The sequence below is a fragment of the Bacillus sp. B25(2016b) genome, from assembly GCF_001679765.1.
GTDB lineage: Bacteria > Bacillota > Bacilli > Bacillales > Bacillaceae_G > Bacillus_A > Bacillus_A thuringiensis_K.
Map to the genome: position 1 here is coordinate 3,709,944 of NZ_CP016285.1, position 57,671 is coordinate 3,767,614.

Below are 57,671 nucleotides of genomic sequence, written 5' to 3' on the forward strand. Positions count from 1 at the left end.
ATTTCACTTTCAATATTTTTCATTAATCGTTTTGTTATTGTTGATGTTTCATGACCATTATCAATTGCTACAATAACATACTTATTTTCATCCCACTTTGTAACAACATCGCCCTTCCGAATTGTCTTTACAATGGTATTCTCTAATTTTTGTACTAACACTCCCAATTTTTTTTCTTGCAACGTGTCTTTTAATCCTTCCCATTCTTTTACAGAAAGAATGTACACTGTAATATTACGAGAATCTCTTTCAGATAAAGCAGCTACTTTCCCAAAAAAATCAACAACAAAATCGTTGCTTGCCATTCCTCCTACTTCCACATCCATACGCTCGCTCGCTCTTTTATCGTACCAATGTCCAAAATAATAACTTAGTATCATTTGCAATATATAAATAATAAAGACGGTATAAAATGATCGTGAATCTAGTTTTGCAATTACATCCTGAAGTGCAATCCATTCTGTAACTGCCACAGTATTACCAAGCAATAATCCACTAATTTTCCCTTTATGTTTCATACTTTTCCCCCTTTTATACCAATATATGTTTCTATATCAATAATGTTTTTCTACAAAATAAAAAATGTACATATCCAATGTACATTTCCGCTTAAGCTTGTATACCTTTTCTACTCTATTTCATATATATAATATATAACTTTTATAGAAAGGAGTAATCTATATGCTACAAAAAGAGAATCTATCAGATGCTATGCGTTTACTAGCTGGTTTTCTATTATCATTAAAATTATTATTTACCTCTTTCGGCATACACTTTATTACAAACGATCAAATCGACGCTATTGTTAATGTTGTTTCATTTTTATTTATTCTATACTTTGGCTACAAAAATAACTATGTAGGAAAAAAAGGAGTGGAGCAAAAGAAAATACTCAAAAAACACAACCTTCACTAAAAAAGGAACCTTTTGTACAGGTTCCTTTTTATCATTGACGCACAACAACTTCATTTGTTTGCAATGGACCATATGATACCTCTTTGTCTTGAAATGTATATGTAGCCTGAAAGAATACTTGTTTAAGAGCTTTATCTTTATTAGCTTTTATTTTACAACGTAGTTCCACCTTCTCATTTGGTAACAAATCATCAATTCGCCATCTTACAAGCTGGAATAAAAACTCACTTATCCCCTTATCAACTTTTAAAGAATTAGGAATATAAGCAAAGTAATCTCGAATCATATGACTTACAACAACTCTCGAAATCATTTCTAACCCTTTATTTTCCACTTCAATTCGCATAATAAGTATGTCGTTTACATCATAGGTCAATTCATACGAAAATTGTTCTGTATACATACTACCAATTTGTAATGTAACGGCTATTTGAGGAGGTTCGTTTTCCTTTTTCGATCCGTCAATCCACAATACTGGTTGTAGCGGTATTGAATACTTTCCTGTATCCGAAATTCTTCCCCATATTTTCATAATATATATTCACCTCATTTCAGATGTACCATACACACAATGAATTCCCCAGATTACTAAAGTTTGCTACAAGCAATGTTTAATATTTCTCTTCCTTTTATCCTATTCGACAATATGAAGAAAAAACCATTTTTCATCTATTAACAGAAGGTGTTCTTAATGAAAATTTTTTACAATTTACTTTATGGCAATATTCAGTATGGCTCACTTGCTCTCCACTCATATGAAAGAATATTTTGGCGGAAGAAAAAGTTTGCCTTATAGTCAAATTTGACTATAATATTCTTTATGGCATATTAGTGCACTTATGGAAAAGAAATTAAAATCAACTATACATTTAAATTTTTATCCACTGCACTCAAAACTTAATATAGTTTACTTATTTCTAAAGGAGGGTTATATTTGGAAACTCAACCATTAAAAAAAGACACCAACAAGACAAAATTTGTTGTTGCTGGTTTACTGCTTGGTATATTAATGGCCGCAATGGATAATACAATCGTTGCAACCGCAATGGCAACAATTGTTGGAGACCTAGGAGGATTTGATAAGTTCGTTTGGGTCACATCAGCTTATATGGTAGCAACAATGGCAGGGATGCCTATCTTCGGGAAACTTTCTGATATGTACGGACGGAAACGTTTTTATATTGGGGGCCTCATTCTTTTCTTATTCGGTTCTGCGCTTTGCGGAACAGCTTCAAGTATTGAGCAATTAAGTATTTATAGAGCTATTCAAGGTATCGGTGGTGGTGCCCTTATGCCTATCGCCTTCACAATTATGTATGATATCTTCCCACCAGAAAAACGCGGGAAGATGACAGGACTATTCGGTGCTGTTTTCGGGACATCTAGTGTATTCGGTCCTTTATTAGGTGCTTATATTACAGACTATATAAGTTGGCATTGGGTCTTCTATATCAATATTCCATTAGGACTTATCTCCTTTTTCTTCATTACTAAATACTACAGTGAGTCTCTAGAATTTAGAAAACAAAAAATTGATTGGGCTGGTGCTATTACACTTGTCATAAGTATTGTTTGCTTAATGTTTGCATTAGAACTTGGTGGTAAGGAATATGCCTGGAATTCCACTGTAATTATTGGCTTATTTACAACAGTAGTTATTACGCTTATTATTTTCTTCTTTGTAGAACGAAAAGCAACCGAGCCTATTATTTCGTTCCATCTATTTAAAAAACCTTTATTCGCAGCTAGTCAAGGAGTTGCCTTTTTCTATGGTGCCGCTTTTATTATCTGTACAGTTTATATTCCAATCTTCATTCAAGGCGTTCTTGGAGGTTCCGCCTCTAATGCTGGATTAATTTTAACACCAATGATGGTCGGTTCTGTAATTGGAAGTCAAACAGGAGGACAATTAGCTTCTCGAACAAGCTATCGTAACATTATGATGGTATCTGGTGTCTTCTTCGTTCTTGGTATTTATTTATTAAGTACTTTAACAATGGAGACACCTCGTTTACTCGTAACACTATTTATGATTCTCGCTGGGCTTGGTGTTGGCTTCTCATTCTCAGTATTAAGTATGTCCTCTATTCACAAGTTGGAAATGCGGGACCGTGGTTCGGCGACATCAACAAACTCATTCTTCCGATCACTCGGTATGACTCTTGGTGTAACGATTTTCGGTACAATTCAAAATCATATTTTTACAGATAAACTAAACTCTGTATTCCCCCCTGAACTAGCAAAATTAGCTCCAAAAGGCGGAGACACAAGTTTCTTATTATCACCAGGCGCTACCGCCAAAATTCCTGCTGAAATATTAGCGGGTATTAAAGAAGCTCTCGCTACATCTATTGCGAACACATTCTTCTGGGCACTCATCCCGGCTGTACTAAGTATTATTTGTATTTTACTTATGGGAAATGAACGCCTCTTTACAGGTCCTAAAAAGAAAGAAAAACAAAAGCAAGTTAGTTAATATAAAAAAGAAGCGGCATATCCCTTTATGAAAAAGGATATGCCGTTTATAATATGTATAAAGTGAAACTTTAATCAGTGGGGGCATCCCCCCACTGATTATTAGCCCTCACCAATCGGGCTTTTACGGGCAGTTAATGCGGGATAAAGTTTTTATATACAGGAGTTGAGACAGCATGAGCATGAAATTAGTCATTCTCGGCTTGCTACTCGAAGGAGATAAACATCCATATGAAGTGCAGCATATTATGAAAGAACGACAAATGGATTGTTACATTAAATATGCTAAAGGATCACTTTATTACGCCTTCGAGCAATTAGAAAAGCAAGGCGCAATTCATATTACAAATGTAATTAAAGACACAAATCGACCTGACAAAACGATTTTTCATATAACAGAAGAAGGTAAAAAACTATTTCACACTTTACTATTAAAACAATTCGAAGCCAAAAACCAAATATATAAACCTATTTATTCAGCCTTATCTTTCGCTCACTTTAGCAATGATCACGAATTAGTTCCTATTTTAGAAAAAAAGAAAAACGATACTCTTCAATATTTACATACTATGCAAACGATATATGATTGTAATAAAGGAAAGGTTTCACGTGCACAACTATATATTCTGCAAAGTGTAATTGAGCATATTACAGTTGAATTACAATGGCTAAACACCCTCCTTAAAGATGCTATAGCAGGCCGACTTTCAGAAGTTGCTATAGATGAAAATTGAGCTATGAAAGAAGACATCCTACTTCTTTCATAGCTCAATTTCTCTTTTTATACTGTAATATTATTAGTTAATCCAGAATAAAAAGTCATAATAATAAGAAATAAAAACTTTTGAATTTTCTTATTTTAAAACAGTAGACAAAATTCCAAAAATTGTGTTAGAATTTGTTTCAATATCATATCGCTTGTTAAATTCCTTTCAAAAGGAAAATAGGTACACGAAAGTTTCGTTTCGTGTTTAAAAGGGAAGCTTGGTGAAACTCCAACACGGTCCCGCCACTGTAAATGCTGAGATTTCTTTTTAGTGCCACTGTGAAAACGGGAAGGTGAAAGAAATTATATGAAGCATAAGTCAGGAGACCTGCCTGTTTTAACAACACTGATAGATTCACGGATGATGATGAGGTGTTAAAACAAAAAGGAAGGCTTATTTTCTATGCCTTTATACTTTTTGTTATAGGTATTTCCTAGTAAACGGAAGTGCTTACTTTTAATTAGGGAGGAATTTGAAATGGCAATTCAAACAAGTAACTTAGGTTATCCACGTATCGGATTACAACGAGAGTGGAAAAAAACATTAGAAGCTTTTTGGTCCAATAAAATCAATGAAGAACAATTTTTAACAACAATGAAAGAAATCCGCCTTCAACACGTAAAAGTACAGCAAGAAAAAGGGATTGAACTCATTCCAATTGGCGACTTTACATATTACGATCACGTTTTGGATACCGCTTATATGCTAGGATTTATCCCATCACGTTTTTCTGAGTTTACATCTTACCTTGATGTATATTTCGCAATGGCGCGTGGCTCTAAAGATCACGTAGCTTCCGAAATGACAAAATGGTTTAACACAAACTATCATTATATCGTTCCTGAATATGAAGAGGGATTACAAATCTCTTTAAAAGATAATCGTCCACTTCGCTTATACGAAGAGGCAAAACAAGAATTAGGCGTAGATGGCAAACCTGTTATTTTAGGACCATATACTTTTTTGAAATTAGCTAAAGGCTATACACAAGAGCAATTTGCTACTATTTTAAAACAGTTAGTTGCACCATACGTACAACTGCTTTCAGAACTACATGCAGCTGGTGCACCAGCCATTCAAGTTGATGAACCGATTTTTGCTTCTTTAACGAAAGAAGAAGTTCAACAAGCAAAAGAAATTTATGAAGCTATTCGTAAAGAAGTTCCAAATGCGACTCTTCTTTTACAAACATATTTTGATAGCGTAGAAGAAAACTATGAAGAAATTATTACATTCCCGGTATCCGGTATTGGATTAGATTTCATTCATGGTAAAGAAGGTAATTTAAATGCTATTTCAAAATATGGATTCCCAGCTGATAAAACTTTAGCTGTCGGTTGTATAGATGGCCGTAACATTTGGAGAGCTGACCTTGATGAAGTCCTTGAGCTATTTACAACGTTACAAAAACAAGTCCAAACGAAAGATATCATCGTTCAGCCTTCTTGTAGCTTATTGCATACACCAATCGATAAAACAGAAGAAACTCACTTATCGACTGAGCTGTTTGATGCGTTAGCATTTGCAAATCAAAAATTAGAAGAGTTAGTTCTTATTCATTCCGCTCTCACTCAAGGTACAGAAAGCATTAGTAATGAGCTGGAAACATATCGAAACGTACATCATACAATTCGTTCATCTGCTGCACGTAACCGAGAAGATGTCAAAGCAGCACGAACAGCACTAAAAGAAGAAGATTTTTCACGCCCTCTTCCATTTAAAAAACGATACGAATTACAGCAAGTTGCCCTGGAGTTACCGCTATTACCAACAACGACCATTGGTAGCTTCCCGCAAACAACTGAAGTTCGTCAAACGCGAAAAGAATGGCGTAACGGCGTTATTTCAAATGAACAATATGAACAATTTATTGAAAAAGAGACAGAAAAATGGATTCGTTACCAAGAAGAAATTGGTCTTGATGTCCTTGTACATGGTGAATTTGAAAGAACTGACATGGTCGAATATTTTGGTGAGCGCCTTGCTGGTTTCTCATTCACTAAAAACGGTTGGGTACAATCTTACGGTTCCCGCTGCGTAAAACCACCTGTTATTTATGGTGATGTAGCCTTTATTAACGGCATGACTATTAAGGAAACAGTTTATGCACAAAGCTTAACGGAGAAAGTTGTAAAAGGAATGTTAACCGGACCTGTTACAATTTTAAATTGGTCCTTCGTTCGAAATGATATTCCAAGAAAAGAAGTTTCGTATCAAATTGCACTAGCTCTTCGTCACGAAATTGAACTACTTGAATCTTCCGGAATTAGAGTAATCCAAGTCGATGAGCCCGCACTTCGTGAAGGAATGCCACTAAAAGAAAAAGATTGGGATGCTTATATTACATGGGCAGTACAATCCTTCCTTTTAGCAACTTCTTCTGTAGCAAATGAAACACAAATTCATACTCATATGTGTTACAGTAACTTCGAAGATATTGTTGACGCGATTCGCGCATTAGATGCAGATGTAATTTCTATCGAAACATCAAGAAGTCACGGAGAATTTATTGATACTTTAAAACATACAACATATGAAAAAGGCATCGGCCTAGGTGTATATGATATTCATAGCCCACGTGTACCGAGTAAAGATGAAATGTATAAAATCGTAGAACAATCTTTACAAGTATGTGATCCTAAATATTTCTGGATTAATCCTGATTGTGGTTTAAAAACGAGAAGAACAGAAGAAGTTATTCCAGCTTTAGAACATATGGTGCAAGCAGCGAAAGATGCTCGTTCCCTTTTAAAAACAAACGCATAACAAAAATGGGTTATCCTTTTCTCAGGATAACCCATTTTTTATTCTTTACTTTCAAAAAAGAATTCGTATTGTATTTTATATAATTCATCATCCGTTGGCTCTTCAAGAGGAATTGCTTGTAATACAACTGTATACTCACCATTTGGAATAGGTATTTGAAATTTATTAGAAAGAATACTCGTTATAACGATACTTTCATTTTCAACTGTAAAAGGAACCGTAATCGTTCTAACTACTTCTTCTTTTTCAATATGTTTCCCTGGGGTCACTTTCACTTCACAAGTATAATCAGAAAGCGCTTCAAAAATAACAGTTCCATCTGCCTTAGCATAACCTCTTTCAAAATCTTCATCAGTCCAATCTACATAAGGCTGCTCACCGTCATAGTTCATCAACATTAATTGCGAATAAGAAATCGTTAACTCCATAGTTCCCCTTCTCCTTCATTATGAAATATACAACTACTACTTCACTTCAAATTTTACTCGCGTACCATCTGGGTATTTATCTAACTTATTCCCTACCCAAGAGCCTGCTCCGCGGTTATCCGCCGGACTTATATATTCAATATGTGCTCCTTTTCCGCCTTCCTTGCACATCGCCATTGGCCATTCATCACGATCATACCCTTTTTTTGATGGATATGGTGCTAACGACAATTTCCTTCTATCTGCAGCACCACCACGATCGATTGTACAAACTTCTGAATGCCCTTCTTTTATAGCATCCGTAATATGTTTTCCTGTCTCTGGATAACGTTCTTTCGGAAATTCTAACACTTGATCATACGTATTCGTTTTCTTTACACTTGTTTCCTCTGGCACAAGTACTTCATAAACTGCTACTAAAATAGACAGAATTGCGATAATTGAAATGATAATACCTTTTAATTGCTTCATGTATACCTCCATGTTTCTACCAGTTTCTTTTCCTCCGTTATTATAACAAACTTCTTCTGTATATGTTTTCAGACATTATTGCAGCTCTTCTTCGCTATTCCGCCAAAAACTCTCATTTTTCTTCATCTTTTCACTAATGCTGTAGAAAACTAATAACCTTCCGACATTCTTTTTCAAAGGAAGTCCTCATAAAAGATTGAAATGATATATACGATACTTTTTGGGGAGGAAATATTATGGAAGCTACCTATAAAACGAAAGATGTCACGAATAAAACAGGCATCCCAAAACATATAGTTCGCAAATATAGTCAACTGTTAGAGGAACATGGTTATATGATTTCCAAAACAGCTGATGCTCGTATTTATAAGCTGGATGATTTAAAACTATTGAAATCTATTCATGAAAGAGCTGCTACACTGCAAGAAGATATTTCAGAAACGATACCAATTATTTTAAAAGAAAAAGAGGCCCCACCTGTACCAGTTATACAAGATAAACAAGAAATACAACCGAAAGAAAAAGAAGATGGGCGTAACTTTGAGGAATTCATGTTAAAACTTGAAATGCTCGCTCAATTAAATGAAGCAATTATTCATCAAAATTCTACTCTAATTACACAAAATCGTTTAAAGGATGAGAAACTAGACGAATTGATGCAACAAGTTTATGTAAAAGAAGGCTCTCAAGAAAAAATGCTTCAAGAGTTAGTCGATCACGCCGCTCAAACAGATGCATTGCAAAAAGAAAAGATGGACTTATTAATGAATCATATGTATAAACGAGAATCCAAACAGGAAGAAAAAATGAATAAACTTGTTAGTCAAATTTATAACAAGGATAGTAACCGTGATGCACAGCTTATGCAAGTTATTCGAGAAATTCAAGAAACAAAAAGAATGGTTGCTGCCTCAAAAGAGCAAAGCTTCTTTCAATCATTTAAAAGTTTATTTAGCCGAGCAAAACAAGAAAAAACAAACGAATAAACAATATAAAATAAAAAGTTACCTTCCATCGGTAACTTTTATTCCTTATTTTGTACAGCTGGTAATATAATAATTGCTTCAGTGCCTTTTCCGCTCTCACTCTTATATTCCAATGTACCATTATGCGCTTGTAAAATACTAAATGTTACCATAAGCCCTAATCCTGTTCCTTTTTCTTTTAAAGAATAATATGGTTGCCCCAGCCTTGCTAACTGTTCTTTCGTCATACCAACACCACTATCTTTAACTCTTATTATGATTGTTTCGTCTTTTTGAATAGCTGTTACTTTTAAATATCCTTTATTTCCTTGAATTGCTTCAATACCATTTTTAACAACATTCATAATAGCTTGCTTCAATTTTGTCTTATCACCAATCGTATAAAGACTTTCTGAAATTTCAACTTGTAAATATACACCTTGCATCGCTGCAAATGACGACATAAGAGTGGTCATTTCTATTAATTGGGCTGATAAACAAATGTGTTCTTTTTTCTCAATTTGCGGCCTTGCTAAATTTAAGTAATCTGAAATAATTTGTTCCGCCCGATCCAATTCAGCTAATACGAGACGCATATAATCCTTATTCTTCACATCTTCCGTGCTTTCTAGCAATTGGATAAATCCACGAACAACAGTAAGGGGATTGCGAACTTCATGTGCCACACTTGCTGCTAATTCACTTACAATATTAAGTTTTTCTGATTTTTGCATCTCTGTACGTAGCAATGCATTTTCATTTAAATATTCAGTTAAATACACCTGAAATACCATTGTCATGACCATGATAAGCGAGGCAAATATAAATCCGCTATATATTTGCGAAATATACGGTGTAAATCCTGTTTCCAAAAGAACATTAATCATGCCTAATACTAAAGAAACAAGCACATAAAATGATGAAATCATAAATGCTAAAATTAATTTCTTATCCTTTGAAAAAAGAGACCATTTCTTTGATAAAAATAGCGGAACTATCAATAGAAATATTACTTCTAAAACTGGAAGAAAGCTCATTCCCTTTAGTAACCATTCATATGCAACAAAAATAACCGCTGGGATTAAACCAACAATCCCACCATATAAAAAACCACTGACAATTGGAATGGGGTGAAAGTTATACCCACACACATTGCCAAAACAAATAGAGTATGTCATGGAGAGAATGAGCGTAACGCTAGATAAAAACATAATAAAGTAACGATTTGGCTTCGGAGGCATTTCTTGATAGCGATTTAAACGAATCGCTTCATATAAAAATAGTGGCAAAATTATGATGGCAATTTGAATCAACAAATCACGGATAAGCTCCATAACCTCTCATCCCCTATATGTATTTTGATATGATTATATCATTTTATAGGTGTATTTGTTTTAAAATTTTGATTTTTCTTAACATATTTGTTAATTCTTTGTTAACAGCTCATAATAATTGTTACAGATTTTCGAAATGATTGTAAACCCTGTACCAAATTTCCTTCATGCAGTATACAATGAATACGGATTACAAAGAAAATATAAAAATACTTTTTTAGACGGACAACTATAGCAAAATACAGCATATAATCCATACTATCTATGTTTACAAATAAGTGATCATTACTTTAGTAGGAGGAAGATAAATATGGCGGGTACTACGCTTGTTTTAAAAGAAGAAAATTTGGTTGTTCTAGAAAATGTTGAAAAATCAGTATATGAAGAGTTACAGCATAAAGCGGGAGAAGAAAACTGCACATGTGCTGTGAACGAATCAGTTGTTCACCTTGGCAAGGTATCCTCTGTACTCTGGAATGAAGATGAAATAGATTGGGAATACGGATATTAAAAAGTCGCTTATAGCGGCTTTTTTTCTCTTTTCTCTCTCTTTCTAAATAACATATACAAAGCGTAATCATAGAAAATATGATAAAATGAACTTAATTTTCAAACGGAAGAAAGGGAGATACAATGGAACAATTCATTAACCCTAGAGTGAAGGACATCCAAATTTCTGGAATCCGTCAATTCTCTAACATGATTCAAAACTATGATAATTTGATTTCTTTAACAATTGGACAACCCGATTTCCCTACACCTTCTCTCGTGAAAGAAGCGGCTAAACGGGCTATTACAGAAAACTATACAAGCTATACACATAACGCTGGTTTACTAGAATTACGCAAGGCAGCTTGTAACTTCGTAAAAGATAACTACGATTTACATTATTCACCTGAAAACGAAACCATCGTTACAATCGGTGCTAGCGAAGCAATTGATGTTACATTCCGAACGATTTTAGAGCCAGGAACAGAAGTAATTTTACCTGCTCCTATTTATCCAGGCTACGAACCTATTATTCGATTATGCGGTGCAACGCCTATTTTTGTAGATGTTCGTGAAACTGGATTTCGTTTAACAGCTGAAGCGCTTAAAAATGCTATTACAGAAAAAACAAGATGTATCGTACTACCGTATCCTTCTAACCCAACTGGTGTAACTTTATCCACCGAAGAATTAAAAGATATTGTAGATGTTTTAAAAGATAAAAATATTTTCGTCCTTTCAGATGAAATTTATAGCGAGCTTGTATATGAACAAAAGCATACATCTATCGCCCATTTCCCAGAAATGCGTGAAAAGACAATTGTCATTAACGGTTTATCTAAATCACATTCTATGACCGGCTGGCGTGTTGGACTTTTATTTGCACCAAGCTATTTAGCAGGACACATATTAAAAGTTCATCAGTACAACGTAACGTGCGCTACTTCAATCGCTCAATACGCTGCAATTGAAGCATTAACAGCGGCTAAAGACGCACCTAAAATGATGCGCCACCAATATAAAAAACGCCGTGATTACGTATATAATAGACTCACTCAAATGGGATTAACAGTTGAAAAGCCAACAGGTGCATTTTATTTATTCCCATATGTTGGTCATTTGACATCTTCATCATTTGATTTTGCACTTAATCTTGTTAAAGAAGCAGGACTAGCTGTAGTTCCTGGAACAGCATTCTCTGAATACGGTGAAGGCTACCTTCGCTTGTCCTATGCGTATAGTATCGAAACTTTAAAAGAAGGCTGCGACCGATTAGAAGCCTTTTTAAAGAAAAAAGCTAAGAGTTAAACTCTTAGCTTTTTTTATGCATAATGATCACAAGTTTGACGTTTTAGTAATTTATGAGGAATAATGATACACTTTGCAGTGGATTCTGCATTCTCTACTTTATCAACTAATGCTTTTGCTGCCTCATATCCTAGCTGATAAATATTCACATCAACTGTTGAAAGTGGAGGGCTTGCAATTTCTGATAATAAAGCATTATTAAAGCTTACAATAGAAACATCCTTCGGTACAACGAATCCTTTTTTAGAAAGAGCACTTAACACACCAAGTCCAATTAAGTCATCCGTTGCCATAATTGCCGTCGGCGGTTCCTGCAGTCCCATTAATTCCTCAACGGCTTGTTGACCACTTTCCCTCGAAAAATCAAAATGTAAAATATATTCTTTTGGTAATACAATGTCTGCTAATTTCAAGGCATCACTCATACCAGCTAAACGATCTCTCGTTACAAGTAAATCTGATCCACCACCAATGAACGCGATTTGCTTATGCCCTAATGAAATTAAATATTCTGCCACTTCTCTTGCAGCTGTATAATTGTCATTATCTACATATGTAATTTCATCTTTTCGATCATATGGTTTTCCTATTAAAACAAACGGGAAATTTTGTTCATGTAAATATTGAATAATCCGATCATTCTCTCTTGAATATAAAAGAATAATGCCACCAATTTGGCGTCCCTGTACCATCTTTACGACACCATTAAAAATTTCTTCTTCCGTTTCACCTGTCGACATGTAAAGCGCATAACCTTCTACGTGTGCAAATGAACTAATCCCTCTTATAACTTCTGGGAAAAATGGATTTTGAAAAGCTTTACTTGCAGAACTTGGCATAACAAGACCAAGTGTCTTCGTCGTTTGGTTCGCAAGATTTCTCGCATTTAAATTGGGATGATACCCTAATTCACTCATCACTTTCCTAACACGGCGCTTTGTCTTTTCACTTATACTTGGATTATCAGCAATTACACGAGAAACTGTTGATGGTGCAACATTCGCTTGCTTCGCCACATCTTTAATTGTAACTGTCATAAAAATCCCCTCCTCTCATTTCTCTGCCATTTTTCATATATTTTATCTCGCACTCATTGCAAGTCATAAACTTTCATTTCTTATATCTTGCAAAACTAATCCTATTCTCCCTCTTCATGTATTGTAAGGGATATAGCTATTTTTTCCTATACTATAATATACTATTTATTTCACTTCTTTTCACATGTGATGTCAAATCTCTTTTCATCTCCCTATAAACTTATTTATAGGGAGATGAAAAGAGAAATGGGACGTAATGTCCCATTTTTCATCCTTTTGTACCTCCAGCTGTTAAACCAGAAATAAAGTATTTTTGTAGTGATAGGAATAAAATTGAAATTGGGATTGCAATTAACACAGAACCCGCTGCAAACGTTGTAAATTCATTACCGAATTTTTTCGCAACCATTTCATATAATCCAACTGCTAAAGTATAATTTTCTGGTGTTCGCAAAATAATACTCGCTAAAATGAAATCTGTAAACGGACCAATGAAAGTAAATAACGCTACAACCGCTACGATTGGCTTTGCAAGTGGCATAATGATTTGCCAAAAAATACGAAAATGTCCTGCTCCATCCATACGAGCTGATTCATCCAGTTCTTTCGGAATCGTATCAAAATACCCTTTCATAAGCCATGTATTCATCGGAATGGCCCCGCCTACATAAATTAAAATTAATGCAAGATGTGTATCAATTAATCCTGTTAATTGAGCTAATACGTATAGAGCAATTAACGCTGCAAAGTTTGGAATCATTTGCAGAATTAAAAATGTTAATAAACCATTTTTTCTTCCAACAAAACGATATCTCGAAAATGCATAAGCAGTAAAGCTAATTGCTAACACTGAGAAAATCATCGTTAAAACACTTACTTTTAATGTGTTTTTATACCATAGTAAGTAATTACTATTCTCTAGATCTAATAACTTACGATAATGATCTAACGTTGCATTTTGTGGAATAATACTTGATCCAGATAAACTATCACCCGGATTAAACGATGAGCCAATAATCCATAATAACGGATAGAAAATGATGGCACACATTACGAAAATAACTAAATAACTTAATGAGAGACGTAACATCTTCTGTCTTTTAATATTCATTTACATCATATCCTCTTCTTGGAATGATTTTGTTCTCTTAAATTGCCATAACGCAACTGTAATAACGATTAACGATAATATCATTGTAAGAGCTGCTGCTTTTCCGTACTGCGCTGAAGTCATCGTTAACTTATAAATCCATGAAATTAAAATATCCGTTCCACCTGCGTCTTGTCCAGCTACAGCAGGACCTCCACCGTTAAATAGATAGATGATACTAAAGTTATTAAAGTTAAACGTATATTGCGTAATTAATATTGGCGCTGTTGCGTATAACACTAGTGGCAATGTAATTTTACGAAACTGTTGCCAAGCTGTCGCTCCATCTACTGTAGCCGCTTCATATAATTCTCCCGGAATCGATTGCAGTATACCTGTTGTCATCGCAAAGATAAACGGGAACCCAAGCCACGTTTGAATCATAATTAAAGCAATCTTCGCCCAAAATGGATCTGTCATCCAAGCAATCTTTTCAATTCCGAATAAAGCTAATACTTGATTGTTAATCGCTCCGAATGTTTCATTAAACATACCAGAGAACACAAGAATAGATACGAATGCTGGAACAGCCCACGGTAAAATAAAGATTGTTCGAATAATCGCCTTTCCTTTAATACCGGGCTGATTTACGATAATCGCTAAGAAAATACCAAGCGCAACTTGTAATGTTGTTGCAACGAATGTCCAAATGACAGTCCAAGAGAATACACTTACAAATGTCTCTCTCCACATCGGTAAAGTGAAAATATCAATAAAGTTTTTAAAGCCCACCCAATCTACTAATTTAGCTGGAGGAGAATGATATAAATCATAGTTTGTAAATCCAATTAAAACTACGAAGATGATTGGAAATACGACAACAAAGATAAGTAGTAGAAAACCTGGTGAAACCATTAAATAAGGAAAACCTTGATCTAACAAATTACGGTATTGCTCTTTTACAGAATTTAACGGTGTTCCGATATCACGTTTCTTTCCATTTTGGTATGCATCATATAAGTTAAATGCATATATGCCGAGTCCAAAAGCGATAACGATAAGGGCCAAGATTCCTTCTACTAATAGAAAGACAGAATGGTCACGTGGAACTTCTGTACCAAGCGTTACAATACCCCATAATCCCATATTTAATAAATCAGCAAAGGCTACAATAAATGAACCTGTTAATACTAGAAAAATAAGACCTTTTACAAATTGTTTATTATACATTTGGCCCACGCCTGGAATGATTGATAACATGGTTGCCATTTTCCTATGCTTAGAATGATTCAACCCATTTGCTGGTTCCATAGATGTTTGCATGTTCCTTCCCCCTTTTTTCTTCCTACATGGAAGGGAGAGAATTCGTGCCTCTCATATTAGAGGCACGAATTTCACCTTATTTTTTCTTGTTATGATTTGCCTCAATATTACCTTTAATTTGTTTCACTGCACTATCAAGCGCCGCTTTTGGTGCCTCTTTATCTGTAACAACTAATTGAAGCGCATCTCCAGCTGGTTTCCAAACTTCTTGCATTTCTGGAATGTTTGGCATTGGAATTCCATTTTCAGATTGCGTTGCAACTGCTTTTGCAGCTTCGTTATCTTTAATAATTGGATCTTCCATTACTGATTTTACTGGAGGAATTTCTTTTGTTTTTTCAAATCGAATTTTTGCGTTTTCTTCATTTGTTACCCACTCAGTGAATTTTGTAGCTAAATCATTTTGTTTAGAGAAACTAGTTACATGCCACCCTTTAACCCCAACGAACGTTTTCATTGGTTGACCATTTGGTAATTTCGGCATTGGAGCAACGCCATAATCAATTCCGTTCTTTTCCATTGCTTGGAACGCCCATGGGCCATTCATGATAGATGCTGCTTTTCCTTCATTGAATAACCCATCAGCAGCAGGCCCACCTGATTCACCGATAATACCTTTCGGGAATAATTTTTCTTTGTACCATTTTTGAAGATATTCAGCACCTTGTACTGCTCCGCTATTATTTAATCCAACATCACTTGCATTTGGCTTTCCATCTTTTTCACCAAATACATAACCGCCCATACCTGCCATGAATGCATTAGCAAAGTAGAAGTTATCTCCTAATGCTAAAAATCCGTACTTGCCATCTTTCGTAAATTCTTTTGAGAAGTTAAACAGCTCGTCCATCGTTTCTGGCGCTTTTGGCATTAGTTTTTTATTGTAAATAAAGACTGGCGTCTCAATTGCTTTTGGTAAACCATATAATTTTCCGTTATATGTCTGTGCTTTTATTGATGAATCAGTAAATTTACTCTTTACAGCATCATCTGCTTTCACTTCAGAAAGTAAACCTTCTGTTACTGCATTTCCGATTTGATCGTGTGGCAATGTTACAACATCTGGTCCAGTCCCCGCTGGCCCATCAAGGCGTAACTTCTTCACTTGATCTGTCATTTGCATTTCAACAACTTTTACTTTTACTTTATATTTTTCCTCAAAGCTTTTCACTGCTGCTTCTAAACCAACACCTTTTTTATCATCTTCCCAAACAAGAAGATCATAATCTTTTTTCGCTTTACTTTCCTCTTTTTTCCCTGAATCTTTCGGTCCACATGCAGATAACATACCAATAGATAATGCTGAAACCGTTAATAATGATAATGCTTTCTTCATCCCAAAAACCTCCCTAAATTGTCTATGTACCTCAGTAACTGAAAACGTTTGCATTTAATAGTTTAATTGAAGCGCAAACAATATCTCAATCTATGAAAACGTTTGCGCTATTTGTCTATCATTATACATTCTTTTATTCATTTTGCAAATATTAATTTAAAAATTATGTCATTATACTCTTTATACATTGACTTTATATGAAATGAATACTACTCTTATAAGCAATATTAAAGCTATGAGAAAGGCAATCGTTTGCAATATAGGCTTTATTATTACACTTAAGGGAATACTATGTATAGAGATATTGAAGGGGGATTTTCTATATGTTTAAAGAAGCCATTTATCATAGGCCGAAAGATAATTATGCATACGCTTATGATGAACAAACAATTCACATCCGAGTACGTACTAAGAGAGATGATGTTCAATGCGCCGATCTTATTTACGGTGATCCTTACGAATGGAAAGACGGGAAATGGATATCATCAAGTACACCCATGAAAAAAACGGGTTCTACTGCATTATTTGATTATTGGTCCATTGCAATCGAACCGAAATTTAAGCGCTTACGTTATGGATTTGAATTAAAATCTGAAACAGACACTCTTATTTATGCAGAGCGAGGATTTTTTTCTAGCATTCCAAATGATGATGTTGGTAACTTTTTCTGTTTTCCATTTATTCATGCAGATGATGTATTCAAAGCACCATCTTGGATTAAAGACACCATTTGGTATCAGATTTTTCCTGAACGATTCGCTAATGGCGATAGTACGCTGAATCCAGAAAACACCCTTCCTTGGGGAAGTGCGAATCCAACTACAACTAATTTTTTCGGCGGAGATTTTGCTGGTGTTATTCAAAACCTTAATTACCTTGTTAACCTTGGCATTTCCGGAATATATTTCACACCTATTTTCAAAGCTCATTCAAACCATAAATATGACACAATTGACTATATGGAAATTGACCCACAATTTGGGACGAAAGAAACTTTTAAAGAGCTCGTTGAAGAATGTCATAAGCACGGTATAAAAGTAATGCTCGATGCTGTGTTTAATCATAGTGGATACTTTTTCGAGAAATTTCAAGACGTACTAGAGAATGGTGAGAAGTCCGCATATAAAGAGTGGTTCCACATTCATGAATTCCCGATTATAACCGAACCACTTCCAAATTATGATACTTTCGCCTTTACACCGTATATGCCTAAATTAAATACAGCTCATCCAGATGTAAAAGAATACTTACTTGAAGTAGGACGTTATTGGGTACGCGAATTCAATATAGATGGCTGGCGCCTTGATGTCGCCAATGAAGTCGATCACAACTTTTGGAGAGAATTCCGAACTGAAATAAAGACACTAAATCCTGAAGTATATATTTTGGGAGAAATTTGGCACGATGCCCTTCCGTGGCTACAAGGCGATCAATTTGATGCTGTCATGAGTTATCCTGTTACAAACGCTCTACTTTCTTACTTTGCTAACGATTCCATTAAAGCAAGTGAATTCACGAAGCAAATTACAGAATCTCTACATTCCTACTCTATGAATGTAAATGAAGCAGCATTTCATTTATTAGACAGCCATGATACTCCAAGAATTTTAACAACATGCAACGGAGATAAAAATAAGTTGAAATTGCTCTATGTATTCCATCTTTCTTTCATCGGCTCTCCTTGTATTTATTACGGGGATGAAATTGGTATGGATGGCGGCATGGACCCTGATTGCCGTAAATGTATGATTTGGGATACTAAAGAACAAGATCATGCATTATTTACCCATATACAAACATTGATTTTATTACGTAAAGAACATAAAGCATTTGGAGGACATGGTACTTTTCAATTCATCGAAACAAATGATGAACATAATTATATTTCTTATACGAAAACATATGAGGATGAAACTATCTTTTTCGTTTTAAACCCTACTAATAGTGAAGTTACAGTTTCACTCCCTCTTCATGTTACTGGTAAGAAAATAATTAATATTTATACAAACGAAGAATTTTCAGCGGAAGCAAGTGTATTACAAGTTACACTTCCTCCATATGGATTCTCCATATTAAAATGGTAATCCAAAAAGCCTTATGCCAAGTTTGAAGTGGCATAAGGCTTTTTCTTATTTCAATTTGAATACTATCGCTTCATACGGACGTAATGAAATGTTATCTATCGATCCGATTTCTACATCGTAATTGTGTATAAATAACTCTGATTCACTATAACCAATATCCTTAGGCATTTCAAATACACTTTCATCCGCAGTAAAGTTTGCAATGACAAGTAGTTTTTCATCTCTATATGTTCTTACATAAGCAAAAATAGAAGGGTCATTATCTAATATTAAATCATATGATCCATATACAACTATTTCATTATTTTTGCGTAGTTCAATTAATTTCTTATAGTAATAAAAAATTGAACCTTCATCTTGAATTGCTTGTTTCACATTAATCTCTTTATAGTTAGGATTTACAGTAATCCAAGGTTCACCTTTTGTAAATCCAGCGTGATTCTGATCATTCCACTGCATCGGAGTTCTAGCATTATCACGGCCCTTTATATAAATAGATTCCATTACTTTTTCTATATCTTCACCATGGTCTATCACTTTTTCTTTATACATATTTAACGTTTCAATATCTCGATATTCATTAATCGACTCAAATCGGACGTTCGTCATTCCGATTTCTTCTCCTTGATAAATATATGGCGTTCCTTTCATCATATGAAGAACTGTCGCTAACATTTTTGCTGATTCAATGCGATACATTCCATCATTACCAAAACGAGATACAACGCGAGGCTGATCATGATTATTCCAATAAAGGCTATTCCATCCTGTATGCTCTAATGCTTTTTGCCACTTTGTTAAATTCTCTTTTAAAGTAAGAAGTGAGCATGGTTTTACATCCCACTTTCCACCTTCTCCTGAATCTAAATCCATATGTTCAAATTGGAATACCATTTGCAACTCTTTTCGTTCTTCTCCAGTATACAGTTGGGCTTCTTCTGTCGTTACACCTGGCATCTCACCAACCGTCATAATATCATAATGCGATAATACTTCTTCATGCATTTCATGTAAATATTTATGAATGTTTGGACCGTTCATAAAATGTTTATGACCTGAAACATAACCATCTTCATCTGTTTCAACAGCTGGTAGCCCTTCTTCTTTAGATATAAAATTGATAACATCCATGCGGAATCCATCAATTCCTTTTTCTAACCAAAACTTCATCATCTCATAAACATCTTGTCTTACCTTTTCATTATCCCAGTTTAAATCTGGCTGTTTTTTAGAAAACAGATGTAAATAATATTCATCCGTCATTTCATCATACTGCCATGCAGATCCACTAAAAGCAGCTCCCCAGTTGTTCGGTTCTTTCCCTTCTTTTCCAGGACGCCATATATAGTAATCTCTATATTTATTATCTTTTGATTTACGTGATTCAATAAACCAATTATGTTCATCAGATGTATGATTAACAACTAAATCCATCATCAGTTTCATATTGCGTTCATGCATTTCATGTAATAGCTCATCCCAATCTTCCATTGTTCCGAACTCGTTCATAATTTTACAATAATCGCTTATATCATAACCATTATCATCATTTGGAGATTCATAGACTGGTGATAACCAAATCACATCAATCCCTAATTCTTTTAAGTAATCTAGCTTTGAAATAATCCCTTGAAGATCTCCTATACCATCACCGTTACTATCCATAAAGCTACGAGGATAAATTTGATATACTACGCTTTCTTTCCACCATTGTTTTTCCATTATGCTACCCCATTTCATTCATTTTTCTCTTTTTCAAGGCGCAAACGTTTTCATTAATGAATGATAACAGATTCTATCTCAATTTAAAATAGCGCTTACAATTTTTATTGTTCTTTTTCTAAGAAAACATATGAAAATTACTAATAACTCTCCAATAAATGAAAACGTTTTATTTTTTTATTTATTTTTTGAATCTATTCGTTTATAATGAATTCAAAGAAAACGTTTGCATAATTATTTCTAGGGGGAAATACCATGGCAGAACTTAAATTAGAAAACATTTATAAGATATATGATAATAACGTAACAGCTGTAACTGATTTTAATTTACACATTCAAGATAAAGAATTTATCGTATTTGTCGGTCCTTCTGGATGCGGAAAATCTACAACATTACGAATGGTAGCTGGACTTGAAGATATTTCAAAAGGCGAGTTTTCAATTGATGGTAAACTAATGAATGATGTTCCTCCAAAAGATCGAGATATCGCAATGGTATTCCAAAACTACGCTCTTTATCCACATATGAGTGTATATGATAATATGGCATTTGGATTAAAACTTCGAAAAATACCAAAAGATGAAATCGATCGTCGTGTGAAAGATGCAGCAAAAATTTTAGGACTTGAACAATATTTAGATAGAAAACCGAAAGCATTATCAGGTGGACAGCGCCAACGTGTTGCGTTAGGTAGAGCAATCGTTCGAGATGCAAAAGTTTTCTTAATGGATGAACCATTATCAAACTTAGATGCTAAACTCCGTGTTGCAATGCGCTCAGAAATTTCTAAGCTACATCATCGCCTGGGAACAACAACAATTTATGTAACACATGACCAAACAGAAGCAATGACTATGGCTTCGCGTCTTGTCGTTATGAAGGATGGAAAAATCCAACAAATTGGAACTCCAAAAGAAGTATACGAAACACCAGAAAACATTTTCGTGGGTGGATTTATCGGCTCACCAGCGATGAATTTCTTCCGTGGTAAATTGACTGAAACCGATTTCGTTATAGATAATACTATAAAAATTAAAGTATCTGAAGGAAAAATGAAGATGCTACGTGAACAAGGCTATGTAAATAAGGAAATTGTTTTAGGTATTCGCCCAGAGGACATTCATGATGAACTACTATTTTTAGAAGCTTCGCAATCTACTGCCTTCACAACAAAAATTGAAGTCGCTGAATTATTAGGTGCTGAATCCATTTTATATATGAAACTTGGAAATCAAGATTTTGCAGCACGTGTAGATGCAAGACATACGTTTTCACCTGGTGACCAAATTAAATTAGCATTTGATATGAATAAAGCGCATTTCTTTGATAACCAAACTGAACAACGTATTCGCTAAAAAATTTATCTTTACTATACACATACAAAAAAACCGTCCACATATATTGAGGGCGGTTTTCATTATTATACTAGGGCTTCTACTGTATGAAATGATTGTCCTTTCGTGCTAATAATACCGAAAATCGGTAAATCACTAAGCACCACTTCTTCTTGCTGTTTCATAAAAGATGACGTTAATTGTTTTATCTCTATCCAAACGTCATTAATACAAAGTACATTGGAATCGTTCTCTTGTTGGCGAGAAAAAATAGAATCTATTTTATATAAACCAGCATTTTGAAAAAGCATATCAATGCGACTGAATGCATTCAAAGTAATGCTAATAACGCGTTGCCAATCTCCTTGCTTTCCCATATCATAGGATACAAAAAGTGCTTCTCCGCCTAGATTCATAATTTCCTCCACTGTTGCTTGTCCACTCTCTTGATCAATGTCCGTCACAATAACTTTTGCGCCTTGTTTAGCCAACAAAAGAGCTGTATTACGTCCAATACCGATGCCACCGCCAGTTACGATAGCAACTTTTCCTGCAAGCTTCATTTTCATTACCCCTTCTATAAGTCTTACCGTCATTCAGTATACTCCTTTATAAGAATAATCTGCAAGCAAGAAAAATCGCTATTTTATTTGTGAACGCTTACTTTTTATCCTTCTTTTTTCTTACTATTACGCTGATCAAAAACTAGACCGATAAAAATGAGAATACCCCAAAAAATTATGCTTCCTCCTGTCATTTTAACTTCCCCCTTATTATATAAAGTGAAATTTTACTCAGCTCCAATATAGCTTAATAAAGATATTATTTTTAATCATTATACCATTTTCTTAATTTTCAATCGATTATAAATGGAAATGACACATTTTAGCTTTTCCTTACTGTAAACATTCCCAATATACTTATAAAATCAAAAAGACCCTTTTATATATAAAAAGGTCTTTTTTCATTATACAAGACTTATTACTTTCGTTTTTGTCATTAAATCCTGAAAACCACAATTATCTTTGCGGAACAACATCATATATACATTACATATTAATGGAATTCCTAATAGCAATACGTTCGGTAATAACACTACAAAAAATCTTATAATTAATGTTTGCAACGTTAGCTTTTCACTCTTCAATGAAATTAATTTTATTCTCGTTACCTTTTTACCAAGAGTTACACCGTTCCAAAGAAAGGGTAATACAATAAAATATATCGCCATTAATATGAAAACTACTGCGAAATCATATCTAAAATCACCTAAGCTTATATTAAAGCGCTTAAACATAGCACTATAGTTTCCGGTCATAATAGCTACTACTGCACCATACATAACCGAGATTAAAAACATGTCAATTAGGGAAGCACCTATGCGATTCATTACAAGCGCTGGACGATGCATCTTTAACTTCATTTTATGTCGACTCCTTCATTTCCTTCTTTACCCGTCTCATCGTACCACTTCTAAAAAACATTGTAAACTAGCGTTTCTCTTACTTTTCTTGTACAATTTGTTACAATAGCATTATAAAGGAGGTTCCCATATTGAAAAAATGGATAATCCTATTCGTCGCCTTCCTATTAACTGGTTGTGCAAGAAACACAAGTCACTTAACTTATACGGTTAACGATGAATACGAACTCATACGTACTTCTGGAAATGCATTTGAACTTTTCCCCTCGCAAGATGCTGTATATGCCACACAATACATCCCTGCAAAAATTACAGACATTGCTTGGGATGATAAATACATTATTGCAAAACAAACTGAGGAAAAATCAGATCCAAATAACCCTGACGCAGCAATTGCAAATAGAAAAAGTGAACATTATTGGATTATTGACGTAAAGCACAATAAACGTTTCGGTCCCTACAATGAAAAGCAATTTAATGAACAAAAAGATGCGTTTAAAATTAAGGTGCCTTTTCAAAATGTAGATTTATACATAAAAGAAATAAAAAAACAGTCAGCATAATATTTGAATGCTGACTGTTTTGTCTTACATTATTTTAGTGAGATGTTAAACGTTTGTGGCTCTTTTACAACATCTTGTGTTTCTGAATCTCCTGCAAGTAAATCATCAGTTGTAAACTGAATATCCTTTACCTTGTCTTTTCCATCGTCAAGTATTAAACCAATAATACCATCTCTTGTTTCACCAGGCTTATAGTCTTCTCTTGATACATTTTTTGTACCAACTAACGTATCTTCGTCATATAAAAAGTTTTGAGTGGCTACTTTAAAATGTTGCTTACCATTAATCATAACATCATTCATAGAGAAAAATTGCATATTTTTATTTCCGCTATTCTCCACTTTATATGTAATCTCAACGTAACGAATTGTATTACTAATTTCTGTTCCACTTAGCGATGCATATAATTCTGCATCTTCTTGGCTTACTTTATCCCCTAATCTACGTTTTACTTCTTCAGGAGTTAGTGCCGTGTATACTTTCAATGTATTTTTTGCCTTTTCACTCATTTGTGATAAAGAGATTACTTTCACATCTTGTACGTAAATTTTCATTGGCGCTACTTCAAATGTTTGATTCACAGAATGCATCTGCTCTAACTTGAAAGTACCCCATCCTGTTTCTTTCACTTTTTGTCCTACTTTTTTCAGCTCACGCCCACCATATTCTTTCGTTTCAGGAATAGATTCTTTCTTCTTCGGTTCAGCTTTCTTTTCTTCTTGATGGAAGCAACCACTTAACATAAGAAGAAAACTACATAAAACAAAAATACTTTTCCATGCTTTCATCATTTCATTTCTCCTAACGCTATCATTCATGAATATAAAATTAGTCCCTTGCTTTGTAAACTATAGAAACAATGACAATTCCACAAAATGAACTTGTCAGTCCAGATACTATTATACCTCCAATTTGGAAAATATGAAAATAAGGATCTAAGAACGCATGCACGATAAATATAAAAGCTGTCACAATGATTATAGAAACCCAATACTTTCTTTTTTCTAAAGCTACAATCATATCTTTCCCTGTTTCATCTTTATACTTCCATAGTACGTATAATAGCAATAATAAGCCAACACATGTACTCCCATGTTGCATATATTTATACAATGGAATACTGCGTAATTCAATTTGTAACAATGGTATTTTCATAACGAAATAGCCTGTATTATGAGTAAATGCATCCCAAACGACATGCGTGAGCATACCGAATAATGCAGAATAGCAAAATACAAAGAATTCTTTCCAGGTATGTAGCCCCCACCTCTCATCTATTGCATATGAATAATAACCAGCAAACGGTTTAGGCAAATGCGTTATAAACGGCTTTTTTAAAATGTAATGATATATGTATGCGAGTAGAAATACAAGCGGTAAATTTAAATATAAGAACCCAAGCCATGTATGGCCAATAACACCATAGGGTCTAAAGTGTAAAAAATATTCAAAGTCAGGCGCCATACTACCTAATATAAGAGCCGTTACTGAAATATGTTTAGAATGCTTTTTCGCAAAAGGAAGAACTGCTGCTGGATGTGCAAATGTAAACGGCATACTTTAACTCCTTCTCACATTTTCAATAGAATACCATATATCATAACGAGAGAATGGATCTTCATGCAATATTTATTTTCACATTGGAATATGATAGTTTAAATGATATAATCCACATAAAATATTCAAAAAACAAGAAGGGATTCAGGTGTCATTAACACTTTTATTTGCTGCCTTTTTAAATTCAAAATCCGTTATGAATTGAGGTTTATATATTGATTGACGTACCCTTTTTACAAAATGTCACATTAAAAAAAGAAAATATCCCTAGTTTTTCCGTATATCCTTACTGTTTACCCGCTATTCGAACATTACAGTCACTAGCTTTCCATCCAAATGTAACATTCATTATTGGAGAAAACGGAACAGGTAAATCAACATTACTTGAAGGAATTGCAATTGCGTTAGGTTTTAATGCAGAAGGTGGAACGAAGAATTTCCGCTTTAGCACAAACGATTCACATTCATCTTTACATGAATACCTTCGAATTTCCAAAAGTTTCAATACACCAAACGACGGTTTCTTTCTTCGCGCTGAATCATTTTATAACGTTGCTTCTTATATTGATGAAATAGATGCTATAAAATCTTACGGCGGCGTTTCACTACACGAACAATCTCACGGTGAATCATTCTTTTCCTTATTTATGAACCGTTTTTCAGGACAAGGTTTATACATTTTAGATGAGCCTGAGGCAGCTTTATCACCGATGAGACAACTTTCCATGCTCATTCGAATGCATGAGCTAGCGGAACAAGGTTCACAATTTGTTATTGCGACGCATTCTCCTATTTTAATGGCTTACCCTGAATCTACTATATACTCTTTAACACAAGAGGGAATTCACGAATCCACATTAGAAGAAACTGAGCATTACCAAACGACGAAACTTTTCTTTGAAAATCGCGATCGATTATTCCATCATCTATTTAAGTCGTAAAAAAAGAAGCAGCAATAGCTGCTTCTTTTTTATAGTGCTTCTATAAATAAGGCAACCCCAATACCGCCACCAACGCATAAAGAGGCAATTCCTTTTTCTAAACCACGTCTTTTTAATTCGTGAATTAAACTTACTGTAATACGAGCCCCTGTACAACCAATTGGATGCCCAAGTCCTACGCCACTACCGTTTACGTTCACTTTTTCACGGTCTAAGCCTAACTCTTTCTCTACAGCTAAATATTGAGCCGCGAAAGCTTCATTAATTTCAAGTAAATCTGCATCTTCTAATGACCAATCTACTTTCTCTAATCCTTTTCGGATTGCTGGTGCTGGTCCAATACCCATAATTTTCGGGTCTACTCCAGCTACTGAATATCCAACAATTCTAGCTAACGGTTGTAAGCCTTTTTCTTTCGCTTTTTCTTCGCTCATTAATACTAGAACTGCACTTCCGTCATTCAGGCCAGATGCATTACCTGCAGTTACAGATCCATCTTTACGGAATGCTGGTTTTAACCCTGCTAATTTTTCCGCTGTAATATCTGCACGTGGATGCTCATCCTGCGAAAATACTACTTCTTTTCTACGTTCTTTTATTGTAATAGGAACAATTTGATCGTCAAAATATCCAGACTCGATTGCCTTCAGTGCCAATGTATGACTGCGAAGAGCAACTTCATCTTGTTCCTCTCTTGTAATTTCATATTGTTCAACTAAATTTTCCGCTGTTTCACCCATCATAATATGGTGAATCGGATCTTCTAACACTTCCCACACCGTGTCACGAATTTCTCCGTGCTGTAGACGTTGTCCCCAGCGGTGCTGTTTCAATGCATAAGGGCTCGAACTCATCGCTTCTACTCCACCTGCAACAACAACATCACTTACACCTAATTGGATTTGCATTGCAGCTGACATAATTGCTTGCATACCTGAAGAACATTGACGTTGGATTGTATATCCCGTAACTGTGTCAGGAAATCCTGCCGCTAATGCAGCTGTTCTCGCCGTATTTGCTTCATCAGTTCTTTGAATACAATGACCTAAAATTACTTCATCAACTTCATGTGGTTCTACCCCGCCTCGTTTTACAGCTTCCTGAAGTACAGGAACAGCTAATTCTACTGGCGTTACATTTTTTAGCGCTCCTCCAAAAGTTCCAATTGGCGAACGAACTGCAGCTGTAATAACAACATTATGCATTTTGTACTTGCCCCTCTCTTATGTACCCTAGTAAGTTTTTAGGTGAACTTCCATAAGATGTATATCTATAACTATCATACTATAAACATACTAAAAAATCAAAATATTTAATATAATAAAAATAGAAGGAATTAACCTTCTATTCTGTCAGTGCATATAAAAACTTTTGTAAAATTTTCTCTGTCGTTTCATTCAATTTTGGCAACTTATCTACTGGAAAATATCGGAGTTTCAACCCTTCATGATCGAGCTTTAATTCCCCACTCACATGATGTGCCTGATACAGATGAATGACATTGAAAATTTCATCGCCATTCGGATAACGGAAATATACTTCTTTTCCTGATAGAACACCAAGAAATTGCATTATTTTTGCAGTTAACCCCGTTTCCTCAAATAACTCTCTACGTGCAGTTTCTTCTGTCGTTTCGCCCAGTTCCATCGCCCCACCAGGTACACCCCAATTATATGTATCTGAACGATATTGAAGCAATACTTCTTGATTATCATTTAATATAATGATTGCTGATCCTACGAGAATAAGCGGCCTTGTACCAACGACTTTGCGTAACTCTTCAATATACCCCATATGTAAATCCCCCTTTCCCTAACCTCCCTTATCATAACAAAATTTTTCTCTTTTTGTTCATGTAATTTTAAAGAAAAAAAGAAGCTTTCGCCTCCTTTTTTTCACCTTTATTTCTTAAAACTTTCATATTTTACAGCTTCAAAAGCTTCCTCAATTTCATCATTACGATAATGGACATATGTAAAACGCCCCAATTCTACTAATCTTGCTATTTCCTGTAACGCTTTATGCTGCTCATATGTTTCTTTCAGCTTAATATGTACATAAAACTTCATTAAAGGATGTTCATATAAAGGTTCTCCTACCTCTACATATACATCTTCAACCCCTTGTACAACTCTTACATAACTCGCAAATTGATAAAGTGCTTCTCTGTCTGAAACGATTTTTAATGTATACATATATTCTCCCCCTTTCCTTTACTATATCAAAAAGACGACCACACCATGTTATAGAACTATGAAATTTTTTCGACTTGTCATCTATATATTCAATAAAGAAGGCGTTTATCCATACATGACATCTTTTTCCCACATATATTATAGGAAGAACTTTTTCATTTGAGGTGTTCCTTATGGATCCATACGTCAATATATGTATTTGCATTACTCCCGGCGCCGATATTTCTGATGACCGCATCGCAAAAGATTTAGCTGTTGCAGAATCAATTTGGCACCCCATTACATTTCAAATTCAAGAAGTAATTGTATTAAATGAACTTTTCCGTTTTTTTGACCGTGAAATCAGTTATAGAAATTCCATTCAAAGTCAAGAAAAGTTGGCATCCTTTTTCCAAACATGTGTAAATGAAGCTCCTGAATGCGACCTTTATATTTGTTATATTGGCAGTGATTATTTCAAAGAAACAGCAGTAATTGCCTGCGCTTACTCTTTAGCAAAACAACAGCAACTTACCGGCTATATTGTTTTAACAAATTCGGCTGCCCCTATGAAAAATATATATACGCTCGCTCACGAAATCGGTCATATTTTATTTACAAGACGTGTTCATGGAAAACTTACTCATGCAGATCCTCATTCTCCAACCGGCTCGGAGCACCATCCTTCTCCAACAAATCTTATGTATCCGATAGTCCCTCGTCCAGAAAACGTTCATATTCATTCCTTATTAACTGCAGAACAAAAAGCCCTCTCTTTACAAAGCTCTTTATTACAAAGAAAAAAACAGTAACCCTCATGTTACTGTTTAAAACAATTTATTCCGATCAAAAAACCAAATCCCGGCTGCTAGAAATAAAAATAGACAACTAAATATAAATGTAATCCCTCTAAAAATCCCTATATAATATTTCTTTGGAAATAATTTTTGATATATCCAGAGCAGCCGCTTTTTATTGAACTTCTAGTTCACACTTTTTCTTTCTTCAATTTTTAAAGACCATCTCATTAATCCATATATACTTCCATACATAAGTAAGATCTTTGCAATTCCCCAAAATACATTTCTTTCTTCTAAGTCTTTAAATAAGAACATAATTGCAAGAGGAACAATTAGTACCACAACACCTATCCAACCAAGAACATATACTTCACCAATAAGAAGTAATAAAAATATAGTTACTGCTAATATATATGTCTGCATTGTCGACAATTGTAAAATTGGCGTCCCATAACATTTATTCATAAACATTAATAACACCAATAATAAAATAGGTATCATCACTATTACATAAATAATTCCAAACTCTACTAATTTACTTTTAAAAGAAGAAATTCTAAACGCAACAATCGTTCCAATAATCGTAATAATTAAAACGATTGGATAACCAATTAACTGTACATTTGTTAATGTAAATTGTTGATTCGGATTTCCAAATAAAATATTTGTAAGTAACCAATATCCACCTATCCCAATTATCATTCCTAAGATACTTTTTATACTCCCGCTTTTATCCTTCTCCATCTCTTTCGCTAATTCTTCCGCATACTCTTTTGGTGAATCACCAAATATATCACTTACCGTCTTTCCCTCTTTCTCACCTTCTATTAAATGAAGCTCTGCATCTTCTAGAAAGGCGTCCACATCTTCTTCTTTAATTCCTTTTGTTATTAAATACACTTTCGTATCGATTAAAAACTTTTCCCCTTCTTTAGAAATCTTCATAATAATCCCTCCCTTATTAAACCGCTTCTCTTCTATTCGTCTTCATCATAATTTCAACGAAAGTTAAAATAAATAAACTTCCATATAAACATATAATTTGAAATAACATTGGCACGAGATCTTCCGATGTAAATGTTTTAAACACTAACATAATTGAAAGTGGAATGATTAAATATAAATTTTTAAACCATCCTTCAAAATATATATTTATAGCTACTGTGATGATAAAAATCCCACCAGCCACTATATAACTTTGCACTTCGGTGAATGTGAGCATTTTTGTCGGATATATCACATCTAATATCGTAACAGCTCCTAATAAAAACATTGGAGTAATCATAACTAGAGACCACATAGAAAACCATGTTTTTGTAAAGCTTGTTACGAAGGTCATTTTGCGAAGTAGAAAATTAGGACCTATAACAACTAAAATAAATGAAAAACTATAACCGATACACTGAATAAGTGAAATCTGTAACATTCCGTTATTCACTATTAAGATAGAAGCAATAATCCAAAATGATACGATATTCATTACTGTAAAACCAATTTGCTTCCACGTTTCCCATCTATCCTTTTCCATTACCTTTACAAGTTCATTTGCATATTCTTTCGGTGAGCTTCCGAAAATATCTTCTACACTCTTCCCCTTACTCTCACCTTCTATTAAATGCAACTCTGCATCTTCTAAAAAGTTTTCAATATCACTTTCTTTTACACTCTTTGCCGTCAAAAATAATCTCATATCTAATAAAAACTTTCGTGCTTCATTTGATAGCATTATTTTTCCCCCCCTTCCCTTCAAGTAGACGTTCTACACTACTTTGCATCGTTTCCCAGCGATCCATAAATTCATCAAGTGCTTCCTCGCCTTTTTCTGTTAATGTATAATATTTTCTCTTTGGACCAGATGGAGATTCCTTCATTACGCTTGTTATTAGTCCTTCTTTTTGCATTCGTATTAATAACGGATAAATACTTCCCTCACTCGCCATTGTAAAACCATACTTCGCTAGCTTTTCACTCATTTCATAACCGTATATTTCGCCTTCAGAAATAATAGCAAGTAAGCATCCTTCTAAAATCCCTTTCAGCATTTGACTTGTCGACATAATTTAAATCCTCCTACTATCTTGTTTTACAAGATAGATAAGCGTAAGTATCTTGCTTTACAAAATAGTATAGCAAAGACTATTTTGCAAAACAAGATAGCTAACGATATTTTTTCCAAATGTTTGCAGGAATTTCATTGTAGCCTCTCTAAATAGTGCACTATGAAAACTTTATTATGAAGGGATGTTTTTCATCATGGTTACAAATCGAGTTGTCTTTTTAACTGGTGCTGCGAGTGGTATTGGTTATGAAATGGGAAAGGCTTTTGCAAAAGAAGGTGCAAAAGTTGTGATTACCGATCGGCTTGAAGAACGTGCAAAAGAAGCTGCTGAACAATTACAAAATGAAGATTTTCAAGCTATCGGTTTAAAATGTGACGTTACATCTGAAGAGGAAATTACAGCAGCAATTTCTCAAACAGTTGATCATTTCGGTTCATTAGATATATTAATTAACAACGCAGGAATGCAACACGTTTCACCCATTGAAGACTTTCCAACTGAAAAGTTCGAGCTACTAATTCAAATTATGCAAATTGCTCCGTTTATCGCAATTAAGCATGCCTTTCCGATTATGAAACAACAAAAATATGGTCGTATTATTAATGTCGCTTCTATTAACGGCCTTGTCGGATTTGCTGGAAAAGCTGCCTACAATAGTGCAAAACATGGCGTAATTGGATTAACAAAAGTTGCTGCTTTAGAAGGTGCTACGCATGGTATTACTGTTAATGCCCTTTGCCCTGGTTATGTCGATACCCCTCTTGTACGTAATCAACTACAAGACTTAGCTACTACACGAAATGTACCACTTGAAAATGTTTTAGAAGATGTTATTTATCCACTCGTCCCACAAAAGCGCTTATTACAAGTACAAGAAATCGCTGATTATGCGATGTTTTTAGCGAGTGAAAAAGCTAAAGGTATAACGGGACAAGCTGTTGTTATAGATGGTGGTTATACTGCTCAATAAAAAATAAAGTTTGCTCAAGAAGAGCAAACTTTATTTTTTATCGCGAGGATCTTCGTACTTTAGTAATTGCCGCGGGAGCTTCTCAATTGCAACAATTACCCCATCTAATTTACTTTCAATACGGTGAAGTAAATATAATGTTACAACAATCGGAAACCCTACATTACCTATCATCTTGATCCACTCTTCCATCCTCTTCCCCTCCTTTCATTATATAAGTAAGAGAAAACACTGCATTTAGGCATAAAAAAACAAGCTATTATGTATTAGCTTGTTTTTCAAATAATGATGCAATTTCTCGTTTATAGTCCCCGCGTATAATACCTTTCTCAGTAATAATTCCTGTAATTAATTCATTCGGCGTTATGTCAAATGCTGGATTATAAACATCCGTTCCAATTGGTGCTACTTGTTTTCCAAAGATTTTCGTAACTTCTGTTTCATCTCTTTCTTCAATAATAATTTCGGCTCCAGTTTCTTTCGTAACATCAAATGTTGACAGTGGAGCAGCAACGTAAAATGGGATATTAAAGTGCTTTGCTAAAATAGCTAAATTCATTGTCCCTATTTTATTGGCTGTATCTCCATTTGCGACAATTCGATCCGCCCCCACAATAATCGCGTTTATTTCTTTCGTTTGAATAGCATGAGCTGCAGTATTATCTGTAATAAGGGTCACATCAATATTTGCTTGCTTCAATTCCCACGTCGTTAAGCGACCACCTTGTAAAACTGGCCTCGTTTCACACGCATATGCATGTAAACGCACACCTTTCTCTTTTCCAATATAAAAGGGAGCTAATGCAGTTCCGTATCTGGCAGTTGCGATACTTCCAGCGTTACAGATTGTTAAAATATTATCGCCATCTTTAAAACATGTTAACGCATATTCCCCAATATTTCGACACACCTCTTCATCTTCCTGTTGAATACGAAGCGCTTCTTCTTCTAATATTTTTTGTGCTTCTTTTATTGTAGTAATCTCTCGAATAGATTCTCTCATACGATCAATTGCCCAAAATAAATTTACTGCCGTTGGGCGTGATGTCCCTAAATAGTTACAGTCTCTATTAAACTTCTTTTGAAATTCTTCGATATGTAAAGTATTATATTTTTTCGCTGCAAGCGCCAAGCCAAATGCAGCTACAATTCCAATTGCAGGCGCTCCGCGTACTTCTAACATTATGATACTTTTCCAAACCTCTTCAATAGTCGTTAATGTTTTGTATTCTGTGCTATGTGGCAATTTCGTTTGATTTAATACCGCAATTGCATCACCTTTCCAACTTACAGATCTCGGAACAGTAACGATTGTACTCATGCTTTTACACCCCTTGAAACTGTCTGTTGAAATAATGTTCGAAACAGTTGAATATCAGCACTTTTAGATTCATATTTTATTAGTTCTTTTCCTAAGGATAGCGCTTGTTTCTTAGCTTGAATTCTTGTTTCTTTATTTTCTATTTCATCTAAATCTGCTACATGAGCTAAACCAATTGTTCTACGAATTAGTTCACATCCGGCAAATCCAACTGCATCAGTAAAGATATTTTGCAAAATAATTGGTAACCATTGTTTTTCTTTCGTATATGCTTCTATACCTTCTCCAATCCATAACTTTGTAAAAGTTTCTACAAAATAACTCCACGTCTTTTCTATATGGAAAAATAGTACACTTCTTTTTTCTTCTTCTCTAGATAAAGCATTTAATAATAGATTTGCAATAAATTGACCTATGTCAAATCCAAATGGGCCATATGTCGCAAATTCTGGATCAATCACTTTCGTTTCAGAAGGTGACGAAAAAATACTACCAGTATGTAAATCACCATGAATAAGAGTTTCTTTTCTTGTTAAGAACTTATATTTATATTGTGCTACTTTTAGTTTTAAAGTTTTATCACTCCAAAGTTCATCAACCACGAGCTGTAAATCTGGCTCATAATCATTTGTATCATAATGTCCAAACGGATCTGTAAACACTAAATCCTCTGTAATTTTACAAAGGTCCGGATTTACAAAGGTACCTTCTAGTACCCTCTTCTCTTCTGACTGTAAACCAAAATCTGAAGTATAAAATAAAACATGTGCTAGAAAACGGCCGATATGCTGGGATAAAAGCGGATATTCTTCTCCGTCTATTAATCCTTTTCTTGTAATTGTTAGTCTTGATAAGTCTTCTATTACCGTTATCGCTAACTCTTCATCATGACTGTACACTACTGGAACATAATCCGGTACATACTGCGCAAAAATTTGTAATGCCTTGCTTTCAATCGTTGCTCTTTTTATAGACAATGGCCAGCTTTCACCAACTACTTTCGCATATGGCAGTGCCTGTTTTATTATAATAGACTTCTCACCATCATCTAATTTGAACACGTAATTTAAGTTTCCATCTCCAATTTCATGACAAATGACATTTGCCTTCGCTTCAAAATAGCCATGATCTTTCGCATATTGTACAGCTGTTATTTCTGTTAATGAATAATACCCCATCGTCTTCTCCCCCTTTTTAAATTCAGAGGTTTTTCTAACACAGAAAAACCTCTTTTCACTAAGAAAGAGGTTTGAAGTTTATCTTCTCCCCTCTTATCTGCCAGAAAGTTTTACTTTCTGCTGGAATTAGCACCGTGCCTTTTGGCGTAATAAACGCCCCATTTCACAATGGTATTACGGTCGGTTGCTGGGCTTCATCGGGCCAAATCCCTCCACCTGCTCTTGATAAGAGTTATATAATTTTTTGAATTTTTAACTTTATGTTGAAGACTATACCAAGAATAAAAATCACTTGTCAACATTTTATTTGTATAATTCTGGACGACGATCCGCAAAAACTGGAATTCCTTTACGTACTTCTTTAATTTTCTCGAATACAAGCTCTCCAAATAAAATTGATTCCTCTTCATTCGCCTCTACTACAACTTCACCCCAAGGATCCACAATTAAAGAATGACCTGCAAACACATTATTCGGATCCTTTCCTGCTCTATTACAAGCAACAACATAACACTGATTTTCAACTGCTCTTGCTTGCAATAGCAAACGCCAATGTGCTAAACGAACTAATGGCCATTCAGCTACAACAAATAATACTTTTGCCCCTTTAACAGTATGGACACGCATCCACTCTGGAAAACGAATATCATAACAAATTGTTCCAGCGCATTCAACATCATCTAGCTTAAATTCGCCCGTACCATTACCAGCTATTAAATATTTATGTTCATCCATAAGCTGAAATAAATGTACTTTACTATATTCATTAACTAGTTCTCCTTCCTTGTTTACAACATACATTGTATTTGTAACACCTTGTTCCGTTTGCTTCGCTATGGAACCACCAACAATATGTACACCATATTGTTTCGACCATTCTTTTAACTTTTCTTTCGTTTCCAATCCATCCCTATCTGCAATTTCAGAAAGTCTTGTTAAATCATATCCTGTTGTCCATAATTCTGGTAAGACGATAACATCTGGCCTTTCCTTCATAGCTTCGCTTATTTTATTTTTAGCATTCTCAATATTTTTTTCTACATCTCCAAAAACAATATCCATTTGAATACATGCGACTTTCATTTTGTCAGCCCCATTCTTATTTTTTCTTTACAAAATACTGGAAAGATTATATCATTTGTCACTAGAATTGTAACAACTTTCAAAAGAGGTGGAAAGTATGAAATTATTTCAACCTTCTGAGATAGTAACATCATTGCCGACACAATTTTTCGCTTCACTTGTTGCAAAAGTTAACAAAGTCGTAGCAGCTGGTCACGATGTTATTAATCTAGGTCAAGGTAATCCAGATCAACCAACACCGCAGCATATCGTAAAAGCTTTACAAGATGCTGCAGAAAAGACCATTCATCATAAATATCCGCCATTTCGCGGACATGAAAGTTTAAAAGAAGCCGTGGCAACATTCTATCAACGTGAATATGATGTAGTAGTAAATCCAAAAACAGAAGTTGCTATTTTGTTTGGCGGAAAGGCTGGATTAGTAGAGTTACCAGTTTGTTTTACAAACCCTGGTGATACTATTCTCGTTCCAGATCCAGGCTATCCAGATTATTTATCAGGAGTTGCTTTAGCAAAAGCACAATTTGAAACAATGCCGCTTATTGCAGAAAATAATTTTTTACCAGATTATACGAAAATCGATGACTCTATTGCCGAGCGTGCAAAATTAATGTTTTTAAACTATCCAAATAATCCGACCGGTGCTACTGCATCAAAAGATTTTTTTGATACAACCATTAACTTTGCTAATGAACATAATATATTAGTTGTTCACGATTTTGCTTACGGCGCTATTGGATTTGATGGTCAAAAGCCCGTGAGTTTCTTACAAGCAGACGGTGCTAAAAATACAGGTATTGAAATTTACACTCTATCGAAAACTTTCAATATGGCTGGATGGCGTATCGCTTTTGCAGTAGGAAATGAAAGTGTCATTGAAACCATTAACTTTTTACAAGATCATATGTATGTTAGTATTTTTGGTGCAGTTCAAGATGCTGCCCGCGAAGCACTATTAAGTTCACAGTCTTGCGTAATAGACCTTGTAAATAGTTACGAATCTCGACGAAACGCTCTTATTTCAGCTTGTCACTCAATTGGTTGGAATGTAGACATTCCAACAGGGTCATTCTTTGCATGGCTTCCTGTTCCAAAAGGATATACCTCTGAGCAATTTTCTGATATTTTACTAGAAAAAGCACATGTTGCAGTTGCTCCTGGTGTTGGATTCGGTGAGCATGGCGAAGGATATGTCCGCGTTGGTCTCTTGCATACAGAAGATAGATTACGAGAAGCCATTAATCGAATTGATAATTTGAATTTTTTCAAAAAGTAATTGACAACATAAAAAATATCTGACAAAATTCAGTTATCTTAAAAATTTAAACATTTCTAAATACTTCTTATCAAGAGCAGGTGGAGGGACGAGCCCGACGAAACCCGGCAACCGATCTACAATTGTAGACACGGTGCTAATTCTCGCAGCATTACGCTGACAGATAAGGAGCTGGTTGTAAAAAAACCTCTCCTTAGCTGAGAGGTTTTTTTATTTAACTAGGAGGTTATAACAATGAGCGGAATTATAGCGACATATTTAATTCATGATGATTCACATCACTTAGAAAAAAAGGCGGAACAAATTGCACTCGGTTTAACAATTGGCTCTTGGACTCATTTGCCACATTTATTGCAAGAACAATTAAAGCAGCATAAAGGTAACGTCATTCATGTTGAGGAATTAGCTGAACATGAACATACCAATTCGTATTTACGTAAAAAAGTAAAACGCGGAATTATTAAAATCGAATATCCGCTATTAAACTTCAGTCCAGATTTACCAGCGATTTTAACGACTACATTTGGAAAGCTATCACTTGATGGCGAAGTAAAATTAATTGACTTAACTTTTTCAGACGAGTTAAAAAAATATTTTCCTGGTCCAAAATTCGGGATAGATGGTATTCGAAATCTTTTACAAGTGCATGATCGTCCCCTTTTAATGAGTATTTTTAAAGGAATGATTGGACGAAACATTGGGTATTTAAAAACACAATTACGCGATCAAGCAATTGGTGGTGTAGATATAGTAAAAGATGATGAAATATTATTTGAAAATGCATTAACACCACTTACGAAACGCATTGTATCCGGAAAAGAAGTTTTACAATCTGTCTACGAAACATACGGACATAAAACGTTATATGCTGTAAATTTAACAGGACGAACTTTTGATTTAAAAGAAAATGTAAAACGTGCAGTAGAAGCTGGAGCTGATATTCTATTATTTAACGCATTTGCTTACGGACTAGATGTACTACAATCACTTGCAGAAGATGATGAAATCCCAGTTCCTATTATGGCACATCCTGCTGTAAGTGGTGCTTATTCAGCATCCAAGTTATATGGAGTTTCATCTCCATTATTACTTGGAAAGCTACTACGTTATGCTGGGGCTGACTTTTCATTATTCCCATCTCCATACGGAAGTGTTGCGCTAGAAAAAGAGGAGGCTCTTGCTATCTCAAAATATTTAACTGAAGACGATGCATTTTTCAAGAAGAGCTTTTCTGTTCCGTCTGCTGGTATTCATCCTGGTTTCGTTCCCTTTATTGTACGAGATTTCGGTAAAGATGTTGTTATTAATGCTGGTGGCGGGATACACGGACATCCAAATGGAGCGCAAGGCGGGGGTAAAGCTTTCCGTACTGCAATTGATGCTACTTTGCAAAATAAACCGCTCCATGAAGTAGACGACATAAATTTGCATAGTGCACTACAAATATGGGGAAATCCCTCTCATGAGGTGAAACTATGAGTATTCAAGTATTTTGTGATTTCGATGGCACGATTACAAATAATGATAACATTATGTCCATTATGGAAAAATTCGCACCACCAGAAGCCGAAGAAGTAAAGAATAAAATTTTATCACAAGAACTATCCATTCAAGAAGGTGTTTCTCAATTATTTCAATTAATACCTACTAATCTGCACGATGATATTATTCAATTTTTAATAGAAACTGCTGAAATCCGTAGTGGTTTTCATGAGTTTATACAATTCGTAAAGGAAAATAACATTTCTTTTTACGTGATATCAGGTGGAATGGATTTCTTCGTCTATCCACTCTTACAAGGAATCATTCCAAAAGAGCAAATTTATTGTAATGAAACAGACTTTTCAGCAGAGTTTATTACAGTTAAATGGCCTCATTCTTGTGATGATCATTGCCAAAATCATTGCGGATTATGTAAATCATCATTAATCCGTAAATTAAGTGATACAAATGACTTTCATATTGTAATTGGAGATTCTATTACTGATTTACAAGCCGCGAAACAAGCGGATAAAGTATTCGCTCGCGATTTTCTTATTACAAAGTGTGAAGAAAATCATATTGCTTATACACCGTTTGAAACATTTCAAGATGTGCAAGCTGAATTAAAACTTTTGTTGGAGGTGAAATTATGAAACAACTTTTTCGTCAATGGTATGACTTGAGCGAGATAAAAAAAGAATTAACAACACGAAATTGGTTCCCGGCAACAAGTGGTAATATTTCTATAAAGGTTAGTCATGAACCACTTACTTTTCTTATTACAGCAAGCGGTAAAGATAAAACAAAAACCACTCCAGATGATTTTCTATTAGTAGATCATGTAGGAGTTCCCGTTTTAGAGACTGAATTACGCCCTTCAGCAGAAACAATATTGCATACACACATTTATAACAATACGAATGCCGGGTGTGTACTTCATGTTCATACAACTGATAATAATGTCATCACAAATTTATATAGTGATGCAGTCACACTTCAAAATCAAGAAATTATTAAAGCTCTCGATATTTGGGAAGAAGGTGCAACAATTCAAATTCCTATTATTGAAAACCATGCCCATATCCCAACACTTGGAGAAAACTTCCGAAAGCATATACAAGGAGATTCGGGAGCAATATTGATTCGTAACCACGGTATTACCGTATGGGGCCGAGATAGCTTTGATGCAAAGAAGAGATTAGAAGCTTATGAGTTTCTATTCCAATTTCATATAAAACTATTATCAATTCAAGGAGGCGTTTCTAATGGCGCAAATTCGTATTCATGAAGTAAATACTCGCATTGAAAATGAAGTGGAAGTATCTAAATTTCTACAAAAGGAAGGCGTTTTATATGAGAAATGGAATATTTCTAAACTTCCTACTCATTTAAATGAAAATTATTCTTTAACAGATGAAAACAAAGCTGAAATATTAGCTGTGTTTTCAAAAGAAATTGCTGATGTTTCAGCACGCCGAGGTTATAAAGCGCATGATGTAATTTCACTTTCAAATAGCACACCTAACCTTGACGAACTATTAATTAATTTTCAAAAAGAACACCATCATACTGATGATGAAGTTCGCTTTATTGTTAGTGGTCATGGCATCTTTGCCATTGAAGGAAAAGACGGAACATTCTTTGACGTTGAACTTGAGCCAGGTGATCTCATATCTGTTCCTGAAAATGCAAGACATTATTTTACTTTGCAAGATGATCGCCAAGTTGTAGCTATTCGTATTTTTGTTACAACTGAAGGCTGGGTTCCAATCTATTAAGGTAGTTAGTTGAATAAAAGGACTTGGATCCCCTTTTCCAAACTTTTATTCACTCTACATATATACATCCTCCTATGGAACAGGCTTATTTCATTTTGAAATAAGCCTGATTTTTTATTTACTTGAAAGTACCATTTCATCACAAATTTAACACCTTAATTTTTTCAAGTGCATTTTTTGAACATTTATTGAATTTTTTCTGAAAATTCTGTTTTATATGTGATATACTACAATTAACTAAGAAGGAAAAGAATATCGCAAACAGAGGGGGATAATCATGAGCTTACTTATCGCACTTATACTTGGAGTTACATGTGGAGCATTTCCTGTTATTTTAGGAGCTATTATGGAAGAGTTAGAAATTGGTGTTTTAGGATTTGTCGCATCTTGTGTAAGCGCTTTATTATTTGGTTTATTCGGCGCTATTCCTGTTTCAATTCTGTGTGCTTTTTATATAATACGCCATGCTCGTACAAAACAATTTGGTCCTAATCACATCGCACAAATTATCCCGTTCCCGGTTGAACGATGCCGCCGTGCTTCTAACTTATAATTATAAAAATTAAAGATGGCTAAATAAATAAAAGTCCTCAAATGAGGACTTTTATTTATTTTCTTCTAGAAATTGAAACAATTCTTGTAGATGTAGGGCATCTTCACCATAGCTAACAGATACATGAAATATACCATCAATCTCAGCTTGCATATAAAGATCCACTCCATCACGATCATATTTCAATGCCAAATAAAACTCCATTTCTTCTAACATCTTTTTTGAGGTTCGAATTACATAATGCCCCTTCTCATCTCTTCCATATTCAAATTCTGGTTCAAAATCATATTTTTGTTTAAAAGCTTCTTTTTGTTTTTCATTGATTTGCATACAAGTAGCTCGCTGTAAAGTATCAATCATCTCATCAAACTTTTGAAAGTCCACCTCGTTTACCCCCTTATATATTTTTTATATAATACTTGTGTTCCACTATTTTCTTCGCCACCCTTAATTAACTCTTCATACAATTCTTTCGCCAAACTTAAGCCTGGAACTGGTAATTGTAATTTTTCTGCTTCCTCTAAAGCAATTTTCATATCTTTCATAAAATGCTTTACATAAAATCCTGGCTCAAAGTCTCCTTTTAACATTCGAGGAGCTAAATTACTTAATGACCAGCTACCTGCTGCCCCTGTTGAAATACTCTCTAACACTTTATCTGGATTCAGTCCAGCCTTCTTCGCGTAAGCAACAGCCTCACATACTCCAATCATATTGGAAGCAATCGCAATTTGATTGCACATTTTTGTATGTTGTCCACTCCCAGCCGGTCCTTGTAATTGAATGTTTGTTCCTAACTTTTCAAGTAAAGGTAAGCATCTATCATATATTTCTTTCTCTCCACCTACCATAATTGCGAGTTTTGCTTCTTTCGCGCCAACATCTCCTCCTGAGACAGGTGCATCTAACGTATATATTTTTTTGCTTTTTGCAACTTTATTAATACGTTTTGCTAAAGTAGGTGTAGATGTCGTAAAGTCAATTGCTATCGTACCTTCTTTTGCATGTTCTATAATTCCTTCTATACCAAAATACACTTCTTCTACATCATGTGGATATCCAACCATTGTCATTACAATATCAACTTGCTTCACTAACTCTTTTGGCGTATCACACCAATGTGCACCATCTTGTACTAACGAATCTGTTTTTGCCTTCGTTCTATTATATACATATACTTTATGACCATCCTGCATTAAGTGATAAACCATACTTTTTCCCATTACGCCAATACCAATGAAACCTATTGATAAAGTTTTATGTTCCATTTTCTCATCCCCTTTGTTCTAATAAATCATTTACCATCTTTCGGAACTCTTTATTAAAGTCATCATCCATACTATTTTTCACATTTGAAAATAACATAACAAAAGTTCCTTTTTCTTTATTAAAATTATTGAAAGTGTTCCAACCAGATAATACACCATGATTATGAAAATAATCTGGATATATATAAAAACTAAATGCATATTTCCGTTCCGCTGAAGGTGAAAACATTGTTTGTATACTTTGTTCAGAAAGAAGTTTTCCATTTATAATTGCTTCGTCTAATTTCTTCATATCTCCAACTGTCGTATACATCTCACCACAACCATATAGCCAATCCATGCCTAGCTTTTGTGCTGGTACAAGCTCTTGATTTTTTTTCACATAACCCTTTGTAAAATTTTTATCTCCAGGCACCATATTTCCCATGCCGGATTCATACATATCTGCTTTTACAAATATATTTTCTTTTATGTAATCTCCTAAAGGTTTTTTCGATATATGTTCTATTATATAAGCAAGCACCATATAATTATAATCTGTATATCTCCAACCTGTTCCTGCAGGAAATTCTAAATTTTGACGTCCAATCCAATTAATTAACTGTAAACGGGAAGCAGCATTAACATTGCCTTTTGCGTGTTCAGGTAAACCAGAGGTATGCGTTAATAAATGATATAGCGTAATATTTTTATTCTCCGGAAATGAAGGAATATATTTATTTACATTATCTTGAATATTCAATTTCCCTTGTTCTTGCAACTGTAAAATAGATGTGGCAACCACTGTTTTCGTAATAGAACCGATACGATATTTTGTCTGAGGCGTATTTTCAATTTTATTTTGAACATCAGCATACCCATATCCTTTATTCAAAATAACATGCTCTTTATCTGTTACCAAAACTGTTCCATTGAATTGCTTTCCGACTAAATATTGATCTAATTTTTGAGATATGCTAGCATAATCAATTTGTTGCTCTTCTTTTTCTTCTATATTCCCTTGTACTTCCGATTCAATAGTAGGATTCACTTTAGTTGTTAATACAGTGTTTTCCTTTATATTGGGGCTAACAAGAAAATAGTATACCCCACCGCCAACTATAGCAGACAGTGAAGCCATGACCATTACTTTTTTTATCATATTGATCCTCCATAATTCCTTAGCTAAAAATTGTCCCCCTATTCTATTATCAAACAATAAAAAAAAATCGCAACAATTTGTTGCGAAAAATTACATTTTTTCTTTTCTATACACACATACTTGATTCTTCCCATTTTTTTTCGCTTCATATAATGCAATATCCGCTCGTTGCATTAATTCTTCTCTTGTAGTTCCTTGTTCATATAACGCAACTCCAAAGCTAGCTGTTAACTTTGAAATTCCAGTGAATTGCTTTGTTTCAATGAAGAATCGTAATGACTCCGCAACTTGAAATGCTTCCTTTTCTACTGTATTTGTCACTAATATAATGAATTCTTCTCCTCCCCATCTTGCAAATACATGTTGCTGCTCCATTTTAGATTTCATAAGCTCTGCAAGTTGTATTAATGCCAAATCGCCAAAATCATGACCATATGTGTCATTAACTGTTTTAAAATTATCTATATCAAATAAAATAATTGCTATTTTCTCATCAGTACGTATTACCTTTTCCCATTCTACCTCTAGTATTTGTTGAAACTTTAAACGATTATAAATCTCTGTTAATGAATCTATCATAGCAAGTCTTTCTTGTTCTTGATAGATTTCATCTAATTCTGTAATTTCCGTGCACTTTACAATAAATCTTGATAAATCTTCTGGCAATGGTGTCGCACGTAATAGAAAAGTAGATACTGTCCCTTCATAATTTAACATCTTAATTCTTCTACCGCTTGATAAAGTATCGTCTAGCCATGTTATATCATGCGTCGTCGAGTAGTATCCATTTTCTCTAATAAAATGTTCAGCAAATACTAAATGTTGCTCACGATAGGCAAACAAATTTTCATATCCGAAAAACGTTAAAAAATTTGTATTACAATCAACAATTTCATCATCTTCTACTATAAATAATAAATCATTTTGAAAATCAAACATCGTTTGAAGCAGTTCCTGTTGCAAACTAACTTGCCTTACTAAAGAAAGTTGATACAAACTCTTATTCACTTCTTCTAACACTGCTTGCGGAGTTACAGGGGCTATTACAATATTACGTATTCCTAATGCGAGTACATCTGTAAATTCTTTTGTTATTTGTTGATCCCAAATGACAATAAATGTACTTTGCAAGGTATACATATTCTTTATATATTTTATTTGAGAATAATCTGTTACATACATAATTATAATGTGCGGTTTCGTTCTTTGAAATAATAATTCGCCCTCTTCAAAACTATTTGCTATAAACATACATTTTGGATGAATATTTTCTATCGTTTGTTGATGTTTACATCCATTTTCTATATAAAGGACATTTAACTGCAAATCTTGTAACACATTTTGGAAAACCGTATTCTCTAATAAAAAATGTAGTATGTTCATCACTAGTCTTCACTCACTTCATATATCTTGTTCTACTGAATTCCTCACAAACATTTTTAAAAGACTATTACCCAATAAACTTTAATTTGTGAGAGATACATATTAACAAGCTAATTGAGAATGTTATCTTCCCTTTTCACTCTATAAATTCCTTTTTTAGTGTATGATTATAGGAATTATATCGTTTGTATGAATGCCCTAGCTTATTTCTTAAAACTTGACAATTAAAATAAAGATATTATATTCTTAAATTCGATAACTTACAAAATGTAAGTAATATATATTGCGTTTTCCCGATAATTTTATATGCAATTTGGAGGATATATAATGACAAACGACAACTTTTTTAACGTTCTATATGAACGCACATCTACACGTGCATTCAACCCAAATAAAGAAATCTCATCTACAGAATTACACGAGATTTTAAAAGCCGCAGCACAAGCACCTTCCGCTTGGAACTTACAACACTGGAAATTCCTTGTTTTTCAAGGTGAAGATGTACAAAAACGATTACACCCGATAGCTTATAACCAACAACAAATTCTTGATGCTTCTGCAGTAGTCGCTATTTTAGGTGATTTAGAAGCTTATAAAAATGTTGAGCCAGTATATGGTCCAATTGTAGAACAAGGATTTATGAAAGAAGAAGCAAAAGAACGCTTAGCTAAAAATATTGAATCTGCATATGCTCGTGAACAATTCTCAAGAGATGCTGCCTTTTCAAATGCATCTTTAGCAGCAATGCAACTTATGCTTGCAGCTAAAGCGACTGGTTGGGACACTTGTGCTATTGGTGGCTTTAATCCACAAGCACTGACAGACGAATTTAACGTTTCATCTCGTTACGTTCCAATTATGCTTATTACAATTGGTGAATCAACTTTAAAAGGCCACCCTGCACCACGTATGAGCGTAGAGCAAGTGAGCGAGTGGGCAAAATAATAAAAAACGAAGGTAACTACGTTGCCTTCGTTTTTTTATTTCCTGTCACACTTTTGTAATATTACTACAAATCATTCGACATTTATACTTATGGAAAAGTATATTCTATTCCCTCCTCATAAGTAAACGTGACGTTTCGTGTCGAATTTTGTTAAGGTGTTGAAATATACCCGTGTATTTTTGTTACAATTGTGATACAATGATAACAAATAGATAACAAGAGAGGGATTTTCATTGAGTTCATACGGAAGCTTTATCGCACTTTTATGCTACATAGTAACTGTACTGCTTCTATATTTTATTGGTGATGCCGCAAACATCTCCATTTTACAATTCCCAAAAGAAGAAGCATTCCAATTAGAATCAGAAAAACATACTGCACGATCCATTGTACCACTACTCCTAGCTCTTCCTGTATATATCATCGTTTTATATAAAAGTAAAAAAGTGTAAAGGCTACCCATTTCATTTATTTCGGTGGTTTTTACATTTTTTTGTTATATTACCCCTATTTTAAACATCATTCCATACTAAACACCCAGCTAGTCATTTAAAATGAGAAAATCCCCTAGAAAAAATTCCACTCTCTGTCCAGTCACTTACTACCGAACTTACATAGATTATAAGTGTGAAGGGGGTGATGAGGATTATGTTTGGATCATTTGGATGCTGTGATAACTTTAGAGACTGTCATCATCATGAAAGAGAGCGCGACCATCGTGAGAAGGAGAGAGAGGTTAAGCCACAACAACCAGCTGTATGTAACGTACTTGCTAGCATTTCAGTTGGAACAGAGCTTTCTCTATTAAGCGTTAAAGGTGTTGGATCTTTCAACAATGTAATTTTTGAAGGTTTCTGTAACGGTGTTGCTCTTTTCTCTGCTTTAGCTCGTAATAACAATGACAAAGACAATAAAGATAACAACAAAGATGATAAGCACAATCAAAACCGAAATACTTTTACTGGTATTTTACGTGTATGCCCATCTGATATCGTTGCTATCGCTATCTAATTCTGTACCTTATCCTCTAGTAAGAAAATAAGATTTACTTTTCTCATAGAAAAAACCTGAGACCGATTTCAATCGACTCAGGTTTTTTTATTACTTATATGCTTTTAACTAGTTCAACAACTTCTTCAGCAGTTGACATCATTAATGCTTTTTCTGCTAATGTTTCCATTTCTGTTTTTGACAACTTGCTTAGTTGTGTTCTTGCAGGAAGAATAGATGTTGCACTCATACTGAACTCATCTAAACCTAATCCTAATAATAATGGAATAGCAAGTGAATCGCCCGCCATCTCACCACACATACCAGCCCATTTGCCTTCTTTATGAGCAGCATCGATAACCATTTTTACAAGACGTAAAATAGATGGGTTATATGGTTGGTATAAGTAAGATACTTGTTCGTTCATACGGTCTGCAGCCATTGTGTATTGGATTAAATCATTTGTTCCAATAGAGAAGAAGTCAACTTCTTTCGCAAATTGATCTGCTAATACTGCTGAAGCTGGGATTTCAACCATCATACCAACTTCAATAGAATCAGAAACAGTTGTACCCGCTTCTACAAGTTTCGCTTTCTCTTCTAATAAAATTGCTTTCGCTTGACGGAACTCATCAAGAGTTGCAATCATTGGGAACATAATTTTTAAGTTACCGTATACGCTAGCACGAAGTAATGCACGAAGTTGTGTACGGAACACATCTTGCTCATCAAGACATAAGCGAATTGCACGGTATCCTAAGAATGGGTTCATTTCTTTTGGTAAATGTAAGTATGGAAGCTCTTTATCTCCACCGATATCAAGTGTACGAACAACGACTGGTTGACCCTCTTTTACACCTTCAAGAACTGCTTTATACGCTTCGAACTGCTCTTCTTCTGTTGGAAGATTGTCACGGCCCATGTATAAGAATTCTGTACGGTATAAGCCAACGCCTTCTCCGCCATTATCGATAATACCTTGTACATCATTTGGTGTTCCGATATTTGCAACAAGCTCAACGTGATGTCCGTCACTTGTTACAGTAGCTTGGTCTTTTAATTTTGCCCATTCAGCTTTTTGCTCTTCAAATTTCGCTTTCTTTTCTTCAAACGAACGAAGAGTTTCTTCTGATGGGTTTACAATTACTTCTCCATCTAAACCGTCAATGATAACGATATCGCCGTTTTGGATTTTTTCCATAACAACTTTCGTACCAACAACAGCTGGAATTTCCATAGAACGAGCCATAATTGCAGAGTGAGATGTACGTCCACCGATATCAGTAGTAAAACCTTTTGCATACTTACGGTTTAACTGAGCTGTATCAGATGGTGTTAAATCTTCAGCAATGATGATTACCTCTTCAGAAATTGTACCAGGATTTGAGAAGTTAATTCCTAGTAAATGTGCAAGAACGCGTTTTGTTACGTCACGAATGTCCGCAGCACGTTCTTTCATATATTCGTTATCCATGTTTTCAAACATAGAAATAAACATTGATGCAACTTCATCCATTGCAAATTCAGCATTTACTTTTTCGCTATTTACTTTATCTTTTACTGGGTTTACTAGTTCTGGATCATTTAACACTAATAAATGTGCTTCAAAGATCGCAGCTTTGTCAGCACCTAGTTCAGCAAATGCGTGGTCTTTAATAGCTTCTAATTCAGTTTTTGCTTTCTCAAGCGCAGCGTCTAAGCGTGCAATTTCTGCAGCTTCGTTTGTAATTGATTTCTTTTCGATGTTAAATTCAGGATTTTCAAGTCTGAAAGCCTTTGCAATAGCAATCCCACTTGATGCAGCGATCCCTTGAATATTAAGAGTCATTATTCTCCTAATCCTTCGTTTTTCATAGTTTCTTCGATAGCTGCTAGTGCTTGAGCTGCATCATCACCATTTGCAGTGATTTTAATTTCTGCGTTTTGTTGAATGCCTAAAGACATAACGCCCATGATTGATTTTAAATTAACGTTCTTTCCGTTATACTCTAAGTTAATGTCAGAACCGAATTTGCTTGCAGTGTTTACAAGTAGAGTTGCTGGACGAGCATGAATTCCTGAGTCGCTAGTTACTTTAAAGATTTTTTCCATGATAATTTATCTCCTTTAAATTACAGTATTTTTTAGTTGTATAGACGTGAGTACTACACCATCTATTGTATATAATAGGCGATGTTCGGTCAACCACATCGCCTATTATAATTATAAACATTTTGCGTCAAATTCCTACTGAATGTCAATAATAGCGGTTTCGCCCTTCTTAACATTTCCATCTTTTTTCAATTCGACTTGTTGCCCTTGTTGTAAGTTTGTAAAGACAATTGGTGTAATGATAGATGGTGCATTTTCTTTTACAAATGCAAGATCTACTTTTAATAATGGTTGGCCTTGTTTCACCTTGTCGCCTTGTGCTACAAGCGCTTCAAAACCTTCACCATTTAATTTTACAGTATCAATACCAAAGTGGATTAAAATTTCTTTTCCGCCTTCAGATTGAATACCAATCGCATGTTTTGTAGGGAATACATTGACAATCTCACCATTAACTGGAGAAACTACTGTTCCTTCAGTTGGCTCAATTGCAAATCCATCTCCCATCATTTTTCCTGAGAATACTTGGTCAGGTACTTCTGTAATCGGTAAGATTTTCCCTTCAATTGGTGATACAATTGTTTCATTTTCATCAACTTTTTGAGGAGTTTCTTCCACTTTTACAGGTTCTTCTTTTTCAACATGAGGTGTACGGCCTGACATAATATCATGAATTTGTGATTTTAATGTGTCAGATTTCGGTCCGAAAATAGCTTGAATGTTATTTCCAACTTCAAGTACACCAGCTGCTCCAAGTTCTTTTAAGCGGTCTTTGTTTACATTCTTTTGTTCGTTAACTTGAACACGTAAACGAGTAATACAAGCATCTAAAGAAGCAATGTTTTCTTTACCACCAAGTGCTACTAATACTTCACGAGGAAGTTCGCCTGCTTCTGCTTTTCCTGCGCCGTCATTTGCATTTGCCACTTCACGACCAGGTGTTTTTAGATTCCATTTACGAATTGCAAAGCGGAATCCGAAGTAGTAAATAACTGCTAGTACAAGACCAACAATAATTACCCACCACCATGCTGTACGGCCTGGTAGTACACCGAATAATAGGAAGTCAATTAAACCACCAGAGAATGTCATACCAATTTTAACACCTAAAATTTGCATTGTCATAAATGATAGACCAGCAAATACAGCGTGAATTCCGAATAATACTGGCGCTACGAATAAGAATGAAAATTCAAGTGGCTCTGTAATACCTGTTAAGAAAGATGTTAATGCTGCAGAACCTAAAATACCTGCTGCTAATTTTTTATTTTCTGGACGTGCTTCATGGTACATTGCTAAAGCTGCTGCTGGAAGACCAAACATCATGAACGGATACTTACCAGTTGTAAATGTACCTGCTGTTAATTCTACACCGTCTTTTAACTGTGCCATAAAGATTTTTTGGTCACCACGGATTAATTCGCCAGCTGCATTTGTATACTGACCGAATTCGAACCAGAACGGTGAATAGAAAATGTGATGTAATCCAAATGGAATTAATGAACGTTCAATTAAACCAAATATAAATGCTGCGATTGTTCTATTTGCATCAATCATTTGATGTGAGAACGTGTTTAAGCCACCTTGAATGTATGGCCAAATGAAGCACATGATAATACCTACTATTAAAGAGAATGTTGCAGTTGCGATCGGTACGAAACGCTTACCTGCAAAGAAACCTAAGTATGATGGTAATTCAATGTTGAAGTATTTATTATAGCAATATGCCGCTACTATCCCGACGATAATACCACCAAATACTCCTGTTTGTAGCGTTGGAATACCTAATACGTTTGCATACGCTGGATCTGCAAATCCAATTTTTACTGGGTCTGCTCCAGAACTTGTTACTTTCACTAGCTTATCTACTTCTAAGAACACACTCATCGTTTTGTTCATAATTAAGTAGCCGACGAATGCTGCTAAACCAGCTACTCCGTCTCCACCAGCTAAACCAATTGCTACCCCAACTGCGAATAATAATGCAAGGTTAGCGAAAATAATATCACCAGATTGTTCCATAATTTTTGCAACCATTACGAACCAATCTGCTTTTAAAGCAGGAATAACATTTGTTAACTGTGGATTTTGAAATGCATTACCAAATCCAAGTAAAATACCTGCCGCCGGTAAAATCGCTACTGGAAGCATTAACGCTTTCCCGACTTTTTGAAGAACACCAAAGATCTTCTTAAACATGGAAACCCTTCCTCTCTTATCTATATTGATACCTTCCGACAAACGCCAAAAAGACATGAGGAAAAAAAGATAGAACGATAGCTATACAAAGGGTAGTATATCCCTTTCTCTAGCTTACATTCCTTACTTTTCTCCACTCATGCCTGATCGAATCAGTAACACGTGTCAAAAATAGGTTTACGTATAAGTTCACTATAATTAAGGCAAACGTTTTCGTTACTCACCTTAATGTGTTTGTCGAAATTTGTATAACTTTGCAATAGTTATTATACATAACTATTGTAAGCGATTCAATCATTTTTTTTAACGTTTTCATTTTAGACAAAAATATATAACTTTTTACACATGCTCTGCCTTTACTAAGCGTTGCAAGTGCATCGTTAAATAAATACTTTCAGCTTCATATACAGGTAGTTGCAACTCTTTTTGCATGACCTTAACTAGCTTCCAAGCCAAGTTATAGCAAACTGGATACTCGGCCTTTAATAAATCAGCAAAACTTTGTGATTCCTCTACTTTTTCTCCTTTTTTCACCCTCTCAATAGCATATTGAAGATGACGAATAAGACGTAAATAATGAATGCTCTCTTGATCTAATGTAATTTGTAAGTTTGTCTCAATTAAAGATACAAGTTGTGCAATGAGACGGGAGTTTTGATTAACTGAAGATAAATCAGAATTTGTAAGCGAACTGTAAATGTGAAGTGCAATAAAACCAATTTCTCCTTCAGGCAATGCAATTTGCAAACGAGAATTTAAAAGTTCTACAACACCTTCCGCAATTTCATATTCCTCTGGATAGAGCATTTTTGTTTCAACTAAAAAAGGATTATCAATTGTAAGTCCTTGTTTTAACCTTTTAATCGCAAATGAAATATGATCTGTTAACGCAATATGAATATGTTCATTTAGTGGAGATTTCGCTTTCCCTTGAATGTACAGCATAATATCGTTCATCAATTCAATTAATTTTTCACTAATATGCGGCACTAATAATTTGTACTGTTCACGATCACGTTCATTTTTTAAGACAAACATTTTTTCGATTTGTTCTTGCTCCAAGACATCTTTCGCTTTTTTCCCAAATCCAATTCCTTTACCAATCACTACTACTTCCTCGTGTTCCGGATGGCTAGCAATGATGACATTATTATTTAAAACTTTTTTAATTTCTAGATAATTACTCATATAACACCACCCTCGTACTTAAATAGCCTACTTTTATGTTACAGAATATTCTTCTTTGTCGTCAATGTAAAACATCTGCCATTTAATAAAAATTCATTTTTTAGACATGTTTATATATGATGCGTATAATGTAAGAGCAACTGTACATAGAAAGGGGATAACAGCATGATTAAAATGTTTGTAAGTGATATCGATGGTACAATGATGCAACACGGAGGTCTTATTGACGAACAAGATGTTGCGGCACTGCGCAGCCTTGCCGAGCAAAATGTTATTCTTTGCTTCGCTTCCGGAAGACTTGATAATGAAATTGCAGACTTAATGAAAGCTGTAAATACAAATTTTCATCGTATTAGTGTAAATGGTGTTTTTGTATATACACATGAAAATAAACAGCTATTATCTGCAACTTTTGATTCCAGCATACTTCCCGATTTGTTAGCTATGACGAATGAAGATCCTTATTTCCGTTATGTAAGTGATGAACATAATTATTACATTGAAGAGAAAACACCTTTTATTCAAGAACTTGAACAACAGGTAACTATGACTTCTGTTGAAGAACCAAACTTACTACAGAAAATTGATGATACAATTTTCCCAAATAAAATTTCTGTCGGTGGAACAAAGGAGAACTTACAACTCCTTCAGAAAAAAATTGATGAAAAATTCCACGGGAAAGTTAGTACTTTCATCTCTGCAGAACAATGTTTAGATGTAATGCCACCAAATGTTAGTAAAGGCTCTGCCATTTCTGTTTTATTAAATGAGTTTCAAATAAAACCTGAGGAAATTGCTTGTATAGGGGATTCATATAATGACATTCCTATGTTTTCTTTAACTCCTCACAGTTTTGCTATGTCGCAAGCAGATGATGCAGTAAAAAATCACGCTCACTATGTAGTAAATCACGTCAAAGATGCTGTTAACCACGTAATTACTCATAATAAAAATACGACTCATTCCTTATAAGGATGAGTCGTATTTTTATTTCTTTACATGTTAACCATTTTCAATTCCACTGTACTTCACAAACTGAAATATACTATTTGTTACGTGCGATATTCGTAATAAATTTATAACGATCTCCACGATAAATACATTTCACGTACTCTAGCGGTACCTCACCTTCTGAATATGACCATTGACGCATGACAAGTACAGGCGCCTTTTTAGGAATATGCAGATGTTCAGCTTCATTTTCCGTCGCAACGGAAGCTTCAATTGACTGAGTAGCGCTAACAAGTTTAAAGCCCAGTTTTTTCTCTAAATGTTCATATAAAGATTGTTGCAATATCTCTTCGTTAATATCTTTTACAAGAGCTGGCGACAAATATGTCGTCTCAAAAGCAATCGGTTCATCATCAGCTAAGCGAATACGCCTCACTTCATAAACCGATTCCCCCTCCTGTATTCTTAACCGGTCTGCTATTTTAGCAGTAGCTGGAACTAGGCGGAAACTAAGTAATTGACTACTTGGATTCATTCCACGAGAAATCATGTCTTCTGTGAATCCCGTCATTCCTTGCAACTTTTGTTCCACTTTCGGAAGTTGGACAAATGTTCCAATTCCACGCTTCCGATATAAATAGCCTTGTTCCACTAAATTATTAATCGCCTGTCTGATTGTCATACGACTCACTTCGAACTTATCACAAAGTTCATTCTCAGATGGGATTTTATCTCCCGGCTTCCATTCGCCGTCCTCAATTAGCTGTTTCACCCACTCTTGAATCTGATAATAGATCGGAAATGGTGAATACTTGTCGATGTTCATCAGCAATCGCCTCACTGCATAAAGATAGAGCTTCTTGATCAGCGATTACGGTTACATTCGGATGACGTTGTAAAACTGTAGCCGGACACTCTTCACTATATTCACCTTGCAATAATTCTTTAACAGCTTCTGCCTTTTTAGAACCCATCGCAACAAGTAGAACTTGTTTCGCTTTCATAATGCTTCCAATTCCCATTGTAATCGCATGAGTTGGCACATCTTCTTCTTTTTCGAAGAAGCGAAGGTTTGCTTGGCGTGTAGATTCTGTTAATTCAACAATGTTTGTTGGAGAATTAAACGGTGTTCCTGGCTCATTAAATCCGATGTGACCGTTTTCACCGATTCCAAGAATCTGTAGGTCAACTGGGTTAGCAGCTAGAATGCTCTCGTAACGTTTGCACTCTTCCTCTAAATCACTTGCCATCCCGTTTGGTACATAAGTTTGTTTAAATGGAAGATGATCAAACAACTGTTCTTGCATGAAATAGTGATAGCTGTTTTTATCTTCATGTGGTAAATTTACGTACTCATCTAAGTTTACAGTGGTTACACGGCTTGTATCAAGTTTATTTTTTCGTATTTCTGCATAAATACCTAATGGAGAGCTTCCTGTAGCCATTCCTAATGTTGGATTTTCTTTTGTTTTTACAACTTCTTCAATTAATTTATAACCTGCTTCTGCTAATTCTTCTGGAGTTTTTACAACAAGAATATTCATTTAATTACTTCCCTTCCTTCATATGAATTCCTAAACGAACCGTATCATATACATGTAAATCTTCATTCATCACAACAAAGTCTGCATCTTTTCCTACCGCTAATGCACCTTTATTATTTAATCCAAACTCTTCTGCTTGGTTAACTGATGTCATCAGTACTGCATCTTCGATTGAACAACCTGTAAATTCAATTACATTTCGGAAAGCTTGATCCATTTTTAGGATACTACCAGCTAACGTTCCATCTTCTAATCGAGCACTACCATCTTTTACATGTACTGGCTGTCCGCCAAGCTCATATAATCCATCTTCAAGACCTTTTGCACGCATTGCGTCAGTAATAACACTTACTTTTTTCGGTCCTTTTAACTTATATGCTAATTTCACCATATCAGGGTGAATATGAATACCATCTGTAATTACTTCAACCATTACATCTGGATTTAATAACACATGACCAACAACTCCTGGTTCACGGTGATGTAATCCACGCATTTGATTGTATAAATGTGTCGCATGTGTAATCTTTCTATTTTTTAGTTGTGCATCAATTGCATCTGTATGCCCCATTGTGCCAACTACACCAGTTTCAGCAAGATATTGTTCAAACTCTAATGCTCCCTCTTCTTCTGGTGCATATGTTACTAATTTAATTAAATTCCCACTTGCTTCTTGCCATTGTTTAAATTGCTCAATATTTGCAGGAACGATATGTTCAAGTGGTTGTGCACCCGCACGTTTCTTTGAAACATAAGGTCCTTCTAAGTGAATATATTCGAAATGCGCTCCTTTTTCTTTTGCTTCTTTCGCAGCAGTTAGCGCTGCTTCAATTGCCTCTGGAGCTTGTGTCATTGTTGTTGGGAAGTAAGTTGTAACCCCTTCTTTTAACATTTCTTTACCTAGAGTTACTAACCCATCGCTATTTGCATCCATCGCATCAATATCGTATCCACCATGAATATGAACATCGATCATACCTGGAATTACAATCTTCCCTGTAGCATCAAAAACAGTTTCATTTTCTTGTGGTACATATTGAGCCATCAAACCAATTTCTTTAATGGTTTCTGCGTAACGAATAAATCCGTTTTCCACTATTTCTTGACCTGTGTAAATTTTGGCATTGATGACAATTTGCGTTTTCATTTTCATCGATCCTTTCCCATGAAATACCTACTTGTTATTATTACCTTATTCGCCTAGTTCCATCTTAATATATGCACGAGTAGTTGTCTATACATTCTAATGAAATTTCCTTTTTATTCAACAGAAAAGGAAATTTCTTACGTCCCTTATAATTATAATATATATTATTCATTTTTCCAAAAAGGGACAGTATCCACCCCTAATATAGAAATCACTTCAACAATGGCATTAACCCGCTAGATTTTAACATAACATGTTCACCATCTGTTTCTATTTCTACTGTACGTTTATTTGTTCTATATACCATTATACCGTGCCTTTTCAAGCGCTTTACTACACTTTGATGAGGATGTCCATACGGATTACTACTCCCGTACGACAGAATAGCAAACTGCGGTTCCACTTTTTTTATAAACGTTTCACTTGTTGAAGTATATGAGCCGTGATGCCCCACTTTCAAAACATCTGCATGCACATCAAATTGTTTTAATATTTCATTTTCTGTCCGTACATCCGCGTCACCCATTAATAAAAAATCCGCTTTTCCATATCGTACCTTTAAAACAATTGAGGATTCATTATTTTCATCTTTTGATTTCCCGTTGTTTAATACTTGTATAGAAACATGTGGATCCAGCGGTATATATTGTCCTTCCTTTACTGAAACGAAAGGTATCCCTCTTTTTTTAATATTATTCCGATACGTATGATAAGTAAGAGAACTATATGTTTTTCCACTATCTAATATAAGCGATACCGGCATTTGCTCTACAATTGGAATTAACCCCCCTATATGATCCATATCGGGATGCGTACTGACAATTACATCTAAATGATTAATCCCTTTCTCAATTAATTTCTGAATAATAACCTCTCCTGCTTCATAAGGTCCTCCATCAATTAACATTGTTTGTCCATTTGGCATTATAATAAGTGTTGCGTCACCTTGCCCCACTTTTAAAAAGCTCACTTTCATTTTACTAAGATGTTGCCGATGCATATGTAAAGGAGACGTAGTATGAATAGACATCATATACCTTTTAGCTGATGCGCTATTTAAAGAAAAACATAATAAAACAGAAGCTAATAATAGAATAATCCGCATACCTCTCATAACTCGTCTCCTTTTTTCATTTAGTATGGCACTGTAAATAATTGATATACAAAAAAAGCTTAGCAAAATGCTAAGCTTTTATTTCGATATCTCTTGTAAGGAACCGAAGAATAAATCAGCTTCATTCATTTGTTCATTCTCTTCAGAAAGCGGTGGTAAATCATCTAATGTTTTCAATCCAAATGTGTCCAAAAATTCTTTTGTTGTTCCATATAAAATAGGCCGCCCTGGTCCTTCTGCTCTTCCCATTTCTTTTATAAGTAAATGGGAAACCAACGTTTGTAACGCCTTATCGGTTTTAACTCCTCTAATCTCTTCCATCTCAGTCCTTGTGATAGGTTGACGATATGCAACAATCGCTAACGTTTCGAGGGCAGCTTGCGAAAGCGAAGCAGCTGTTGGTGTATCCATTAATTTTTGATAATATGAAGCATGTTCTTTCTTTGTAGCAAAACGATATACTTTTGCATACTGTACAATTTGCAAACCACGGTTTGCACCTTCACATTCTTGTTGCATTTCTTCTAAAATATTAATTACTTCATTCATTTCAATTTCAAGAACTTTCGCTATTTGTTCTGGATAAATCCCTTCATCACCAGAAACAAATAAAAGGCCTTCAATAATTGACTTTTGTTCTTTCCTATCCATTTCACGAGCTCCTTCCTTCTATTTTTCCATAAAAATACACATCAAAAAACCGAA

General features: G+C 34.7%; 61 protein-coding genes, 1 pseudogene and 3 riboswitches (1 of these 65 only partly in view). Of the genes and pseudogenes, 23 read left to right on the plus strand and 39 right to left on the minus strand.

The genetic code is table 11. The features are described 5' to 3' along the window. Positions 1-518, minus strand: partial view of a diguanylate cyclase domain-containing protein gene (locus BAQ53_RS18795; RefSeq protein ID WP_000680819.1) — the 5' portion only. It extends 136 nt beyond the left edge of the window; 518 of the gene's 654 nt are visible here — the first part of the coding sequence; the start codon lies at positions 516-518; its stop codon lies off the left edge, out of view. A gap of 163 nt (positions 519-681) precedes the next feature. On the opposite strand from BAQ53_RS18795, the gene BAQ53_RS18800 reads away from it, so the two are divergent. Beyond that, positions 682-915 carry an SPP1 phage holin family protein gene (locus BAQ53_RS18800; protein WP_000939449.1) on the plus strand — a complete coding sequence of 78 codons (234 nt, stop codon included), beginning with the start codon at positions 682-684 and terminating at the stop codon, positions 913-915. Positions 916-946: 31 nt separating this feature from the next. Here the strand turns inward: BAQ53_RS18800 and BAQ53_RS18805 are convergent, their stop codons facing one another. Then, positions 947-1,447 carry a hypothetical protein gene (locus BAQ53_RS18805; protein ID WP_000708124.1) on the minus strand — a complete coding sequence of 167 codons (501 nt, stop codon included), beginning with the start codon at positions 1,445-1,447 and terminating at the stop codon, positions 947-949. Positions 1,448-1,849: 402 nt separating this feature from the next. Here BAQ53_RS18805 and BAQ53_RS18810 point away from each other — a divergent pair, with 402 nt between their 5' ends. The 3 genes from BAQ53_RS18810 (at position 1,850) to metE (ending at position 6,923) form a co-directional block, all read left to right on the plus strand. Next, the gene (locus BAQ53_RS18810) at positions 1,850-3,391 is read left to right on the plus strand and encodes an MDR family MFS transporter (protein ID WP_208906167.1); all 1,542 of its coding nucleotides are present in this window, start codon (positions 1,850-1,852) and stop codon (positions 3,389-3,391) included. A 175-nt stretch (positions 3,392-3,566) separates the two neighbouring features. After that, positions 3,567-4,124, plus strand: a complete 558-nt coding sequence (locus tag BAQ53_RS18815; RefSeq protein WP_000062058.1) for a PadR family transcriptional regulator — start codon at positions 3,567-3,569, stop codon at positions 4,122-4,124. A 194-nt stretch (positions 4,125-4,318) separates the two neighbouring features. Continuing rightward, positions 4,319-4,506: riboswitch (cobalamin riboswitch) on the plus strand. 128 nt (positions 4,507-4,634) lie between these two features. Next, positions 4,635-6,923, plus strand: a complete 2,289-nt coding sequence (gene metE, locus BAQ53_RS18820) for a 5-methyltetrahydropteroyltriglutamate--homocysteine S-methyltransferase (protein WP_001007627.1) — start codon at positions 4,635-4,637, stop codon at positions 6,921-6,923. Positions 6,924-6,961: 38 nt separating this feature from the next. On the opposite strand, the gene comJ is transcribed toward metE, so the two are convergent. Further along, positions 6,962-7,351 carry a competence protein ComJ gene (comJ, locus tag BAQ53_RS18825; protein WP_000424030.1) on the minus strand — a complete coding sequence of 130 codons (390 nt, stop codon included), beginning with the start codon at positions 7,349-7,351 and terminating at the stop codon, positions 6,962-6,964. A gap of 36 nt (positions 7,352-7,387) precedes the next feature. Next, positions 7,388-7,822 carry a DNA-entry nuclease gene (gene nucA / locus BAQ53_RS18830; RefSeq protein WP_000811494.1) on the minus strand — a complete coding sequence of 145 codons (435 nt, stop codon included), beginning with the start codon at positions 7,820-7,822 and terminating at the stop codon, positions 7,388-7,390. Between the two features lie 236 nt (positions 7,823-8,058). Here nucA and BAQ53_RS18835 point away from each other — a divergent pair, with 236 nt between their 5' ends. After that, positions 8,059-8,808, plus strand: a complete 750-nt coding sequence (locus BAQ53_RS18835; protein WP_000388466.1) for a DUF3967 domain-containing protein — start codon at positions 8,059-8,061, stop codon at positions 8,806-8,808. A gap of 38 nt (positions 8,809-8,846) precedes the next feature. On the opposite strand, the gene kinB is transcribed toward BAQ53_RS18835, so the two are convergent. After that, complete coding sequence (gene kinB, locus BAQ53_RS18840; protein ID WP_000420360.1) at positions 8,847-10,121, minus strand: sporulation sensor histidine kinase KinB; 1,275 nt, start codon at positions 10,119-10,121, stop codon at positions 8,847-8,849. 310 nt (positions 10,122-10,431) lie between these two features. Between kinB and BAQ53_RS18845 the strand changes: the two genes are divergently transcribed. Together BAQ53_RS18845 and BAQ53_RS18850 are read left to right on the plus strand one after the other, a co-directional pair. Continuing rightward, entirely contained in the window at positions 10,432-10,632 is a 201-nt protein-coding gene (locus BAQ53_RS18845; protein WP_000929280.1) for a hypothetical protein, read from the plus strand. Between the two features lie 122 nt (positions 10,633-10,754). After that, a complete protein-coding gene (locus BAQ53_RS18850) occupies positions 10,755-11,918 on the plus strand; it encodes an aminotransferase A (RefSeq protein ID WP_208906168.1) in 1,164 nt (387 codons plus the stop codon). Between the two features lie 14 nt (positions 11,919-11,932). Here BAQ53_RS18850 and malR read toward each other — a convergent pair whose 3' ends face one another. The 4 genes from malR to BAQ53_RS18870 all read right to left on the minus strand — a co-directional run bounded on the left by malR (position 11,933) and on the right by BAQ53_RS18870 (position 16,704). Then, positions 11,933-12,955, minus strand: coding sequence for a maltose operon transcriptional repressor MalR (gene malR / locus BAQ53_RS18855; protein WP_000219050.1), 1,023 nt, complete (start codon positions 12,953-12,955; stop codon positions 11,933-11,935). 268 nt (positions 12,956-13,223) lie between these two features. Continuing rightward, the gene (gene malD / locus BAQ53_RS18860) at positions 13,224-14,066 is read right to left on the minus strand and encodes a maltosaccharide ABC transporter permease MalD (RefSeq protein WP_001022608.1); all 843 of its coding nucleotides are present in this window, start codon (positions 14,064-14,066) and stop codon (positions 13,224-13,226) included. Next, a complete protein-coding gene (gene malC, locus BAQ53_RS18865; protein ID WP_001194994.1) occupies positions 14,067-15,368 on the minus strand; it encodes a maltosaccharide ABC transporter permease MalC in 1,302 nt (433 codons plus the stop codon). Between the two features lie 76 nt (positions 15,369-15,444). Continuing rightward, on the minus strand, positions 15,445-16,704 hold the full coding sequence (locus BAQ53_RS18870; protein ID WP_000709912.1) for an extracellular solute-binding protein: 1,260 nt from the start codon (positions 16,702-16,704) through the stop codon (positions 15,445-15,447). 323 nt (positions 16,705-17,027) lie between these two features. Between BAQ53_RS18870 and BAQ53_RS18875 the strand changes: the two genes are divergently transcribed. Then, on the plus strand, positions 17,028-18,788 hold the full coding sequence (locus BAQ53_RS18875; protein ID WP_000471790.1) for an alpha-glycosidase: 1,761 nt from the start codon (positions 17,028-17,030) through the stop codon (positions 18,786-18,788). A gap of 45 nt (positions 18,789-18,833) precedes the next feature. On the opposite strand, the gene malL is transcribed toward BAQ53_RS18875, so the two are convergent. Then, positions 18,834-20,510: an oligo-1,6-glucosidase gene (malL, locus tag BAQ53_RS18880; RefSeq protein ID WP_050552458.1), complete on the minus strand. Its 1,677-nt coding sequence runs from the start codon at positions 20,508-20,510 to the stop codon at positions 18,834-18,836. A 255-nt stretch (positions 20,511-20,765) separates the two neighbouring features. On the opposite strand from malL, the gene BAQ53_RS18885 reads away from it, so the two are divergent. Next, the gene (locus BAQ53_RS18885; protein ID WP_000818931.1) at positions 20,766-21,866 is read left to right on the plus strand and encodes an ABC transporter ATP-binding protein; all 1,101 of its coding nucleotides are present in this window, start codon (positions 20,766-20,768) and stop codon (positions 21,864-21,866) included. Positions 21,867-21,931: 65 nt separating this feature from the next. Here the strand turns inward: BAQ53_RS18885 and BAQ53_RS18890 are convergent, their stop codons facing one another. From BAQ53_RS18890 to BAQ53_RS18900, 3 genes are all read right to left on the minus strand, one after another. Then, positions 21,932-22,441 (minus strand): SDR family NAD(P)-dependent oxidoreductase, encoded by a 510-nt coding sequence (locus BAQ53_RS18890; RefSeq protein ID WP_000218410.1) that lies wholly within the window; start codon positions 22,439-22,441, stop codon positions 21,932-21,934. 71 nt (positions 22,442-22,512) lie between these two features. Further along, the gene (locus BAQ53_RS18895) at positions 22,513-22,602 is read right to left on the minus strand and encodes a hypothetical protein (protein WP_000145637.1); all 90 of its coding nucleotides are present in this window, start codon (positions 22,600-22,602) and stop codon (positions 22,513-22,515) included. A gap of 210 nt (positions 22,603-22,812) precedes the next feature. Further along, positions 22,813-23,268, minus strand: a complete 456-nt coding sequence (locus BAQ53_RS18900) for an RDD family protein (RefSeq protein ID WP_000769083.1) — start codon at positions 23,266-23,268, stop codon at positions 22,813-22,815. A 131-nt stretch (positions 23,269-23,399) separates the two neighbouring features. Between BAQ53_RS18900 and BAQ53_RS18905 the strand changes: the two genes are divergently transcribed. Then, on the plus strand, positions 23,400-23,831 hold the full coding sequence (locus BAQ53_RS18905; RefSeq protein WP_208906169.1) for a DUF3997 domain-containing protein: 432 nt from the start codon (positions 23,400-23,402) through the stop codon (positions 23,829-23,831). 29 nt (positions 23,832-23,860) lie between these two features. Here BAQ53_RS18905 and BAQ53_RS18910 read toward each other — a convergent pair whose 3' ends face one another. Both BAQ53_RS18910 and BAQ53_RS18915 read right to left on the minus strand, forming a co-directional pair. Then, positions 23,861-24,622 (minus strand): hypothetical protein, encoded by a 762-nt coding sequence (locus BAQ53_RS18910; RefSeq protein ID WP_000973901.1) that lies wholly within the window; start codon positions 24,620-24,622, stop codon positions 23,861-23,863. Between the two features lie 37 nt (positions 24,623-24,659). Next, a complete protein-coding gene (locus BAQ53_RS18915; RefSeq protein WP_001116858.1) occupies positions 24,660-25,388 on the minus strand; it encodes a DUF4184 family protein in 729 nt (242 codons plus the stop codon). Between the two features lie 215 nt (positions 25,389-25,603). Here BAQ53_RS18915 and BAQ53_RS18920 point away from each other — a divergent pair, with 215 nt between their 5' ends. After that, positions 25,604-26,329, plus strand: a complete 726-nt coding sequence (locus BAQ53_RS18920) for an AAA family ATPase (RefSeq protein WP_000568013.1) — start codon at positions 25,604-25,606, stop codon at positions 26,327-26,329. Between the two features lie 29 nt (positions 26,330-26,358). Here the strand turns inward: BAQ53_RS18920 and BAQ53_RS18925 are convergent, their stop codons facing one another. The 3 genes from BAQ53_RS18925 to BAQ53_RS18935 all read right to left on the minus strand — a co-directional run bounded on the left by BAQ53_RS18925 (position 26,359) and on the right by BAQ53_RS18935 (position 28,524). Beyond that, entirely contained in the window at positions 26,359-27,534 is a 1,176-nt protein-coding gene (locus BAQ53_RS18925) for an acetyl-CoA C-acetyltransferase (protein WP_000552079.1), read from the minus strand. Between the two features lie 139 nt (positions 27,535-27,673). After that, positions 27,674-28,123, minus strand: a complete 450-nt coding sequence (locus BAQ53_RS18930; RefSeq protein WP_002164161.1) for an NUDIX hydrolase — start codon at positions 28,121-28,123, stop codon at positions 27,674-27,676. 107 nt (positions 28,124-28,230) lie between these two features. Then, a complete protein-coding gene (locus tag BAQ53_RS18935) occupies positions 28,231-28,524 on the minus strand; it encodes a DUF3928 family protein (RefSeq protein ID WP_000288330.1) in 294 nt (97 codons plus the stop codon). Positions 28,525-28,697: 173 nt separating this feature from the next. On the opposite strand from BAQ53_RS18935, the gene BAQ53_RS18940 reads away from it, so the two are divergent. Beyond that, positions 28,698-29,315 carry an ImmA/IrrE family metallo-endopeptidase gene (locus BAQ53_RS18940; RefSeq protein ID WP_000371610.1) on the plus strand — a complete coding sequence of 206 codons (618 nt, stop codon included), beginning with the start codon at positions 28,698-28,700 and terminating at the stop codon, positions 29,313-29,315. A gap of 15 nt (positions 29,316-29,330) precedes the next feature. Here the strand turns inward: BAQ53_RS18940 and BAQ53_RS26300 are convergent. From BAQ53_RS26300 to BAQ53_RS18955, 4 genes and pseudogenes are all read right to left on the minus strand, one after another. Beyond that, positions 29,331-29,474, minus strand: a pseudogene (locus BAQ53_RS26300) (DNA-binding protein); the annotation flags it as partial. A 12-nt stretch (positions 29,475-29,486) separates the two neighbouring features. Continuing rightward, positions 29,487-30,248 (minus strand): DUF1129 domain-containing protein, encoded by a 762-nt coding sequence (locus BAQ53_RS18945; protein WP_208906170.1) that lies wholly within the window; start codon positions 30,246-30,248, stop codon positions 29,487-29,489. A 16-nt stretch (positions 30,249-30,264) separates the two neighbouring features. Next, complete coding sequence (locus BAQ53_RS18950) at positions 30,265-31,029, minus strand: DUF1129 domain-containing protein (RefSeq protein WP_199717801.1); 765 nt, start codon at positions 31,027-31,029, stop codon at positions 30,265-30,267. Next, positions 31,016-31,360 (minus strand): PadR family transcriptional regulator, encoded by a 345-nt coding sequence (locus BAQ53_RS18955; protein ID WP_000107980.1) that lies wholly within the window; start codon positions 31,358-31,360, stop codon positions 31,016-31,018. The genes BAQ53_RS18950 and BAQ53_RS18955 overlap by 14 nt, the downstream gene beginning before the upstream one ends. Before the next feature lie 196 nt (positions 31,361-31,556). Between BAQ53_RS18955 and BAQ53_RS18960 the strand changes: the two genes are divergently transcribed. Beyond that, on the plus strand, positions 31,557-32,333 hold the full coding sequence (locus BAQ53_RS18960) for a 3-hydroxybutyrate dehydrogenase (RefSeq protein WP_000258426.1): 777 nt from the start codon (positions 31,557-31,559) through the stop codon (positions 32,331-32,333). A 30-nt stretch (positions 32,334-32,363) separates the two neighbouring features. Here the strand turns inward: BAQ53_RS18960 and BAQ53_RS18965 are convergent, their stop codons facing one another. From BAQ53_RS18965 to BAQ53_RS18980, 4 genes are all read right to left on the minus strand, one after another. After that, the gene (locus BAQ53_RS18965) at positions 32,364-32,525 is read right to left on the minus strand and encodes a YvrJ family protein (RefSeq protein ID WP_000393330.1); all 162 of its coding nucleotides are present in this window, start codon (positions 32,523-32,525) and stop codon (positions 32,364-32,366) included. A gap of 67 nt (positions 32,526-32,592) precedes the next feature. Further along, on the minus strand, positions 32,593-33,654 hold the full coding sequence (gene mtnA, locus BAQ53_RS18970; protein WP_000104601.1) for an S-methyl-5-thioribose-1-phosphate isomerase: 1,062 nt from the start codon (positions 33,652-33,654) through the stop codon (positions 32,593-32,595). Then, positions 33,651-34,832, minus strand: a complete 1,182-nt coding sequence (mtnK, locus tag BAQ53_RS18975; RefSeq protein ID WP_000542669.1) for an S-methyl-5-thioribose kinase — start codon at positions 34,830-34,832, stop codon at positions 33,651-33,653. The genes mtnA and mtnK overlap by 4 nt, the downstream gene beginning before the upstream one ends. Positions 34,833-34,922: 90 nt before the next feature. Continuing rightward, positions 34,923-35,064: riboswitch (SAM riboswitch) on the minus strand. A 71-nt stretch (positions 35,065-35,135) separates the two neighbouring features. After that, positions 35,136-35,915: a carbon-nitrogen family hydrolase gene (locus BAQ53_RS18980; RefSeq protein ID WP_002164162.1), complete on the minus strand. Its 780-nt coding sequence runs from the start codon at positions 35,913-35,915 to the stop codon at positions 35,136-35,138. A gap of 97 nt (positions 35,916-36,012) precedes the next feature. Here BAQ53_RS18980 and BAQ53_RS18985 point away from each other — a divergent pair, with 97 nt between their 5' ends. From BAQ53_RS18985 to BAQ53_RS19010, 6 genes are all read left to right on the plus strand, one after another. Next, positions 36,013-37,191 (plus strand): pyridoxal phosphate-dependent aminotransferase, encoded by a 1,179-nt coding sequence (locus tag BAQ53_RS18985; protein ID WP_208906171.1) that lies wholly within the window; start codon positions 36,013-36,015, stop codon positions 37,189-37,191. Between the two features lie 64 nt (positions 37,192-37,255). Then, a riboswitch (SAM riboswitch) is annotated at positions 37,256-37,361 on the plus strand. A gap of 64 nt (positions 37,362-37,425) precedes the next feature. Further along, positions 37,426-38,670: a 2,3-diketo-5-methylthiopentyl-1-phosphate enolase gene (mtnW, locus tag BAQ53_RS18990; RefSeq protein ID WP_208906172.1), complete on the plus strand. Its 1,245-nt coding sequence runs from the start codon at positions 37,426-37,428 to the stop codon at positions 38,668-38,670. Further along, entirely contained in the window at positions 38,667-39,326 is a 660-nt protein-coding gene (locus BAQ53_RS18995; protein WP_000027462.1) for a 2-hydroxy-3-keto-5-methylthiopentenyl-1-phosphate phosphatase, read from the plus strand. The genes mtnW and BAQ53_RS18995 overlap by 4 nt, the downstream gene beginning before the upstream one ends. Then, positions 39,323-39,961 (plus strand): methylthioribulose 1-phosphate dehydratase, encoded by a 639-nt coding sequence (locus BAQ53_RS19000; protein ID WP_000811342.1) that lies wholly within the window; start codon positions 39,323-39,325, stop codon positions 39,959-39,961. Before BAQ53_RS18995 ends, BAQ53_RS19000 begins: the two co-directional genes overlap by 4 nt. Next, complete coding sequence (locus tag BAQ53_RS19005) at positions 39,939-40,451, plus strand: 1,2-dihydroxy-3-keto-5-methylthiopentene dioxygenase (RefSeq protein WP_000057326.1); 513 nt, start codon at positions 39,939-39,941, stop codon at positions 40,449-40,451. Before BAQ53_RS19000 ends, BAQ53_RS19005 begins: the two co-directional genes overlap by 23 nt. A 277-nt stretch (positions 40,452-40,728) precedes the next feature. Then, positions 40,729-41,004 carry a hypothetical protein gene (locus tag BAQ53_RS19010; protein ID WP_000054659.1) on the plus strand — a complete coding sequence of 92 codons (276 nt, stop codon included), beginning with the start codon at positions 40,729-40,731 and terminating at the stop codon, positions 41,002-41,004. Positions 41,005-41,055: 51 nt separating this feature from the next. Here BAQ53_RS19010 and BAQ53_RS19015 read toward each other — a convergent pair whose 3' ends face one another. The 4 genes from BAQ53_RS19015 to BAQ53_RS19030 form a co-directional block, all read right to left on the minus strand. Further along, a complete protein-coding gene (locus BAQ53_RS19015) occupies positions 41,056-41,388 on the minus strand; it encodes a DUF3909 family protein (protein ID WP_000347327.1) in 333 nt (110 codons plus the stop codon). A 5-nt stretch (positions 41,389-41,393) separates the two neighbouring features. Then, entirely contained in the window at positions 41,394-42,272 is an 879-nt protein-coding gene (locus tag BAQ53_RS19020; protein ID WP_000400427.1) for an NAD(P)-dependent oxidoreductase, read from the minus strand. A gap of 4 nt (positions 42,273-42,276) precedes the next feature. Continuing rightward, a complete protein-coding gene (locus BAQ53_RS19025; protein ID WP_061884539.1) occupies positions 42,277-43,413 on the minus strand; it encodes a serine hydrolase in 1,137 nt (378 codons plus the stop codon). 90 nt (positions 43,414-43,503) lie between these two features. Further along, complete coding sequence (locus tag BAQ53_RS19030; RefSeq protein ID WP_151521825.1) at positions 43,504-44,796, minus strand: GGDEF domain-containing protein; 1,293 nt, start codon at positions 44,794-44,796, stop codon at positions 43,504-43,506. Positions 44,797-45,123: 327 nt separating this feature from the next. On the opposite strand from BAQ53_RS19030, the gene BAQ53_RS19035 reads away from it, so the two are divergent. The 3 genes from BAQ53_RS19035 to BAQ53_RS19045 all read left to right on the plus strand — a co-directional run bounded on the left by BAQ53_RS19035 (position 45,124) and on the right by BAQ53_RS19045 (position 46,753). Next, positions 45,124-45,741, plus strand: coding sequence for a nitroreductase family protein (locus BAQ53_RS19035; RefSeq protein ID WP_000180389.1), 618 nt, complete (start codon positions 45,124-45,126; stop codon positions 45,739-45,741). 234 nt (positions 45,742-45,975) lie between these two features. Beyond that, positions 45,976-46,194, plus strand: a complete 219-nt coding sequence (locus BAQ53_RS19040; RefSeq protein WP_000100485.1) for a hypothetical protein — start codon at positions 45,976-45,978, stop codon at positions 46,192-46,194. A gap of 196 nt (positions 46,195-46,390) precedes the next feature. After that, entirely contained in the window at positions 46,391-46,753 is a 363-nt protein-coding gene (locus BAQ53_RS19045) for a DUF3915 domain-containing protein (RefSeq protein ID WP_000468026.1), read from the plus strand. A gap of 94 nt (positions 46,754-46,847) precedes the next feature. Here the strand turns inward: BAQ53_RS19045 and ptsP are convergent, their stop codons facing one another. The 4 genes from ptsP to glcT all read right to left on the minus strand — a co-directional run bounded on the left by ptsP (position 46,848) and on the right by glcT (position 52,210). Beyond that, complete coding sequence (gene ptsP / locus BAQ53_RS19050; protein ID WP_000174208.1) at positions 46,848-48,560, minus strand: phosphoenolpyruvate--protein phosphotransferase; 1,713 nt, start codon at positions 48,558-48,560, stop codon at positions 46,848-46,850. Then, a complete protein-coding gene (gene ptsH, locus BAQ53_RS19055) occupies positions 48,560-48,823 on the minus strand; it encodes a phosphocarrier protein HPr (RefSeq protein WP_000411080.1) in 264 nt (87 codons plus the stop codon). Before ptsH ends, ptsP begins: the two co-directional genes overlap by 1 nt. A 135-nt stretch (positions 48,824-48,958) precedes the next feature. Then, the gene (ptsG, locus tag BAQ53_RS19060) at positions 48,959-51,022 is read right to left on the minus strand and encodes a PTS glucose transporter subunit IIABC (protein WP_000473174.1); all 2,064 of its coding nucleotides are present in this window, start codon (positions 51,020-51,022) and stop codon (positions 48,959-48,961) included. A 339-nt stretch (positions 51,023-51,361) separates the two neighbouring features. Beyond that, positions 51,362-52,210 carry a glucose PTS transporter transcription antiterminator GlcT gene (gene glcT, locus BAQ53_RS19065; RefSeq protein WP_000073857.1) on the minus strand — a complete coding sequence of 283 codons (849 nt, stop codon included), beginning with the start codon at positions 52,208-52,210 and terminating at the stop codon, positions 51,362-51,364. Positions 52,211-52,375: 165 nt separating this feature from the next. Here glcT and BAQ53_RS19070 point away from each other — a divergent pair, with 165 nt between their 5' ends. Continuing rightward, positions 52,376-53,182, plus strand: a complete 807-nt coding sequence (locus BAQ53_RS19070) for a Cof-type HAD-IIB family hydrolase (RefSeq protein WP_000594242.1) — start codon at positions 52,376-52,378, stop codon at positions 53,180-53,182. A 73-nt stretch (positions 53,183-53,255) separates the two neighbouring features. Here BAQ53_RS19070 and phnF read toward each other — a convergent pair whose 3' ends face one another. The 5 genes from phnF to scpB form a co-directional block, all read right to left on the minus strand. Further along, positions 53,256-53,987, minus strand: coding sequence for a phosphonate metabolism transcriptional regulator PhnF (phnF, locus tag BAQ53_RS19075; RefSeq protein ID WP_021727649.1), 732 nt, complete (start codon positions 53,985-53,987; stop codon positions 53,256-53,258). After that, positions 53,917-54,705, minus strand: a complete 789-nt coding sequence (gene nagB / locus BAQ53_RS19080) for a glucosamine-6-phosphate deaminase (RefSeq protein ID WP_001024201.1) — start codon at positions 54,703-54,705, stop codon at positions 53,917-53,919. The genes phnF and nagB overlap by 71 nt, the downstream gene beginning before the upstream one ends. Before the next feature lie 4 nt (positions 54,706-54,709). Then, on the minus strand, positions 54,710-55,852 hold the full coding sequence (gene nagA / locus BAQ53_RS19085) for an N-acetylglucosamine-6-phosphate deacetylase (RefSeq protein WP_001987227.1): 1,143 nt from the start codon (positions 55,850-55,852) through the stop codon (positions 54,710-54,712). A 211-nt stretch (positions 55,853-56,063) separates the two neighbouring features. Beyond that, a complete protein-coding gene (locus tag BAQ53_RS19090; RefSeq protein WP_001214823.1) occupies positions 56,064-56,966 on the minus strand; it encodes a ComEC/Rec2 family competence protein in 903 nt (300 codons plus the stop codon). A 78-nt stretch (positions 56,967-57,044) separates the two neighbouring features. Beyond that, on the minus strand, positions 57,045-57,617 hold the full coding sequence (scpB, locus tag BAQ53_RS19095) for a segregation/condensation protein ScpB (protein WP_000375172.1): 573 nt from the start codon (positions 57,615-57,617) through the stop codon (positions 57,045-57,047). Between the last annotated feature and the right edge of the window lie 54 nt (positions 57,618-57,671).

Coding starts and splice junctions, on each gene's coding strand:
- scpB (WP_000375172.1), bottom strand. CDS start 57,617: ATGGATAGGAAAGAACAAAAGTCAATTATTGAAGGCCTTTTATTTGTT.
- BAQ53_RS18965 (WP_000393330.1), bottom strand. CDS start 32,525: ATGGAAGAGTGGATCAAGATGATAGGTAATGTAGGGTTTCCGATTGTT.
- BAQ53_RS19035 (WP_000180389.1), top strand. CDS start 45,124: ATGACAAACGACAACTTTTTTAACGTTCTATATGAACGCACATCTACA.
- BAQ53_RS18835 (WP_000388466.1), top strand. CDS start 8,059: ATGGAAGCTACCTATAAAACGAAAGATGTCACGAATAAAACAGGCATC.
- BAQ53_RS18900 (WP_000769083.1), bottom strand. CDS start 23,268: ATGAAGTTAAAGATGCATCGTCCAGCGCTTGTAATGAATCGCATAGGT.
- BAQ53_RS19005 (WP_000057326.1), top strand. CDS start 39,939: ATGGCGCAAATTCGTATTCATGAAGTAAATACTCGCATTGAAAATGAA.
- nagB (WP_001024201.1), bottom strand. CDS start 54,705: ATGAATATTCTTGTTGTAAAAACTCCAGAAGAATTAGCAGAAGCAGGT.
- BAQ53_RS18995 (WP_000027462.1), top strand. CDS start 38,667: ATGAGTATTCAAGTATTTTGTGATTTCGATGGCACGATTACAAATAAT.
- malL (WP_050552458.1), bottom strand. CDS start 20,510: ATGGAAAAACAATGGTGGAAAGAAAGCGTAGTATATCAAATTTATCCT.
- kinB (WP_000420360.1), bottom strand. CDS start 10,121: ATGGAGCTTATCCGTGATTTGTTGATTCAAATTGCCATCATAATTTTG.
- BAQ53_RS18910 (WP_000973901.1), bottom strand. CDS start 24,622: ATGATGAAAGCATGGAAAAGTATTTTTGTTTTATGTAGTTTTCTTCTT.
- BAQ53_RS19030 (WP_151521825.1), bottom strand. CDS start 44,796: ATGAACATACTACATTTTTTATTAGAGAATACGGTTTTCCAAAATGTG.
- BAQ53_RS19090 (WP_001214823.1), bottom strand. CDS start 56,966: ATGAGAGGTATGCGGATTATTCTATTATTAGCTTCTGTTTTATTATGT.
- BAQ53_RS18940 (WP_000371610.1), top strand. CDS start 28,698: ATGGATCCATACGTCAATATATGTATTTGCATTACTCCCGGCGCCGAT.
- BAQ53_RS18925 (WP_000552079.1), bottom strand. CDS start 27,534: ATGCATAATGTTGTTATTACAGCTGCAGTTCGTTCGCCAATTGGAACT.
- BAQ53_RS19000 (WP_000811342.1), top strand. CDS start 39,323: ATGAAACAACTTTTTCGTCAATGGTATGACTTGAGCGAGATAAAAAAA.
- BAQ53_RS18950 (WP_199717801.1), bottom strand. CDS start 31,029: ATGCTATCAAATGAAGCACGAAAGTTTTTATTAGATATGAGATTATTT.
- mtnW (WP_208906172.1), top strand. CDS start 37,426: ATGAGCGGAATTATAGCGACATATTTAATTCATGATGATTCACATCAC.
- ptsP (WP_000174208.1), bottom strand. CDS start 48,560: ATGACTCTTAATATTCAAGGGATCGCTGCATCAAGTGGGATTGCTATT.
- BAQ53_RS18875 (WP_000471790.1), top strand. CDS start 17,028: ATGTTTAAAGAAGCCATTTATCATAGGCCGAAAGATAATTATGCATAC.
- BAQ53_RS18805 (WP_000708124.1), bottom strand. CDS start 1,447: ATGAAAATATGGGGAAGAATTTCGGATACAGGAAAGTATTCAATACCG.
- BAQ53_RS18890 (WP_000218410.1), bottom strand. CDS start 22,441: ATGACGGTAAGACTTATAGAAGGGGTAATGAAAATGAAGCTTGCAGGA.
- BAQ53_RS18845 (WP_000929280.1), top strand. CDS start 10,432: ATGGCGGGTACTACGCTTGTTTTAAAAGAAGAAAATTTGGTTGTTCTA.
- BAQ53_RS19020 (WP_000400427.1), bottom strand. CDS start 42,272: ATGGAACATAAAACTTTATCAATAGGTTTCATTGGTATTGGCGTAATG.
- malD (WP_001022608.1), bottom strand. CDS start 14,066: ATGAATATTAAAAGACAGAAGATGTTACGTCTCTCATTAAGTTATTTA.
- BAQ53_RS18815 (WP_000062058.1), top strand. CDS start 3,567: ATGAGCATGAAATTAGTCATTCTCGGCTTGCTACTCGAAGGAGATAAA.
- BAQ53_RS18960 (WP_000258426.1), top strand. CDS start 31,557: ATGGTTACAAATCGAGTTGTCTTTTTAACTGGTGCTGCGAGTGGTATT.
- BAQ53_RS19010 (WP_000054659.1), top strand. CDS start 40,729: ATGAGCTTACTTATCGCACTTATACTTGGAGTTACATGTGGAGCATTT.
- BAQ53_RS18895 (WP_000145637.1), bottom strand. CDS start 22,602: ATGACAGGAGGAAGCATAATTTTTTGGGGTATTCTCATTTTTATCGGT.
- BAQ53_RS19025 (WP_061884539.1), bottom strand. CDS start 43,413: ATGATAAAAAAAGTAATGGTCATGGCTTCACTGTCTGCTATAGTTGGC.
- BAQ53_RS19045 (WP_000468026.1), top strand. CDS start 46,391: ATGTTTGGATCATTTGGATGCTGTGATAACTTTAGAGACTGTCATCAT.
- ptsH (WP_000411080.1), bottom strand. CDS start 48,823: ATGGAAAAAATCTTTAAAGTAACTAGCGACTCAGGAATTCATGCTCGT.
- malC (WP_001194994.1), bottom strand. CDS start 15,368: ATGCAAACATCTATGGAACCAGCAAATGGGTTGAATCATTCTAAGCAT.
- metE (WP_001007627.1), top strand. CDS start 4,635: ATGGCAATTCAAACAAGTAACTTAGGTTATCCACGTATCGGATTACAA.
- nucA (WP_000811494.1), bottom strand. CDS start 7,822: ATGAAGCAATTAAAAGGTATTATCATTTCAATTATCGCAATTCTGTCT.
- mtnK (WP_000542669.1), bottom strand. CDS start 34,832: ATGGGGTATTATTCATTAACAGAAATAACAGCTGTACAATATGCGAAA.
- BAQ53_RS18985 (WP_208906171.1), top strand. CDS start 36,013: ATGAAATTATTTCAACCTTCTGAGATAGTAACATCATTGCCGACACAA.
- ptsG (WP_000473174.1), bottom strand. CDS start 51,022: ATGTTTAAGAAGATCTTTGGTGTTCTTCAAAAAGTCGGGAAAGCGTTA.
- BAQ53_RS18930 (WP_002164161.1), bottom strand. CDS start 28,123: ATGGGGTATATTGAAGAGTTACGCAAAGTCGTTGGTACAAGGCCGCTT.
- glcT (WP_000073857.1), bottom strand. CDS start 52,210: ATGAGTAATTATCTAGAAATTAAAAAAGTTTTAAATAATAATGTCATC.
- BAQ53_RS18885 (WP_000818931.1), top strand. CDS start 20,766: ATGGCAGAACTTAAATTAGAAAACATTTATAAGATATATGATAATAAC.
- phnF (WP_021727649.1), bottom strand. CDS start 53,987: ATGAACATCGACAAGTATTCACCATTTCCGATCTATTATCAGATTCAA.
- mtnA (WP_000104601.1), bottom strand. CDS start 33,654: ATGAGTACAATCGTTACTGTTCCGAGATCTGTAAGTTGGAAAGGTGAT.
- BAQ53_RS19070 (WP_000594242.1), top strand. CDS start 52,376: ATGATTAAAATGTTTGTAAGTGATATCGATGGTACAATGATGCAACAC.
- BAQ53_RS18945 (WP_208906170.1), bottom strand. CDS start 30,248: ATGAAGATTTCTAAAGAAGGGGAAAAGTTTTTAATCGATACGAAAGTG.
- BAQ53_RS18935 (WP_000288330.1), bottom strand. CDS start 28,524: ATGTATACATTAAAAATCGTTTCAGACAGAGAAGCACTTTATCAATTT.
- BAQ53_RS18915 (WP_001116858.1), bottom strand. CDS start 25,388: ATGCCGTTTACATTTGCACATCCAGCAGCAGTTCTTCCTTTTGCGAAA.
- BAQ53_RS18980 (WP_002164162.1), bottom strand. CDS start 35,915: ATGAAAGTCGCATGTATTCAAATGGATATTGTTTTTGGAGATGTAGAA.
- nagA (WP_001987227.1), bottom strand. CDS start 55,852: ATGAAAACGCAAATTGTCATCAATGCCAAAATTTACACAGGTCAAGAA.
- BAQ53_RS18850 (WP_208906168.1), top strand. CDS start 10,755: ATGGAACAATTCATTAACCCTAGAGTGAAGGACATCCAAATTTCTGGA.
- BAQ53_RS18800 (WP_000939449.1), top strand. CDS start 682: ATGCTACAAAAAGAGAATCTATCAGATGCTATGCGTTTACTAGCTGGT.
- BAQ53_RS18955 (WP_000107980.1), bottom strand. CDS start 31,360: ATGTCGACAAGTCAAATGCTGAAAGGGATTTTAGAAGGATGCTTACTT.
- comJ (WP_000424030.1), bottom strand. CDS start 7,351: ATGGAGTTAACGATTTCTTATTCGCAATTAATGTTGATGAACTATGAC.
- malR (WP_000219050.1), bottom strand. CDS start 12,955: ATGACAGTTACAATTAAAGATGTGGCGAAGCAAGCGAATGTTGCACCA.
- BAQ53_RS18870 (WP_000709912.1), bottom strand. CDS start 16,704: ATGAAGAAAGCATTATCATTATTAACGGTTTCAGCATTATCTATTGGT.